Origin of the sequence: Burkholderia sp. RF7-non_BP4 (assembly GCF_001521935.1) — a bacterium.
In the GTDB taxonomy this organism is placed as follows: domain Bacteria; phylum Pseudomonadota; class Gammaproteobacteria; order Burkholderiales; family Burkholderiaceae; genus Burkholderia; species Burkholderia diffusa.
The window spans coordinates 111,965-158,315 of the sequence record NZ_LOTA01000076.1; the positions used below are offsets into that span (position 1 = coordinate 111,965).

The following is a 46,351-nucleotide window of genomic DNA, read 5'->3' on the forward strand; positions in this document are numbered from 1 at the left end:
CCCGTCACGCTGACGGCCGACACCGGCGCCCTCGCGCACGCCCGGCTCGCGGCGTTGCTGCATTCCCCGCTCGGCGTGTATGTGGTCAGCGCGCGTACCGTGCGCGACGTGATCCATGTGGAATTCGACATCGCGCCGGAGGATCTCGACTTCACGCTGCACATGCTGATCGCGCAGCAGGTCGATGCCGTGATCGGTCCCGTTGCCCGCCGTCTGCGCGTGGCGACGCAGGATCGTCCGGCCGGGGAACGCCGATTGCTCGTACCGTAGAGTTCGCCGCCGATTCGCCGGCCATCGTGCCGTGGGCGGTCGGTCGCGGCGAGCGTTTGTGCGCCGCGTCGCACGCGGCGCCGGCCCTTGACAGGGAGGAATCCATGCACCTCATGGAAGAAGTGCAGACCACGCGTCCGGCAAGCGGCCGCGTGCGCGTGGCGACGTTGCCGTCGGGCACGCAGCTGGCCTTGCAGTTGCGGGTGACCGTGCGCGCGGCGGACGTGCTGCTGCGTCAGGCGATCCGGCTGCCGGACCGCCATCAGTGGTCGGTCGACCTCGAACGTGTCGACGCGGCCGGCGGGCCGCTGGCCGCCTGGGATTCGCACGTGACGTTGCGCATCGCGAAGACGTTCGCGCCGTCGGCCGATGCGATTGCGCGCGCCGGCGATCCGGACCAGGTTGCGGTCGACATTCGGCTGTTTCTTCCGGAGCAGGCGTATCTGGGCGAGCAGCGCGTCGGCATCTTCGGCCGGCGGCACGGCAACCGGTTCGGTGCGACGCTGTCGGTGACGGCCGGGTCGCAGTGGGGCGGCCGGCGTACCGAATGCATTCCGCCGGCCGGCCGGCATGTGCATGGCGACACGCTGGAGGCGCTCGTCGACACGGTAGCGGGCATCGTCAACGCGGCGCTGCTCGCGGCCGGCCATCCACGGCCTGGCGGTTCGTGACGGCGCAGGCGGCGTGCGCCCGGCCGCGGTTCAGGCGTCGCCGGTCTGGCCGGTTTGCCGCTGCAGGTCTTCCATCAGTTGTTCCGCGAGAAAGTCGCACGGCGGGCGCTTCGATTTCGTGCTGCGCGCGAGGATCAGCTCGAGCGGCGGCAGATCGGGCAGCCCGTGCGAGCGGCCGAGCATCGACAATTGCGCGGGAATCGCGCAGCGCGCGAGCGGCGCGACCGCGAGCCCGGCCTCGACCATGCTGAGCAGCCCGAGCAGGCTCGGGCTTTCATAGGACGTGCGAAACGGCAGCTTCGCGCGTTCGAGGCTGCGGATCGCGTTCTCGCGCGCGACGCTGCCCGGCATGAACACCGCGATCGGCAGCGGCCGTTCTTCCCATACGCGCGGCCCGTTCGTCATCGCGGCCCACGCCATCGGCTCGTGGCGGATGAAGTCGCCGGACAGCCCCTTGATGCGCGTGCCGCACACGAGATCGACGGTGCCGTCCTTCAGGAGCGGCGCGAGCGCGCTGCTCGGCAGGCCGATCACCTGGATCTCGACCTTCGGATAGGTCGCCGAAAACTTCTTCAGCACCGACGGCAGCAGCGACGACGCATAGTCGTCCGGCACGCCGATCACGACCTTACCCGTCACTTCCGGCCGCACCACGGCCGCCCACGCCTCGTCGCGCAGCGCCAGCATTCGTCTGGCGAATCCCAGCAGCACCTCGCCTTCGCGCGTCAGCACGATGCTGCGCGGCTTGCGCACGAACAGCGGCCGGCCGATCGCGTCCTCGAGGCTCTTGATCTGCATGCTCACGGCCGATTGCGAGCGGTTCACCGCTTCGGCGGCGCGGGTCATGTTGCCGGTTTCCGCAACGGCGACGACGGTGGCCAGCACGTCGTGATCGAGCATCTTCATCGGTATCAGGAAAACTGAATGTAACGATCAGCATTATGCGTTTTTATTGTCGCTGTGTGTCTGCCATAGTGGCATCGAGCCTGCCGTGTCGTTCGATGCGGTGCGGCCATCACGCCGGCATGCCCGGCACGCAGCGTTGAACAGGGAAGAGTGGTGTACCGATGATGGATCATCCGTTGCGCGCCGCACTGGCCGCGGAATTGCATGCCCGGCCGTTCCTGCGGCTCGCCGAGGCTGTATCGCTCACGCACTACGCGATCTACGCGGACGGCCAGCCCGACATCCACGAAACGCTGCTGCACGCGCTGTGTCGCGACACCGGCATTGCCGTGCCGCAGGACGGCGCGACCCACCATGCGGTGCAGTCGCCGTGCGGCTGGCATCTGAAGTGGGAGCGACACACCGAATTCTCGACGTTCACGTTCGTCGCGCCGCGTCGCGACACCGGTTATTTCGACGATCTCGCGATCGAAGGGATTCCTGCCGCGTGGTTCGCGCGGCTCGCGGGCATCCGCTTCGTCGCGGTGCGCATGGAGTTGCTGTCGGGCGATGCCGCGCGGCTCGTGTGCGGTGACATGCGCCGCTGGATCGACGGGCCCGCGCTCGTCGGCAGCAACGTGCTGGGCGGCGGCAAGGTGTTTTGCGACTGGCACGTGCGTGACGACGGCTTCATGCGCTTTCTCGTCGTCGACGAGGATTTTCGCGAGGAGCAGGGCGGCCGACTGCTGCAGCGCCTGTATGAAATCGAGACGTACCGGATGATGGCGCTGCTCGCGCTGCCGGTCGCGCGACGGATGAGCCGCGAGCTGGACGAGATCCATGCGGCGCTGCATGCGCTGATGCAGCGGATGGACGCGAGCGGCGCCGACGGCGACGACGCGGCCCTGCTCGTGAAGCTCACGCATCTCGCGGTGCGGGTCGAGGCGCTGTCGGGGTCCGGCGGCCGCTTCAGCGCGTCGCGTGCCTACGAAAAGCTCGTGCTGGCGCGCATCCACGAATTGCGCGAGGAGCGCATCGAAGGGATGCCGACCATCGCCGAGTTCATGGAGCGGCGCTTCGCGCCGGCAATGGAAACCTGCCGCAGCGTGTGGGCGCGTCACGAGCAGATCGCCGCGCGGATCGCGCGCGCGGTCGACCTGTTGCGCACGCGCGTGAATCTCGCGCAGGAAAAGGACGTGACGCGCTTGCTGGCCGGCATGGAGCGCACCGCGCGCAATCAGCTTCATCTGCAGCACGCGGTCGAAGGATTGTCGGTGGCAGCCATTTCGTACTACGTGCTGTCGCTCGCGACAGCGGCGTTCAAGGCGCTGCACGTGATGAACCTGCCGGTCGATCCCGAACTGGCGGAAGGCCTGCTGATCGCGCCGGTCGTGTTCGCGGTGATTCACATCACGCGGCGCACGCGCGCGCAACTTGCACGGTCGGAGGGCGCGCATGACGGCGCACCCGTGCAGGCAGCGGCGTTGAAACAGGCAAATTAGAACATCGACGACATATCAAAAGGAGTGGAGATGACTTTTACGCAAACGCAACCCGGGTTCTTCAGTGGCCTCGACGCAATCGACGAGCCGGTATGGGACGAAGCCGGCGCGCCGGAGGAGGCGCATGTGACGTCGTATCAGGCCGTGCTGCAGGAGCCGATGACGTCGCTCGTCGGGAATACGATCGATCGGCCGGATGTCGCGGCGGTGGCGATTCTCGGGTACAACTGACGCGGGTTGAATGAGATCGGCACCCGGTCGCGTGTGCGCCGGGTGCCGTTCAGTCGCCGGAGAGATCGCCGATCGACGCACCGTGCGGGATCTGGCCCGACGTGACTTGCCGGATGTACTCGTCCTGCGCGTCCTTGATGTCCTTCGATAGGTTGCCCATGACCTTCTTCACGTAGTCCTTTGCTGTGTCGGTCTTGCGCGCCATCCAGCCTTTTTCCTCGATTTCGCGAAGCTGCATGAATACGCCGTCGCCAAGCGACACGTTGTTGAGTCGCGTGATCGTGTTGTGAACGAAGTTGTCGAAGAACGCGATGACTTCCGGGGACAGTTTCGGCGGATGCACCCAGGCTGTGGCCAGGGCACGCACCGTCTTGTCGGAGATGTTGTCGACCGTGCGGCGCTCGCCGAACGTGAACTGCGGAACCTTGGAGTTCGGGTCCTGGCTCTTGTAGTACCAGTCGCGGCCTTCGTAATTTGGCAGACCGCCGCCATTGGGGAAGATCGCGTTGTAGACGTCGGCGTCGACGGTGTTGATGAACAGGTTGTTGCCGGCGCTTTCGTGCGCCGTACGATCATGGACGTGACGTGCCCAGGACACGAACAGTTTTTGATGTTCGAGGAAATTGGCCTCGAGCGTGCCGGTCGATTTCGGCAGCATGGCTGCTTTCCTCGCTCGGCTAGTTGGTGGCGCCCATGCGCGGCATCGTCGGGTACTCGACCCATTGGGCCTCGATCTTGCGGTCAGGCAGGAAATGGAACTCGATATAGCCGTCGCGCTTGTTCGGCAACTTCGGGATGGCGATGTCCGTCTCGTAGATTTCCGGCGACAGGTTCTTCGCATCCTCTTCAGGAGTCAGGTCGTACGTGACCTTGAGGTGCCAGGTCTTCTTGTTGCGCGGCACCTCCATGCAACAGACCGTACCGCCGCCGCCGCCGAACTGGCGGGCGTGCACGCTGCCAGCACCGAATCCGTCGACGACGAAGTTATAGACGCCGCGATCGGTGTAGTTGAAGCCCACGACGCGATAGGGGCCGTAGCTCGCGGTCTGCGCATGTACCCACCACGCACCACCGAGCAGCAGCACGGCAATCGCGATCGGATTACGAACGAGGCGGCGAAGAAAATTCAGCATGTCGATGTTCCTGTCATTCAGTTCGTCGCAGACGACGCGTTGCTCGTTGTGTTCAAGTTGCGCAGACCGGTCGGGTACTCGACCCATTGGGCTTCGATCTTGCGGTCAGGCAGGAAACGAAACTCGATATAACCGTCGCGCTTGTTCGGCAACTTCGGGACGGTGACGTTCGTCTCGTAGATTTCCGGCGACAGGTTCTTCGCATTCTCTTCGGGAGTCAGGTCGTACGTGACCTTGAGGTGCCAGGTCTGCTTGTTGCGCAGCATCTGCATGCAACAGACCGTCCCGCCGCCGCCGCCGAATTGGCGGGCGTGCACGCTGCCTGCACCGAATCCGTCGACGACGAAATTGTAGACGCCGCGATCGGTGTAGTTGAAGCCCACGACGCGATAGGGCCCGCCACTCTCCGCGTGTGCCGGTGCGTAGCATAAGCTGCCTGCGATCGTAATCCCTGCGGCAATTGCACGACGCATTCCACTCAGCATCCCCGCCTCCCGCCGTTCAACCCGCATCTGGCCGCGCATCTTCCGCCGCCATCGCCGCCGGTTGCCGTTCCGCCGCGTAACCCGCCAGCGGATGCCCATCCAGCAGTTCCGCCCACACTTGAGCGTCGACATCGTCGAGCGTGGACGACAACGGCGGTGGATCGTCTCCGCGCGCCGCGATCTTCCCGGCGATCGCCGGATACGCATCGAACGCCGGATGCACGTTCATCCCGACCAGCACGAAATACGCGAGATCGTTCTCGTTCGCGAGCCCATGCTGCTCCCGCGCCCGTGCAACCAGGTCCTTCACATAGCGAATGCCCCAGCGGTCCGGTACTGCCGACACTGGCGGCAGGAACTCGTCGCGCAACTGGAAATAGAGCGTCTCCGCGAAGCCTTCCCGCGCGAGCGCGTCGTATTGCGCGTCCGTGAACACGATCGGCGTCGCGGCGGGCTTGGGTAGCGGTCCTTTTTCCTCGCCCGCCACGGCCTCCCACGGATCGAACCGAAAACGCAACTCGACGAACGCTGTCAGTAATTCGCCGCGTTGCGCGGGCGTAAGGACCGGCAAGAGATTCTGAAGAACCGACGGGTCGTAATAGCGCAGCAACGCCTGACGCGTATCGGGCAACGTGGCTTCGGCAAGCGGATGCAGATAAGCCGCGAGTTCGGACACCGAGTGACTCGTCTTGAGCCACACGACGAGATCCGATTCGCCGCCTGCATTCAGCAGGTCGAGCATCATCCCGCGCGATGCATCGTCGTCTTCCGTCAGATCGAGCAGGAGCGGTCCCATTTCGGGACGTGACGCTTCGAGCATCGTGTCCGGATACAGCGATTGCCACGCGATGCTTCGCGCACGGGCCGCGTCGAGCATCGTATCGTCCAGCGCGCCGTCGACGAGCGCGATCAGGCGCAACGGGCGCGCGTGCTCGACTTGCCGCGCGCAATGCCAGTCGCGTAGATCGTCGTGCCGCTGCGCTGCGCTGCGGTCGTGCGTGGCCATTGCGTCGGCAGCGGCAACGCGCGCGCCAGATCGCGAAACAGCTTCATGGAGGCAGTGTCGTTCATGTCCGGGGTGTCAGTGCGGACTTCATTTTCGCGGCGCTGCGGCGGCATTCCGAACATACGCCTTCGGGCAGGCATCCAGATGACGGCTTGTATATGGGGCCATATTCGACTGAAGGCGTTCTTCGTGAAGACGCTGCCGCCGAACGCGCTATAGTCGCCCGACGCCCGTCACGAACACTGCACGTTCGGCGGCTCATTCACGCACGTCTCCATTCCATGACCGCGCATCCCGCCGTTTCCCTTCAGCTCACCGACACCGAACAACCGGCTGCCCGCGATTTCATCAGCCGCAAGCTCGGCGAATTCAACCACGCGATGACGGGCCGCAGCGACACGGCAGCGCTCGATGTCTACGTGACCGATCCCGCGACCGGCGAGATCCTGGGCGGGCTCACCGGCCGAACGTCGCTCGGTCTCTTCTTCATCGACCTCTTTTACCTGCCGGAATCGCTGCGCGGCGGCGGCTTCGGCAGCAGACTGCTGCGCGAGGCCGAAGCGGAAGCGAAGCGGCGCGGATGCGCCCGCGCGGTGCTGTACACGATTACGTTCCAGGCGCCGGATTTCTACCGGAGCACGGGTACGAGGCATTCGGCGAAGTGCCGTGCGAGCCGGAAGGGACGGCGCGCGTGTTCATGGTCAAGGCGCTTTGAACGACGTTGCCCGACGTCACCGGCCCGGCGTCGCGCGCTCGACGATCATGTCGTACAGCGCCTGCGCCGCGGGCGACAACTGCGCGGCCCGGCGCTTGACCAGCACGAGCGTGCGCGACACCGACGGCTCGACGAGCTCGATCGTGCGAATCATCGGATACGCGTTCTTCTGGATCGCGAGCTTCGGCACCACGGCCGCGCCAAGGCCTTCGGCGACGAGGCCGAGCGCGGTCGAACTGCGCTGCACTTCGTAGAACGAATGCAGCGTTACGCCGCTCGTCTTCAGCGCACCTTCGAGCAGCCCGCGATTGCCGCTCACTTCGCCCGCGAAGATCAGCGGATGCGGCTGCAGCGCGGCCCAACGGATCCGCCGACGCTTCGCGAGCGGGTGATCGTCGCGGCAGACGAGCACGTACGGATCATGCATGAGCGGCACGCTGACGAGTTCGGGGTGCTGGTCGCCCGCGATGCTGATCCCGAATTCCGCTTCGCGGCGCAGCACGGCCTGCAATACCGACGCCGACGCGTGATCGAGGATCTTCACGCGATCGTGCGGCCGGTGCCCGGAAAACGCCCGCAGAATACGGGGGAGATACTGAACGCCGACCGTCGGCACGCACGCGATCGTCACGTCGCCGCGCTGGCTCAGGCCCGTTTCGCGGATTTCGGTCAGCGCGTCCGACAGCTCGTTCAGCAGCCGGCGCGCCTGCGGCAGGAAACGCCGGCCGATTTCGGTGAGGGTGGTGCGGCGTGTCGTGCGCTCGATCAGCGCGACGCCGAGAAACGATTCGAGCTTGCGCAGCCGTTGCGTGATCGCCGTTTGCGTGACGTGCAGCGTGTCGGCCGCCTGCCTGAAGCTGCCGCCGTCGGCGATCGCGACGAAAGCCTGGACACCGAGCGTATCGATTTTCATCAGAAACATGAATCAATGACGATATTAAATTCATTTTACTGAAGAACGGCGAGATCGCAGAATGCGCTGCATCGATGGCTGTCGATATCCCGACGCCGTCCACGCCGACCAGGAGGCATACCGTGACGACATCACTCGATCAATACGCCAACCAGTACGTGCGATTCGAAGACGAACGCACGCGGCCCGTGCGCGATCTGCTGGCCGCCGTGCCGGATACGCCGATCCATACCGCGATCGACATCGGCTGCGGGCCCGGCAATTCGACCGAAGCGCTGATCGCGCGCGCCCCCGACGCGACGGTTCGCGGGATCGACGCGTCGCCGGACATGATCGCGGCCGCGCGCAAGCGCCTGCCCGCGCTGCGTTTCGATCTCGCGGATGTCTCCACCTGGGACGATCCGGGCGGCTACGATCTGATTCTGTCGAATGCGGTGCTGCAATGGGTGCCCGCGCACGACACGCTGTTTCCGTCGCTCGTCGGCCGGCTCGCGCCGGGTGGCCATCTCGCCGTGCAGATGCCGGACAACCTCGACGAGCCTGCGCACCGCCTGATGCGCGAGGTCGCCGCGGCCGGACCGTGGGCGCACAAGCTGAAGGACGCGGCGCGCACCGAGCGGTTCGACGCGCGGTATTACTACACGTTGCTGTCGCCGTCGTGTTCGCGGGTGGATGTCTGGCGCACGACTTACTACCATCCGTTGCGCGGCGGGATCGATGCGGTCGTCGAATGGTTCAAGGGCAGCGCGCTGCGGCCGTTCCTCGCGGCGCTGGACGAAAGCGAACGCGACGCATTCGTCGCACGCTATCGCGACGCGCTCGCCGGTCCGGACGGCTATCCGCTGCTCGACGACGGCACCGTGCTGCTGCCGTTTCCGCGCCTGTTCATCGTCGCGACGCGGAAGTAACGCGAAAGCATGGTCGTCGGTCAGGACGCCGGCCGCATCGATTCCGGATCGACCGTCCGGCTCTTCGCGGACTGCCCGTCACGCAGGTCCTTGTACCAGAAGAGGGCGACTTCGCCGTCGTTCGCGCCGTCGGCGTACAGGAAGCGGTCGTGGCCGCCGATGACGAAGCCCGCACGCGCGTACGTGCAGCAGGCCGCGACGTTGTTCGCCTGCGTTTCCAGCCGCATGAAGCCGAACCCGCGGTTGCGCGCCCACGCTTCCGCGGCCGCCAGCAGGAACTGGCCGATCCCTTGGCGCCGGCAACCGCGGTCGACCGCGAGTTCCGCGATCTCGGCCATCCCGTTCCAGCTTTCGGTGATCGCGACGAATCCCGCGAGGCGCCCGCCCGCGCTCGCGCGAAACAGCGCGGTGCCGTTGGACGCCTCGCGCGCCCAGCCGGCCGGGTCGAAGCCGTAGTCCTTGCGCCGCACGGGCAGCGCGCGCAAATCGAGCAGATCCTGGTACGGCGCATTCAGCTCCCACGCGATCTCGAACGAAAAGTCGCATCCGTTCAGTTCGTCGGCGGGCAGATCGACCGCCTGTTCGATGCTGATGTGCTCGGCTCGGTCCATGTGTGTCGGTGTCCTGTCTTCAGCGGGATTGCCATGCCAAGTATTTCCCCCGGGGCGGGCGCCGCCTTGCGGCGAGCCGGATCGCGCCCGTTCCTGTTTCGAATTGCTGCGCTCGCACAATGCTTCTCCCCGCGGCGCGATTCAACGCCCGATTATGCGGGATATCGGCGGCGACGCTGCACCGACCTGGAACGGGAATGCAATCACGCCACGCATCGGCGCGGAACGCGATATGTTCAGCGGTGCATATCGAAATGGCGATCGACCTAACCGACCCATATTCGCCGGCACAGGAGCACCATGTTGAATTCAACGCAGCGGGACGCCGTCGGCGAAGCGTTTTCGCTCGACGCGATGCGGCGCGCAGGAATGCACGCAATCAATCGAAACCCGGAGCGCGCATCCGACGCGACCGTTCGGCGCGTTCCATGAAGATTTGCTGACGAGAGCCGAGCCGGGCGACGCGCGCCGTGAACGCGCGTCGCCGGCCGCTCGTCAGATGCTGATCGCGACCGGGCCTGCCAGCGGCGTGTAGCCGTCGTCGAAGAGGAACCACGCATCGTACTGGCCCGACGCCAGCGCGCTGTTCGCCGTCGTCGAGAACAGCAGCGAGCCCGTGCTCTTCGGCAGATACGCCCACGACTTGTAGCCGCCCTTGGTCGGTTGCGCGCCGCGCGGGTAGATGCCAACCCAGTTCTTCGGGCTGTGACGCCAAGGCGGCACGACGTAGTCGAACCGCAGCGTGCCGTACGACGAGCCCTGCGACGACAGCGCGGGCACGAACTTCCCGTTCGTATTGCCGATCGCCGAATCGGTCAGCAGCGCGCCCGCTTGCGCCTGCACGCAGCCGGCCACGCGGCGCAGGAAGTTCGGGTCGTTCGCGTCGCGGATGCTCGCGTCGTACCAGCCTGCGTCGCCGTACCACGTCACGGCCTGCGTCGCGCCGGCCGGCACGCTGACCGACTGCGGCGTGTTCATTCCGTACGCGTTGTCGACGAGCTGGAACGTCGTCGCGCTCGCTCCGGCGGTGTTGTCGAGCGTGATCTGCACGTTGCCGTTCTGCACGTCGTAACAGAGGCTGACTTCGGCCGACGAACCGGTATTGCCCGACGCGCCGACGTTGCCGCGGAACGTCTGCAGGAATCCGTTCGGCCCGTAGACCGAATAGTCGTAGCCGCCGGCCGAGTTCAGCGCGAGCGAATCGGACAGGGTCGTGCACGCGTTCGTGCCGGCGCCGATCGTGTATTGCCGCGGGATCGTGCTGGTGCCGTCGACCCACGCCTGCAGATGCACGCCCGCCGTGCCGGTATTGGTCATCGTCAGCGCGAGCGTCCTGCCGGAGCGGTTGACCTTGCCCTGCACGAAAAACTCGTACGGTAGCCGGCACGCCGCATTGCGGCCGGTCGTTTGTGTCGGCACCGCGGTGGTGGTCGCCGGCGGGATGATGACCGTCCAGCCGTTCGGGTCCATGTTGCTGGCCGGGCTCGGGATCGCGGGCACCGTCTGGTCGGGATTCGTGAAGTCGAATGCCGACGTGAGATCGCCGCACACGGTGCGCCGCCACGGCGTGATGTTGGTTTCCTGCAGCCCGAAGCGCGTTTCCAGAAAGCGGATCACCGACGTGTGATCGAACACCTGCGAGTTGACCTTGCCGCCTTTCGACCACGGCGAGATCACGAACATCGGCACACGCGGGCCGAGGCCGATCGGCACGTCGCCGCTGGCCGATCCGTCGGACGCCGCGCCGCTACTGCCGACGAATTCGGCCGCGGTCGAGACCGTCGACCGGCCGGTGCCCGCGGATGCGCTGGATGGCACGGCGGGCGGCACGTGGTCGAACAGGCCGTCGTTCTCGTCGTACATCACGAGCAGCACGGTGCTGGCCCAGACTTTCGGATTCGACGTCAGCACGTTGAGGACGTTGCTCACATACCATTCGCCGCCGCTCGCGGCCCACGACGGATGTTCGCAGTACGCGTAGGGCGCGGCGATCCACGATACCTGCGGCAGCGTGTCGTTCGCGACGTCGGCCTGCAACTGGCTGAACAGGCGTGTGTCGTATTCGGTGCCGCCGCCCGTCGGGTCGATTTGCGTGCCGTTGAGCGCCGGCGCGAGCGGATCGGTCGCGCCGAGGTTCTGGTACTGCCTGAAGTTGAGGATGACGTTGTCGCCGTAGTTGCCGTTCCACCAGAGATCCTTGCTGGAGCCGTTGTACTCGCCGTATCCGTGCGCGGCATCGAGCCCGTTGCCCTTGTCCTGGTAGAACTTCCACGTGACGCCGGCCGCATTCAGCCGTTCCGGCATCGTGGTCCAGCCGGTGCCGGTCATCGTGTTGGTCGTGTACGGCGTGTAGCCGGGCACGTTGCCGCAGCAACCGGTCCACAAATACAGTCGGTTCGGGTCGGTCGGCCCGAGCATCGAGCAGTGGTAGCCGTCGCACACGGTGAAGGCGCTCGCCAGCGCGTAATAGAACGGGATGTCGTTCTGCGTGAAGTAGTACATCGTGCCGCTGGTCTTCGCGCCGGCCCAGTTGTCGTAACGGCCGTTGTTCCATGCGCTGTGCGTGCCGTTCCAGCTGTGGTCGAGGTCGCCGTAATAGGTGTCGCCGTTCGCGCTGCCGGCCGGCGGCGACGGGTTGAACGGGAACACGTACGACAGCAGCCACGGCTGGCGCCAGACCGGATACCCGCTCGAGATCACGACCGGGCGCGGATCGCCGAAGCCGCGCGCGCTGCGCAGCGTGCCGAGGTAGTGGTCGAACGACCGGTTTTCCTGCATCAGGATCACGACGTGCTTCACGTCCTGGATCGTGCCGGTGACGGTCGCCGCCGGAATCGACTGCGCGCGCAGGATGCTTTCGGGCAGCATGCCGGTGACTGCCGTGGCGCCCGCGAGCTTCAGCGCATCGGCCAGGAACTGACGTCGTGTCGTGGATTTGTTTTGCATGTTCGCTCTCTGTTCATGAATGGCCGGACGGACTGGCCGGACGCCCCCTGCGCTTCAAACGCCGCGCGTTGCGATCGCGGTCACGCCGGACAAGGGCTGGTGCCCGTCAGTGGCAAGCCGTGGCGCAATGCAGGACCGGCGCGGCGGCCGGGCCCGATGCCGATGCGCGGTTCGCGGCGAGGTTGCCGGCCGCGCCGGAATCGCCATCGCCGCAACCGGCCAGCGTGCAAAGGAGCGCGATCATGAAAGCGCCGCGCCAGTGCGGAAAATGACATTCCTTAGCGGCGGGCGGAGCGGAGTGGTCGCGACTCGATTCGAGTCGGATTCCTGAGTGATTGACGTGCGTCGTTCCTGTTCCTGCTTTCATTGCCCCTCCAGAAAAGAAATGAACAGCGGAGAATATCGTCCGAATCAGAACAACTTCATGACAGGCCATCCGCGCGTGCCGGCGACGTGCGACAGCCCGGTGAATCTTCCGCCCGGCGTGCCGTCGTCGGTATCGCGCTCGATGCCGAGTAGATGCTCGATTCCAAACTCGGCGGCGATCGGCCGCGTCACGAACACGTTGGTCGCGGTGACGATGCAGCAGAGATATCGAGCCGCCGCGGCCATTGCCGGCCGTCATGGCGACGGGCCGGTGGTCGGCAGGATTCAGGCGCCCGTCATCGTGGCGTCGGGTCAGCGCCGCCGCCGATTGCTCATACGGAATTCACGCCGCGCGACTGCTGGAGAATACGCATAAGTGCCGGCTCGCGGTTCGACTATGCTGAATTGTCCGCGGCCCGAATTCCGCGCCGCGACGCGGCGAACCGGCGAAGGCGGGAGGGTGCGATGAGCGAACGAGACAACGTGCAACTCGTGCAGCAGGCATACGCGGCGTTCGGCAGGGCCGATATCGACGGCATTCTGCAGACGCTTTCCGACAATATCGACTGGTTCATCCCGGGGCCGGCCGACGTCGTTCCGTTCGTCGGCAGGCGACATCGGCCGCAGGCGGTCGCGGCGTTCTTCGCGGCGCTTGCGTCGACGCAGACCGCGGAACGGTTCGAGCCGCTCGAGTTCATCGCGAGCGGCAACCGGGTCGTCGTGCTCGGCACGCAACGCTGGCATGTTCATGCCACGGGTCGCACGTACGAAGACGACTGGGTGCATCTGCTCACGATCGAAAACGGGAAGATCGCGACGTTCGTCGAGTATCACGACACCGAGGCCGAAGCGGCGGCACATCGACCGTGACGACGCCGCGATCGTGCGCGGACATCGTCACCTTCGGAAGCGTGCATCGCATGCTTCGGCCGGCCGCCTTGGTCAATCAATCGCGCGCATCGCGTGGCGCAGTTCCTGGTAGCTGCGCAGGCCCGTCACGCCGAGTTCGCGGCCGATCCCGCTGAGCCCGAAGCCGCCCCAGCACACGTGCGGGTAGATGAGTTGCGGCGCGTTGATCCACACGAGCCCGGCGCGCACGCGCGCCTGGAACTGCTTCGCGATTTCCGCGTCGCGCGTCACGACGGTCGCGACGAGCCCGTAGCGCGTGTCGTTCGCGAGCGCGATCGCCTCGTCGTCGGTGCGAAACGACTTGACGCACGCGACTGGGCCGAACACTTCATCGGTCCACAGCAGGTTGTCGACGGCCGGTTCGGCGACCACGACCGGCGCCATGAAGAAGCCGTTGCCGCCCCCCTCGGCGACGCGCCCGCTGAACGCGACGCGCGCGCCGGCCGCGATGCCTTGCTCGAGCATCGCCTCGACGCGCGTGCGCTGCGCGGCCGAGATCAGCGGCCCCATCGCGACGTGTCCGGCGGAAGGCGGCGCGACGACGAGCGCGCGCACGGCCGTCTCGAACGCGGCCATGAAGCTGCGGTACACGCTGTCGTGCACGAGGATGCGCGCGGTGGCCGAGCACATCTGGCCCGCGTTCGTGAACGCACCGGCCACCGCCAGCGACACCGCGACATCGAGATCGGCGTCGTCGCGCACGATCAGCGACGACTTGCCGCCGAGTTCGAGCGTCACGCGCTTCATGTCCTCGGCCGCGGCCTGCATGACCTTGCGGCCGGCGGCCGTGCTGCCGGTAAACGAAATTTTGTCGACCAGCGGATGCGCGGTCAGCGCCGCGCCGACTTCCGCACCGCCGTTCACGACGTTGACGACGCCGTCCGGCACGCCGGCTTCGGCGATCAGGTCGAGCAGCGCGTGCTCGGTCGGCGACGTCAGTTCGGACGGCTTCATCACGACCGTGCAGCCGGCCGCCAGCGCCGGCGCGAGCTTCCACGCGGTCGTGACCATCGGGAAATTCCACGGCACGATCAGCGCGGCCACGCCGACCGCTTCGTGAAAGCGTTCGGCGGCGACGGCGTCGCTCGGCAGCGCGACCGGCTCGGCCGCGAACAGCGCCGGGTTCTCGCACAGCTGCGCGTAGTACGCGAACGTCGCGGCGACGTCGCCGACGTCGGCGTCCGCTTCGAACGGCGGCTTGCCGCTCACCTGCATCTGCAGCGCCGCAAGGCGTTCGCGGTCGGCTTCGACGCGCGCTGCGATCGTCGCGAGCAGGCGGCCGCGCTCGGCGGGCGGCGTGTCGCGCCAGCCGGCGAACGCGTCGCACGCGGCGCGGACTGCGGCGTCGACGTGCGCGGCCGTCGCGAATTCCTGCCAGCCGATCGTCTCGCCGGTCGACGCATTGAAGATCGGCGCGCCGGCTTCATCGGAATGCGTGTGCACGGTCTGGCCGGCGATGCGCGCGGCGGGCAGCACGATGGCCGTGGCGGAAGGGGAAAGCTGAGCGGTGGACATCAACGTTTTCCTGTCGATCGGGTTAGCGGTAGGCGACGCCCGGCATCACGCAGAGCATCTCGTACGCGAGGTTCGCGCCGACGAGCGCGGTGGTGCCGGTCGGATCGTACGGCGGCGACACTTCGACGAGATCCGCGCCGACGATGTTCAGCCCCTTCATCCCGCGAATGATCTCGAGACCCTGCTGCACCGTCAGCCCGCCGATTTCCGGCGTGCCGGTGCCGGGTGCGAACGACGGATCGAGACCGTCGATGTCGAAGCTCAGATAGACCGGCGCGTCGCCGATGCGTTCGCGCACCTGCGCCATCAGCGGCGCGAGCGACTTGTTCCAGCATTCCTCCGCCTGCACGACCGTGAAGCCCTGCTGGCGGCACCAGTCGAAATCGTCCGCGTGGTAGCCGGTGCCGCGCAGGCCGATCTGCGTGACCTTGTCGCAATGCAGCAGGCCGTCCTCCACCGCGCGGCGGAACGGCGTGCCGTGCGCGATCTTCTCGCCGAACATCGTGTCGTTCACGTCCGCGTGCGCGTCGACGTGCACCACGGCGACCTTGCCGTACTTCCTGTGCAGCGCGCGCAGGATCGGCCATGCGATCGTGTGATCGCCGCCGAGCGTGATCGGCCGGCAGCCGTTCGCGACGATCTCGTCATACGCTTGCTCGATGCGGCGCACCGAATCCTTCAGGTCGTACGGGTTGGTCGCGACGTCGCCGATGTCGGCGACCTGCAGAGAATCGAACGGGGCCGCGCGCGTGGCCATGTTGTACGGGCGCAGCAGCACGGATTCGGTGCGGATCTGGCGCGGGCCGAAGCGCGAACCCGAGCGGTTCGACGTGCCGAGATCGAGCGGCACGCCGACGAAGCACACGTCGAGGCCGTCGGTCGTGGCGGCCTGCGGCAGGCGCATCATCGTGGCGATGCCGCCAAAGCGCGGCATCTCGTTGCCGCCCATCGGTTGGTTCAGTTCGCGGTGCATGGGGCCGTCTCCTCTTTCTGATGAAAAACGATCGGCCGATGGTAGAGGAGAACGCACACGCGAAGATTTTGAAGTCGCAACGTTTACATCGATGCGGCTCGATGCGAGTGGCATGGCCGCATCGACGCGGCGTGACCGTCGGCGGGCGGTCGGCGTCGGACCGGATCAGCGCGCGATCGCGGACGGCGGCGCGTCGTCGCCGTGGTGCGGCGCGGCCGAACCCCACGCTGCAAGCTCGCGCTTCGTGCGCACACCGAGCTTCGCGAACGCGCGCTTCACGTACGACTCGGCCGACGCGACCCGCACGCCGAGGATGTCGGCGGTTTCCGGCACGGTCTTGCCGGAGATCAGATGCTTGCAGGTTTCGTATTCGCGCTTCGACAGCTTCACGCCGTCGGCCGCGATCCGCGCATCGAACTGCGCGAGCGGATGCACTTCGGGCATCGGATGCGCGACGCGTCGCGCGGCGGTGGTCGACGCATGCAGCTCGAGCAGCGGGAACAGCATGTCGCTGATGCTGCGAAAGCGGTTCATCTCGGCGAGCGTGAACGGCGGGCGATCGCGGCCGCGTTCCAGCGCGATCGAATGCTGCGCGTAGCGGGTGCCGCGCGCGAGCACGCATTCGTGGCCGATATGCACGTCGTCGAACAGCCGCTGGCGGAATTCGCCGGGCGGAATCGCTGCGATATCGCGCACGACCAGCATCGTGCCCGTCTTGCCGCGCAGCCCCGCGAACAACGGGTCGCTGTCGAGAAAGCGCTCGTAGTAGAGCGTCATCACGTCGGAGATTTCGGCGGTCGCGGTGCCGATGCCGCTGCTGCCGATCCATTCGCAGCGGTAGCCGGTGGGCATCGTGCCGTCGACGCGCGAGCGTTCGACGTGCGCGACGTCGAGCGGCACCACGTCGTTCAGCAATTGCGTGAGACGCGGCACGAAGTGCGGCGTGCCGACCGTCTCGATCAGCTCGCCCAGCGCCTTGAACGACACGTTGAAGCGGTCGGTGTCGCGGTGGAAGGGGTTCACGTTGAGCAGCATGCGGTTCCCCGGTGAAAAGCGGCGGCGATTTTAGCGGTGGAAGCCGAAAACGTCATTAGGGGGAAATACGGTACGGAGTCCTGCGGCCCCGCGCGCAGCGGAAAACGCGGCTTGTCCCCCCCGAAGGGGGGCATACCGAGGCAGTGTAAATGAGTAACTTCGTCTCTGCTTTTTCAATCAAGAGACGAAAGATTCAGATGACCAAACTGATCAAGGACATCCTGCCACTCGGCGCAGGCATTGGCGAATTCACGAAGCTCGACTTCGGGATGGACGAAAGCGACTGGCGCGCGGCCGAAGGCAAGAGCGGCGGCTACCTCATCGGCTGGTGGGAGGGCAAGGTCGGCTCGGTGGCGTTCCCGGAAACGGCGGCGGACGAGGCGGTGTGGCTCGTCGAGGGCCGCATCGCGCTGACCGACATGGAAGGCAACCGCAAGGAATTCACGCCGGGCCAGGGTTACCTGCTGCCGGCCGGTTTCGCGGGCCGCTGGGAGACGATCGAGGACGCGAAGAAATTCTACGTGCTGCTCGAGAAGTCGTGATGCGAGCGACCGCCGCCGAGGTGTCGTCGTCGGATCGACGCGCGCCCGGCGGCGGTTGCGTTTTCGATCGACCGCAAGCGAAGCCCGTCGCGCGCTTGCCGACGGCATACATCGCGACTTGCGGTGCATGCGCCGCGAATCGCCATCGGCGGAACAACCGATGACATCGGCGAATTCGGCACGCCGCGCACGCTCGGCACGCGCGGCACGCGCGGGCCGCGATCACGTGGGATGGCTGGAATCATGGAAATGGAAGTCAACGAAGCAACGCAAGCCGCACCGGCGCACGCGCACGACGCGCGTCGCGCGCCGGTTGCGCTGAGCGCCGCCGAGGCGCTCGCGAATACGAAGCTGTTCCCGTACTGGCTCGACAACCCGGCCGCACCGGCCGCCGAGCCGGAACTCGTCGGCGACGCGACGGCCGATCTGCTGATCGTCGGCGGCGGCTTCACGGGGCTGTGGGCGGCCGTGCAGGCGAAGGAGCAGATGCCGCACCTGAGCGTGGTGCTGATCGAGGCCGGCAAGGTCGCGCACGGCGCATCGGGCCGCGCGGGCGGGATCATCTCGACATCGGTGATGCACGGGCTGCCGAACGCGGTGCGCGTGTTCCCGAACGACATCGCGCAACTCGAGGCATTCGGCCATCACAACCTCGACGGCTTCGAGGAAACGCTGAAGCGCTACGGCATCGACGCCGACATCGAGTGGAACGGCGAGATGACGGTGGCGGTCGACCCCGAGCACATCGCGCACCTGAAGGGCGACTACGACCTGCATCGCGAATACGGCCACGACGTCGTGCTGCTCGATCGCGACGAAACGCTCGGGCAACTGAATTCGCCGCTGTTCGCCGGCGCGTTGTGGTCGCGCAATCGCAGCGGCATCGTGCATCCGGCGAAGCTCGCGTGGGGGCTCAAGCGCGCGGCGCTGTCGCTCGGCGTGAAGCTGTACGAACACACGCCGCTCACGACGGTCACCGACGAAGGCGACACGGTCTACGTGAAGACGCCGAGGGGCAGCGTGCGCGCGCCGCGCGTCGTGTTCGGCAGCGGCACGGCGAAGGTCGGCATTCCCGACATCAATCGCCGCGTGATGCAGGTGCGCGATCACGTGCTCGCGACCGAGCCGCTCACCGACGAACAGCTCGCGCGGATCGGCTGGAAGAATCGCCAGGGCGTGTACGACACGCGCACGCAGCTGAACTATTTCCGGCTGACGAAGAACAACAACATCATCTTCGGCGGGCTGGTCAGCTATCACTTCGACGGCGATCCCGAGCCGCACCAGGACGGCGAGCGGCAAACCTACTACCGGCTCGCGGAGGCGTTCCATCGCACGTTCCCGCAACTCGCCGACGTGCGCTTCTCGCACGCATGGGGCGGCCCGATCGACTACTGCTCGCGCGGCTCGGTGTTCGCGAAGCGCTATCTCGGCGACAAGGCGGTGTTCGTCGCCGGCTACACGGGTTTCGGCGTCGCGGCGAGCCGGTTCGGCGCGTTCATGGGGCTGAACATCCTGTTCGATCGAGACAGCCCGGAACGCAAGCTCGACATCGCGAACCAGAGCCCGAGCTACATCCCGCCCGAGCCGATGCGCTGGGTCGCCGCGAAGATCACGTTCCATGCGTTCGACGGCGCGGATGCCGAAGGCGGCTGGAAGCGCGCGTGGATCAACGGGATCAAGGCGATGGGCTTCCCGATGTAAGCGGCGCGCGGTGTCCGCGAGCGACGCGTATGGCGCGTGCCGTTGCCGATGGCGGCGCGCGTCCGGCAAGGTTCATCGGCGAAGACGGCCGGTGTCGCGCCGGCCCGACAACGCGCTCAGGCGCAGCGGCTCGAAGCATGTTTTCGAATACCACCGATCTCGATCTCCGGCTCATCCGGGTCTTTCTCGCCGTCGTCGACGCACGCGGCATCACGGCCGCAGAGGCCTCGCTCGGCGTGCGGCAGTCGACGATCAGCACGCAGCTGTCCGCGCTGGAAGCGCGCGTCGGTTTCAAGCTGTGCGATCGCGGCCGCGGCGGGTTTCGGCTGACGTCGAAGGGCGAACGCTTCGCGGCCACGGCACGCACGCTCGTCGCGGCGACGTCCGAGTTCGTCGCGCGCGTGCGCGACATCGACCGCAAGCTGGTCGGCACGCTGTCGATCGGCCTGATCGGGCAGGCGCCGCTCGTCGAGAACGCGCGCCTGGCCGATGCCATCGGCGCGTTCCGCAAGCGCGACCAGGCCGTCACGTTCTCGATGAAGGTCGCGTCGCCGCAGGAACTCGAGGAAAGCCTCGTCAACAACCAGCTCGATCTCGCGATCGGGTATTTCTGGCATCGCGTGCCGGGGCTCGACTACACGCCGTTGTTTACCGAGGAGCAGGTGATCTACTGCGGGCGCGGCCATCCGCTGTTTCATGCGTCACGGCCGGTGTCGGCCGACGACCTGCAGGCGCACGACTGGGTATGGCGCACCTATCCGGTGCCGGAGGAGCAGTATCCGCTGCCGGAGCGGCGCGTGACCGCGAGCGCGGACAGCATCGAGGCCGCGACGATCCTGATCCTGTCGGGCGGCCATCTCGGCTATCTGCCCGCGCATTACGCGGAGCCGTTCGAGCAGCGCGGGCTCGTGAAGGCCATCGGCCGCACGACCTTCAGTTTCGACGTGCCGCTGCATCTCGCGATGAAGCGCAGCGCGAGCGACAAGCCGATCGTCGACGCGTTCTGCGAGGATTTGCTGCGCGCGTTCAACATCAAGGCGATCGCGCTGGCCGCGTAGCGCGGGGCCTGCTCAGGCGTCGATGCGTTCGACGCGCGCCGTGACGGTGTCGTCGACGTTGAACGTGCGCAGCGGCGGCGAAGCATCTGGAATCGCGAAGCGCGTGTCATGAGCGAAGCGCGAACGCGTGAGATGCGGACGAGTGCCGGGCGGGCCGGGTCACGTGCTTGCGCTGTCGTCGCGATACCCGCTCTTGCCGTCGAAGATTTCCTTGAGCGCGGCACGCAGCACGACCGGATCGTGCTCGCCGGGCGCGAGATGAATCACGTAATGCGTGTTGCCGTCGAGCCGCGCGGCGGTGCGCTCGTCGAGTTCGACTTCGATCGTGTCGCCCGTGAGGCGCACCGTCAGATCTTTCACGTGCGCGGTGAGCTGGTCGAGCACCATCACCTCGATCGACGTTTCCTCCGGAAAGCGCAGCAGCGAGAAGCAATAATTCTGCTCCGCGTCGTGGCAATAGATGTTCGCGCAGCTTTCGTCGTCGTCGATGTCGGACGTCGCCGCGCCGACGGTGGCATGTAGTTCCATGATGTTTCTCTCGATGTGGGGTTATCGGGGCAGCGCGGTTTCCGCTTCGACCTCGCAATGCGCATCGCGCGCCTTCAGCCACAGCCCGAACTCGCGCATGACCTCGACGACGGGCCGCAGCCGGTCGCTGAAGCGCTTCGGCCCGTCGAGCAAGTACGACACGAGCAGCCGCCGCCAGCGGCCGCCGAGCAGGCGCATCGCCGCTTCCACGGAACATCCTGTCGCACTCGTTTTCATCGTGCTGAACCCTGGTCGGTAACTTTTTTGTGACTACGGCACAAACGACTGCCTTCTTCTCGGCGCCGCGCCGATGCGAGATATTAGCGCCCGCGTCGCGGCGAATCGAGAGGCAGGTGCTGGCCGCGGACGGCCCGGCACGCTAGTGCGTCGCCGGCAACCGCGCGGAGGAAGCGACGCCGCATACGTCGTCGCGCCACACCGCGGATCGCGGCGCTATAATCGCGGGCATGAAACTGCTTCGAACCTTCATCCTGCTGCTGCTCTGCGCGGTGCTGCCCATCAGCGGGCTGGCAGCGAGCGGCCTGACCGGTGAATGTCCGATGCAGTACACGATGTCGATGGACGCGAACGCGGCCATGGCCATGCCCACCGACATGAGCGACTGCGATTCGATGAAGGCGTCGCCCACCGACACCACGAAGGCCAAAGCGAAAAGCATGGCCTGCAAGGTGACCGCCCAGTGCCAGTTCGGCAGTCTCTATCACCCGGCCGCCCGCGCCGACGTCAGCCGTCCCGCTGCACTCGCCAGCACGATCGTCTTCCACTACACGCGGTCCGTCCCGATCCGCGACCCGAACGGGTTGTGGCGTCCTCCCCGCATCAGCTGATCCCGATTTGACCGGTTCGCCGCCGAGGCGGTGAGGTTCGTCCTGTGCTCAGGACGTGGAATCCATTCGGATTCCGATCTGGGGTTACACCATGTCATTCGATTTCTGCACGCCGCGCATGCGGCGTGCGTATCGGCGCGCGCCCGTATTGTGGGCCGCGCTGCTGACGGCGGGTGCCGTCCAGGCGCAGCAGTCGCCCGTCACGCTGGACGCCGCGCTGCAGTCCGCCACCGAACATTCCGCGTCGATGCAGGCCGCGCAGGCGTCGGTACACGCGCGGCTCGAAGCGGCCGCCCGGGCCGGCCAGTTGCCGGACCCGATGCTCAAGGCCGGCATCGACAACCTGCCGGTCAACGGCGGGCAGCGCTTCACCGTCGGCCAGGACTTCATGACGATGCGCCGCATCGGCATCGAGCAGGAATGGGTATCCGCCGACAAGCGGCGACTGCGCTCGGCGCTGGCCGACGAGCAGGTCGGCCGCGAACGCGCGGACTATCTCGTGCAGCTTGCGACGGTGCGCCAGCGGACCGCGGCGGCCTGGCTCGATGCCGTCTACGCGAAGCAGGCGCTCGCGCTTCGACAGGCGCTGCTCGATCACATGCGGCATGAGCTCGATGCGACGCAGGCGTCGTATCGCGGCGCGAAGGCGAGCGCGGGCGAGGTCGTCCAGGCACGCGCGATGCTGGCGCAGACGCAGGATCAGGTGCTCGACGCGCGGCAGGCGTATCGCACCGCGCTCATCGCGCTCGGCCGCTGGACGGCCGTGCCCGTCGCGGACGTGACGGGCACGCCCCCCGCGCCCGAATCCTTCGTGTCGTCGCTGCCGCCGGACGAACTGCGCGTGTCGCAACCGGCGCTCGTCGCCGCGGCGGACGACATCGCGGTCGCCGAGGCCGAAACCGCGGTGGCGAACAGCGAGCGCAGCCCGAACTGGACGTGGGAGATCGCGTACCAGCAGCGCGGCGGCGCGTATTCGAACATGGTGTCCGTCGGCGTCACGATCCCGTTGCCGCTCAACCGCAAGAACCGGCAGAACCGCGACGTCGCCGAAAAGGCCGCGCTCGCGACGAAGGCGCGCCTGATGTACGAGGACACGCTACGCCAGGTGCAGGCCGATATCCGCACGCAATCCGAAACGCTGGCCAGCGGCCGCGAACGCATCGCGAATCTGCGCGAAGCGCTGTTGCCCGCCGCCGAGCAGCGCGTGCAGCTCGCCACGGCCGCCTACCGTGCCGGCGCCGGTTCGCTCGCCGATACGTTCGCTGCCCGGCGCGCGCAACTGGACGCGCGGTTGCAGGTGCTCGATCTCGATCGCGACGTGTCGCGAATCTGGGCGCAGCTCGAATATCAGGTCGTGCCGTCGGCGATGGTCGCCGCGCAGTGAAGGAGAACCTCATGACGAAGCAATCACTGGCGCGCGTGGCGACGCTGGCCGTTGCCGGCGCGGCGCTGCTCGGCGCGGGGTATGTCGCGGGCATGCGCCATGCAGCGGGTGGCGCGGGAACGACGGCGGCCATGCCCGATCCGCAGGCGGGACGCAAGGTGCTGTACTGGCACGACCCGATGGTGCCGAACCAGCATTTCGACAAGCCGGGGAAATCGCCGTTCATGGACATGCAACTGCAGCCCGTCTATGCGGATGAAGCCGGTGGCGCACCGGGCATCCGGATCGATCCGGGCCTGCAGCAGAACCTCGGCATCCGCTATGCAGTCGTGCGCCGCCAGCAGACGGCGGACGGCTTCGATGCGGTGGGCACGACGCAATTCGACGAATCGCGCGCGGACGTCGTGCAGTCGCGCGTCACCGGCTACATCGACCGGCTTTACGCACGGACGCCGATGCAGCGCATCGAGAAGGGCGCGCCGATCGCATCGCTGTTCGTGCCGGAATGGCTCGCGCCGCAGGAGGAATATCTCGCGCTCAAGCGGGGCGGGATGGACGGCACGCTGCTCGATGCGTCCCGCGCACGGATGCGTGCGCTGTCGATACCCGACGCGATGATCGCCGCGCTCGATCGCACCGGCCGCGCGCAGACGCACGTCGTGCTGAGCGCGCCGGAAACCGGCGTCGTCAGCGAGCTGAACGTGCGGGACGGCGCGATGGTCGCGCCGGGGCAGACGCTCGCGAAGATCGCCGGGCTGGCGACGCTCTGGCTCGTCGTCGAGGTGCCGGAAGCGCTCGCGCTGAACGTGCAGCCGGGAATGTCGGTCGACGCAACCTTCGCGGGCGACCCGGCACGGCACTTCACCGGCCGCATCCGCGAAGTGCTGCCCGGTATCAGCACGGGCAGCCGCACGCTGCAGGCGCGCGTGGCGATCGACAATGCGGCGCTCGAGCTGACGCCCGGCATGCTGATGCGCGTACACGTCGCGGCGCGCAAGACGATGTCGCGCCTGCTGGTGCCGTCCGAATCGGTGATCGCGACCGGCACGCGCTCGATCGTCATCGTGAAGAACGGCGACGGCCGTCTGCAGCCGGTGTCGGTGACGGTGGGCAACGACATCGGCGGCGACACGGAAGTGCTCGACGGATTGCACGAAGGTGACACGGTGGTGGCATCAGGGCAGTTCCTGATCGATTCGGAAGCGAGCCTGAAAAGCGTGTTGCCGCGGCTGGCGCGCGCGGCCGGCGCCAGCGCGTCCGCCGCGTCCGCCGCGACCCCTCCGGTGTACGAAACGATCGGCAAGGTCGAGAGGGTGACCGACGACGACATCACGTTCTCGCATCAGCCGGTGCCGGCGCTCGGCTGGGGCGCGATGACGATGGCGTTCGGCAAGCCGTCGGCGCACGCGTTCGCGGACGTGAAGGTCGGCCAGACCGTGCGTTTCGCGTTCGAGCAGACCGATGACGGTTATCGACTGACGAAGGTCGAGCCGCAGGGAGGCGCACGATGATCGCGCACGTGATTCGCTGGTCCGTCCGCAACCGCTTCCTGGTGCTGCTCACCACCGTGCTGATCGCGGCATGGGGCGTTCATTCGCTGCGGCAGACGCCGCTCGACGCGCTGCCCGACCTGTCGGACACGCAGGTGATCGTGAAGGCGTCGTATCCGGGCAAGGCGCCGCAGGTCGTCGAGGACCAGGTCACCTATCCGCTGACGACCACGCTGCTCGGCGTGCCGGGCGCGAAAACCGTTCGCGCGTACTCGTCGTTCGGCGACGCGTTCGTCTATGTGCTGTTCGACGACCATACCGACCCGTACTGGGCGCGTTCGCGCGTGCTCGAATACCTGAGCCAGGTGCAGAGCCGCCTGCCCGCCGGCGCGACCGTGTCGCTCGGGCCGGATGCGACCGGTGTCGGCTGGGTGTACGAGTATGCGCTCGTCGACCGCACCGGCCGTCACGACCTCGGGCAACTGCGCGCGCTCAACGACTGGTTCCTGAAATTCGAGCTGAAAGCCGTGCCGGACGTATCGGAAGTGGCGAGCATCGGCGGCATGGTGCGCCAGTACCAGGTCGTGCTCGACCCGGACAGGCTGCGCGCGTACGGGATCACGCAGGCGGCGGTCGCGGACGCGCTCGGCAAGGCGAACCAGGCATCGGGCGGATCGGTCGTCGAGCTGGCCGAGTCGGAGTACATGGTGCGTTCGTCCGGCTACCTGCGCACGCTCGACGACTTCCGGCACGTGGTGCTGCGCACCGACGACGCCGGCACGCCGGTGCTACTCGGCGACGTCGCGCGCATCCAGATCGGCCCGGCGATGCGGCGCGGGATCGCGGAGCTGAACGGGCAGGGCGAGGTGGCGGGCGACGTCGTCGTGATGCGGTCGGGCAAGAACGCGCTGACGACGATCGATGCGGTGAAGGCGAAGCTTGCCGATCTGAAGCGTTCGCTGCCGCCCGGCGTCGACGTCGTCACGACCTACGACCGCTCGCAACTGATCGAGCGCGCGGTGGACAACCTCAGGGACAAGCTGATCGAGGAGTTCGTGATCGTCGGGATCGTCTGCGCGGTGTTCCTGTTCCACCTGCGCAGCGCATTCGTCGCGATCCTGTCGCTGCCGCTCGGCGTGCTCGCCGCGTTCATCGTGATGCGTCATCAGGGCGTGAACGCGAACCTGATGTCGCTGGGCGGCATCGCGATCGCGATCGGCGCGATGATCGATGCGGCGATCGTGATGATCGAGAACGCGCACAAGCATCTCGAGGCATACGACCATGCGCATCCCGGTGAGCCGATCACGGCCGCGCGCCGCTGGGAGCTGGTCGCGACATCGGCCGCGGAGGTCGGGCCGGCACTGTTCTTCTCGCTGCTGATCATCACGCTGTCGTTCATTCCGGTGTTTTCGCTCGAAGGGCAGGAAGGCAAGCTGTTCGCGCCGCTCGCGTTCACGAAGACCTACACGATCGCCGCCGCGGCCGGGTTGTCGGTGACGCTGGTGCCGGTGCTGATGGGGTATCTCGTGCGCGGCCGCATTCCGCCCGAGCACGCGAATCCGATCAACCGCGTGCTCATCCGCGTGTACCGGCCGCTGCTCGAAGCGACGCTGCGGCGCCCGTGGTTCGCGATCGGCGTCGCGATCGTCGCGCTGTTGCTGACCGTCGTGCCGTTGTCGCGGCTCGGCGGCGAGTTCATGCCGCCGCTCGACGAAGGCGACCTGCTGTACATGCCGACCGCGCTGCCGGGCATCTCGGCCGACAAGGCGGGTGAACTGCTGCAGCAGACCGACCGGTTGATCAAGACCGTGCCCGAGGTCGACACGGTGTTCGGCAAGTCGGGGCGCGCGGATACGGCGACGGATCCCGCGCCGCTCGAGATGTTCGAAACCACGATCCGCTTCAAGCCGCGCAGCGCATGGCGGCCGGGGATGACGCCGGAGAAGCTCGTCGACGAACTCGACCGGACGGTGAAGGTGCCGGGCCTGTCGAACGTGTGGGTGCCGCCGATCCGCAACCGGCTCGACATGTTGTCCACCGGCATCAAGACGCCGGTCGGCGTGAAGATTTCCGGGCCGGACCTGACGGGAATCGACGCGATCGCGACGCAGGTCGAGGCGGCAGTGAAGCGCGTGCCGGGCGTCACGTCCGCGCTCGCGGAACGGCTGAACGGCGGCCGCTACATCGACGTCGACGTCGACCGGCTCCCCGCCGCGCGCTACGGGCTGTCGGTGGCCGACGTCCAGGCGGTCGTGTCGTCGGCGGTGGGCGGCGAGGATGTCGGCGAAGTGATCGCGGGGCGCGAGCGCTTCCCGATCAACATCCGCTATCCGCGCGAGATCCGCGATTCGCTCGAGAACCTGCGGCAACTGCCGGTCGTCACCGCGCGCGGCGCGCAGATCCGCCTCGGCGACGTCGCGCGCATCGCGATCGCCGACGGGCCGCCGATGATCCGCAGCGAGAACGCGCGGCTGTCCGGCTACGTGTACGTCGACCTGCGCGGCACCGACTTGCGCACGGCGGTTCGCGCGATGCAGCAGGCGGTCGCGCAACGGGTCGCGTTGCCACCCGGCTATTCGATCGCGTGGTCGGGGCAGTTCGAGTATCTCGAACGCGCGGCGGCGACGCTGCGCACCGTGGTGCCCCTGACGCTCGTCGTGATCTTCGTGCTGCTGTTCGTCACGTTCCGCTCGGCGGCCGATGCGCTGCTGCTGATGTCGACGGTGCCGTTCGCGCTGGTCGGCGGCTTCTGGCTCGTCTGGGCGTTGGGCCATGCGGTGTCGGTCGCGACATCGGTGGGCTTCATCGCGCTGGCGGGCGTGGCCGCCGAGTTCGGCGTCGTGATGCTGCTGTACCTGAAGGGCGCGCTGCAGCGCCGCCTGGATGCCGGCGCGCCGCTGACCGATGCGGTGCTGCTCGACGCGATTCGCGAAGGCGCGGTGCTGCGCGTGCGGCCGAAAGCGATGACGGTCGCCGTCGTGCTGGCCGGCCTCGTGCCGATCATGGTCGGACACGGCGCCGGCTCCGAAGTGATGCAGCGTATCGCTGCGCCGATGGTCGGCGGCATGGTCACCGCGCCTTTGCTGTCGATGTTCGTCATTCCCGCCGCATGGCTTCTGCTTCAGCGCCGTCGCGCGCGAGGCGCGAGCCGTCAGCGGCAGTCCGATGCAGTTCCTCACGGCATGAACGTGCCATCCACCCCAACCGGAGAATCTCGATGAAGATGAATCAATTGATCGCCACCGCCGCCGCCGTTTTCGCCGCCGGCGCGTTCGCCGTACCCGCATTGGCCGCGGGCGACATGTCGGGCATGGACATGTCCGGCATGAAGATGTCGGCGGGTGCCGCAGCCGAATCGAATGCCGTGCTGACCGATGCCGAGGTGAAGAAGATCGACCTCGCGAGCGGCAAGATCACGCTGAAGCACGGCGCGCTCGAGAACGTCGGGATGCCGCCGATGACGATGGCGTTCAAGGCGAAGGACGCGGCCATGCTCGCCGAGGTTCACGCGGGCGACAAGGTGAAGGTCCGCGTCGAGAACGTCAACGGCACGCTGACGATCGTCAAGCTCGTGAAGGTGTCGTAAGCGCGGGAAGGCGGGCGGCATGGCCGCCCGCGTCGAGCGTCGTCGGGCGACCGCCCGATCCGCGCCTTCAGCGCGTCAGCGTCACGAACAGATAGCCGACGTACCCGGCGCCGTTCGCCAGCAACGCCCAGATCGCGAGCCCGCGCGCACGCGCATTGACGCGCAGCCACACCGCCGCCGCGAGCGTGATGACCACGCCGGTCAGCACTTCGGGGCGCGGTTCCCACGGCGTCAGCATGATGCCGATCGCCGGCAGCAGCGTGCCCTGGAACACCATCGCGCCGGTGATGTTGCCGAACGCGAGCGTGTCCTTCTTGCGGCGGATCCACAGCACGCTGTTGACCTTTTCCGGCAATTCCGTCGCGATCGGCACGATGATCAGCGACAGCAACAGCGCGGAGATTCCGAGCAGGTGCGACACGCCCTCGACGCCGTGAATGAAGCCCTTCGCACCGCCGACCAGCAATGCGACGCCGAGCGCGAGTTGCAGCGCGATGGTTGCCAGGTTGGTCGGCAGCCCGACGCGCGACAGGAACATCGCATGCGGCGCCTCGGTGCCGTGCCCGGCGTCGACGAGTTGCGTCGACGCGCGGAACGTCATCAAGACGTACATCACGTAGATGCCGACCAGCATCGCGGCGAGCAGCGCGCGGACCGCCCACACGTGATGCGGGACGAACATCGCGATGGTGGCGAGCGTGAAGGCGGCGATGAAGTAGTTCAGGTCGCGCACGAAGCCGGTGCGCTCGGGCGCGATCGTGCCGGTCAGCCCGCGTGAGCGGATCACGGCGAGCGTCATCAGGAAGGTCGTCAGCGTCGCGAGCATCAGCGGCGCGCCGAGAATCGCGCCGACGCCGATTTCCTCGTTCACGGCCGCGTTCGACGTGCCGCCCGCGAGCGCGAGCAACGGCACCATCGTTTCGGGCAGCGCGGTGCCGACGGCGGCGAACAGCGAACCGGTCACGCCTTCCGAAATCTTCAGCCGCTCGCCGAGATGTTCGAGCGCATTCGTGAAGAGTTCGGCGGCGATCAGGATGACGATCAGCATGAACGCCAGTTCGACGAGCATCAACGTCATGCGGCACCTCCGCAGGCAGGCACGCCGGCAGGGGCGGAACGGACGCAGCGAACGAAACGCAGGGGGAAGGCTGGAAGGAACATGGGGACTCCGTGGTCGGACGTGGACGAACCATGACGCATCTGCCGACGTCCGACCACGAACGACGCGATGCGTCGATGGTCTCGCCAGACCGATTCGGCCGAATGCGCCACGGCCGCAGGCCGAGTGTGTTGACGCGTTCGCTTTCCGGGGATGGAAAGCAGGCTACTCCCCAAAGACGAGGGCCAGTCTAGCCGAGCCGGCCGCTTTCGGCAAGCGCGCGGTCAAGCCGCGTCGTGACGGATGCCATGGCGTGTCGGGAAGCAATCGGCATGCGCGCGCGGCGGCATCGTCCGCATGTCACGAAACGCGGGCCGGGAAGTGCAGCGCGAAGGTCGTCCGTCCGTCGCGGCTCGCGACCTCGACCTTGCCGCGATGGAGCTCGACGATCGACTTGACGATCGCGAGCCCGAGCCCGGTGTTGCGCGCCGCGCCGTGCCGCGACGAATCGATCCGGTAAAAGCGCTCGAAGATCCGCTCGATCTGTTCGGGCGGAATCGCGACGCCGCGGTTCGTGACTTCGACGACCGCGTAGCCGGGCCGGGTCGATACGGCCAGCTCGATCGTCGATCCGGCTTCCGCGTGTTCGAGCGCGTTCGAGACGAGGTTGCTGACGGCGCGCCGGAACAGCGTCGCGTCCGCGACGACCGGCGCTGCGCCGCGCACGTCGAGGCGCACGCCGGTCTCGTCGGCCAGCGCCTGGAAATACGACGCGAGCCGGCGCAATTCGTTGCCCGCGTCGAGTTCGACCGTCTTCAGGTGCTGTTGCGCATTGTCCGTGCGGGCGAGAAACAGCATGTTCTCGATCATCCGCTGAAGCCGTTCGCATTCCTCGATATTCGAATCGATCAGCGCTTCGTATTCCTCGGTGGTGCGGGCACGCGACAGCGTGACCTGCGATGAACTGATCACGTTCGCGAGCGGCGTGCGCATGTCGTGCGCGAGATCGGACGAAAACTGCGACAGCCGCACGAACGCGCGCTCGAGCCGGTCGAGCATCCGGTTGACCGACGTGGCGAGCTCGCGCAGCTCGATCGGGCCGCCGCGCGCATCGAGGCGCGCGGTCAGGTTGTGCGCCTCGATGCGCGACGTCTGCCGGCCGAGGCTCTCGACCGGACGCAGGCCGCGCGACGCGACCGCGTAGCCGAGCGCGCCGACCAGAAGCGCGCCGAGCGCGGCCGCGAGCCAGATGTCGACGCGATAGCTTTCCAGCAGCGACTGGCGATCCGCCGCCGTGCGCGCCAGCGCGATCTGAACGGTTTCGCCCGACGGCAGCGTGGCGCGGGCACGGACGCAGCGCGACGTGCCGATGCCGGGCGGCGAGCACGTGAACGGGCTGGCCGCCGCGCCCGCTGCACCGGCCGGCTGCGGCCGCGCGATCACCGACGCGAGCGTGTGGCCGGCTTCGTCGGTGTGTTCGACGAGCGGATGGTTCGCGCCGTCGTAGATGCCGAGATAGACGCCCGGATGCGACAGCAGCACTTCATGGAAGACGGCCGGATCGGCGCGCAACGCGGCGGTCGAGCCGCTCGCCCGCGCGAGCTGCAGGAATTGGTTGAGCTTGCCGGCGATCTCGATGTCGTCGCGCCGGGTCAACTCGGCGGACAGCGAGCGATACAGATACGCGCCGGTCAGCGCGAACACGAGCGCGGCCACGACCGCGAACGCGAGCGTCAGGCGCCGGACCAGCGAATAGGGTGCGGGGCCGCTTGTCACGCGCGATCCTCGAGCACGTAGCCCATCCCGCGGATCGTGTGGATCAGCTTTTTCTCGTACGCGTTGTCGATCTTCGCGCGCAGGCGCTTGATCGCCGCATCGACGACGTTCGTGTCGCTGTCGAAATTCATGTCCCAGATCTGCGACGTGATGAAGGTGCGCGTCAGCACCTCGCCCTCGCGTTCCGCGAGCAGCTGCAGCAGCGCGAACTCCTGCGCGGTCAGGTCGATGCGTGCGTCGGCGCGCCGCACGCGGCGCTTGATCAGGTCGACTTCGAGATCGGCGATTTGCAGGATTTCGCGGGAATTGCGCGGCACGCGCCGCAGCAGCGAACGGATGCGGGCGAGGAACTCCGCGTACGCGAACGGTTTCAGCAGATAGTCGTCGGCGCCCAGTTCGAGCCCCGTGACCTTGTCCTCGACCGCCTCCCGGGCCGTCAGCAGCAGCACCGGCGTCTGCTTCTGCGCGCGCAGCCGGCGGAGCACCTCGAAGCCGTCCAGTTCCGGCAGCATCACGTCGAGCACGACGAGATCGAAATCCTCGTGCAGCGCGAGGAACAGCCCGTCCTGGCCGTTTTCGGCCACGTCGACCGTGTAGCTCGCCTCCGTCAGCCCCTTGCGGAGGTACGACGCCATCTTGGGTTCGTCTTCGACTATCAGTATCCGCATGGTGGAGCAGGCCGTTCGTGATTCCAGCCGGTCAGTGTAACGCGTGAGCTTACGGCGCAGCGCGTGCGCGAAAGATGACCGCCGGATGACGGAATTGTCATGAAGCATGCGTGCGATGCGTCGCCGCGCTTCATGAAAATTCGGTCATGTTTCGGCCATGTCGTCGTCACGCCGGCGGCGATAAGCTGCGGCCGTCTTGTATCCGGAGCGCGTCGTCGCGGCGCTGCTCCCGTTCATCCGGTCATTGTCTGCGTGATTCCGCATCCATGTCGTACTGGCGCAAATTCATCCTCGTCGTGCTGCTGGCGCTGTGCGTGCCGATCCAGTCGTTCGCGACCGTGTCGACGCCATGCGCGGGCGCTGCCGCTGCCGCACCGCACGCGGGGGCCGGCGCCGATGCCCAGGCCGCGTCGTATGCGATGCCGGGCGCGCACGGCGAGCGGCATGAGCACGACGACCACGCACGCCATGCGACGCCTTGTTCCGCCTGCGGGTCCTGCTGTTTCGGCTCGGGCATGGTGGAGGCGCCTGCCGTGTCCGTTACGTCGGACGTCGGCCTCGCGATCGTCTCGTCCGCACCGTCGACGGTCGTCGTGTCGTTTTTGACCGGCGGCATCGACCGGCCGCCACGCCGGATTTCAATCTAGTCCGTGCCCGCGGCCAAACGGCCGCGATCCGCAAACCGTGCCGGCGAACGCGCGACGTCCGCCGCACGACTCACGACGAGAAACATCCATGCGATTGATTACTGCGGCGCTGCTTGGCGCGGCGGCGCTCGTGCCGTCGCTCGCGCCCGCGCAAACCGCCTTTCCCGATCCGGCCGACGCGGCCGCGTCGGTGCCGGACGTCACGGTGACGTCCGCGTTCGACGGCTACGTGCCGTATCGGGACGACGCAGGCCCGGGCTGGAAGCAACTGAACCGGGACGTGACGGCGCGGCCCGCGAAGGGAAACACCGCCGGACACGCGAAACCCGAAAATGCGGCAGCCGGCGCGTCCCATTCGATGAACGGAGGGGCCGCGCAATGACGAGACTTGCGATTTCACCGCGAATCGGCGCGACCGTGCTCGCGCTGGTATTCCTCGCCGGCTGCACGACGTTCTCGAAGGACGGCGGCTTCGACACCGTGTCGACCGTCGCATCGGAGCGCATCGGGAAAGACGCCGTCATCGTCAGGACCGACGCCGACCGCGCAGCCGTCGACAAGCGGACGAAGGAACTGCTCGAGAAACCGCTGTCGATGGACGACGCGGTGCAGCTCGCGCTGCTGAACAACCGTGGCCTGCAGGCGTCGTACGCGGAACTCGGGCTGTCGGAGGCCGATCTCGTGCAGGCCGGCCGGCTGCCGAACCCGCGCTTCTCGTTCAGCCGCACGCGGGCCGGCGACGGCGAACTGAGCCTCGGCCGCACGTTCTCGGCCAACGTGTTCGCGCTGCTGACGCTGCCGCTCGCGACGAACATCGAACGCCGCCGTTTCGAGCAGACCCGGCTCGAAACCGCCGACGCGATGCTGAAGGTCGCGGCCGACGCGCGCCGCGCGTATGTCGAAGCCGTCGCCGCCGAGCAGGCCGCGAATTATGCGCGACAGGTCCGCGACGCCGCGAGCGCCGGCGCCGAGCTCGCGCAGCGCATGCGCCAGGCCGGCAACTTCAGCCGGCTCGACTATGCACGCGAGCAGGCATTTCATGCGGATGCCGTCGCGCAGCAGGCGAAGGCGCAGCAGCAGGCCGTGGCCGCGCGCGAGAAGCTCACGCGCGCGATGGGGCTGTGGGGCGAGCGCACGCGGTACGCGCTGCCCGAGCGCTTGCCCGACCTGCCGAAGGCACGCCCCGATCTGCCCGATCTCGAACGCTATGCGATGAACAACCGTCTCGACATCCAGGCCGCGAAGCTGCAGACGCAGGGCGTCGCGTCGTCGCTCGGGCTCAGCAAGGCGACGCGCTTCGTCAACGCGGTCGATCTCGGCTACGTGAACAACTACGAGACCGGCAAGGGGCACGAGCACGGCTACGAGATCAGCGTCGAGATTCCGCTGTTCGACTGGGGCGGCGCGAAGGTTGCGCGGGCCGAGGCCGTCTACATGCAGTCGGCGAACCGGCTCGCGCAGACGGCGATCGACGCGCGCTCGGACGTGCGCGAATCGTACGCGGCATACACGACGAGCTACGACGTCGCGAAGCACTATCGCGACGAAGTCGTGCCGCTGCGCAAGACGATCTCGGACGAACTGCTGCTGCGCTACAACGGGATGCTCGCGAGCGTGTTCGAGCTGCTGAGCGATGCGCGCGAACAGGTCGGCGCGGTCAACGGCTACATCGACGCGCTGAAGGATTACTGGCTCGCCGAAACCGATCTGCAGGCGGCCGTCGGCGGCCGTCTGCCGACCGCGCAGCCGACGCAGCCGACGCAGCCGACGCAGCCGACGCAGCGCGCGGACGCGCCCGCCGCACCCACGACCGACGCTGCGCCGCAGCCGGCTTCTTCACCCGTGGCGCAACCGGCGCCCGCAACGCATCCGGAAGGTCATTGACATGGTGTCCCGTCGACAATTTCTCAGCGGCTCGGGCGCCGCGCTGCTCGGTGCGGCGATGGTCAGCAAGGCCGGCGCGGCGTCGTTGCCCGACGCGCCCACGATGGCGAAGGCCGGCACGCAGCCGCCGCTCGTGCCGCCCAACGGCCGCCCGTACACGCCCGTCGCGACGCTGAACGGCTGGACGCTGCCGTGGCGAATGAAGAACGGCTGGAAGGAATTCCACCTGACGGCCGAGCCCGTCGTGCGCGAGATGGCGCCCGGGATGAACGCGAACCTGTGGGGCTACAACGGCCAGTCGCCGGGCCCGACGATCGAGGCCGTCGAAGGCGACAAGGTCCGGATCTTCGTGACGAACCGGCTGCCCGAGCACACGACGATCCATTGGCACGGGCTGCGGCTGCCGAACGGGATGGACGGCGTCGGCGGCCTCACGCAGCCGCACATTCCGCCCGGCAAGACCTTCGTCTACGAGTTCCAGCTGGAGGCGCACGGCACGTTCATGTATCACCCGCACGCCGACGAGATGGTGCAGATGGCGATGGGGATGATGGGTATGTTCATCGTGCATCCGAAGGACCGCGCGACGATGCCGGTCGATCGCGATTTCGTCTTTCTGCTCGCCGCGTACGACATCGATCCGGGCAGCTACACGCCGCGCGTGAACGAGATGACCGACTTCAACATGTGGACGTTCAACTCGCGCGTGTTCCCGGGCATCGACCCGCTGCCGGTGCGGGCGGGCGACCGCGTGCGGATTCGTTTCGGCAACCTGACGATGACGAATCATCCGATCCACCTGCACGGCTACAGCTTCGAGGTGGCCGGCACCGACGGCGGCTGGATTCCGCCGGCGGCGCGCTGGCCGGAGGTGACGGCCGATGTCGCGGTCGGCCAGATGCGCGCGATCGAGTTCACCGCCGATCGTCCGGGCGACTGGGCGTTCCATTGCCACAAGTCGCATCACACGATGAATGCGATGGGTCATCAGGTGCCGAACCTGATCGGCGTGCCGCAGAAGGATCTCGCGAAGAAGATCGGCAAGCTCGTGCCCGACTACATGGCGATGGGCAGCACGGGCGGCGCGATGGGCGGCATGGAAATGCCGCTGCCCGACAACACGCTGCCGATGATGACGGGCACCGGCCCGTTCGGGCCGCTGGAGATGGGCGGCATGTTCACGGTGCTGAAGGTCCGGCAGGGCCTCGGCCGCAACGATTATCGCGATCCGGGCTGGTTCCGGCATCCGAAGGGCACCGTCGCTTACGAATACACCGGCGAATTGCCGGACGCTTGAGCCGCGGGCAGCATGCGGCGGCCGTGATGACGCGGCCGCCGGTTTTCGTTTCATTCACTCAGGAGAACGCACGATGAAGAAGGAACTGGTTTCGATTGCAACGGGTTGCATGCTGGCGTTTTCCGCCGCGTCGTACGCGGCCGGCGACATGGCCGGCATGGACATGAGCGGCGGCGCGATGCAGGGCGCCGCCGCGAAGCACGAGATGTCGCACGGCGAGATCCGCAAGATCGACATGGGCGCCGGCAAGCTGACGATCAAGCATGGCCCGCTGGACAACCTCGGGATGGACGCGATGACGATGGCGTTCAAGGTGAAGGACCCGGCGATGCTGTCGCAGGTGAAGGTGGGCGACAAGGTCGACTTCGTTGCCGAGGACGTGGGCGGCGCGTTGACCGTCGTCGAGCTGAAGAAGCCGTGACGCCGGGCATGACGATGAAGATCACCCCCCTCGGGCGGCTGGCCGCCCTCGCCGCGGCCGGCGCGATCGCCGCCGCCGTGCCGGCCGCGGCATTCGCGCACGGCAAGCTGGAAAGCGCCGCACCGGCGACGGGCAGCGCGGTCGACACCGCGCCCGACACGTTGCGGCTGACGTTCAACGAAGACCTCGAACCGGCGTTCAGCTCGGTGAAGGTATCGGACGCGAACGGCAATGCCGTCGCGCACGAAAAGGCGAAAGTCGATGCGTCGAACCCGCGCGTGATGACCGTCGCGATACCGAAGCTCGCGCCCGGCGCGTACACGGTGCAGTGGGTGGCGATGACGGCCGACGCGCATCGCACCAAGGGCGCCTATTCGTTCAGGGTGAAGGGGTGAACGAGGGCTTCGTCGGCCTTTTGAGGCTCGTGTCCGTGGCGATCCAGAACACCGGGTTCGCCGTCGTCGTCGGCGCGCTGCTCGGCAGCCACTGGCTTGCGCGCGGCGAGTCGGCGTGGCAGCGCGGCATCGCGCGGCGTCTCGTCGCGACGCTGCGCATCGCGTCCAGCGTGTCGCTGCTCGCGAGCGTCACCGCGTTCTGGGCGCATTGCGCGCTGATGAGCGACGTGTCGATTCTGGACGCCGGGCCGGCCGTCCGCGCGATGCTCGCCGGCACCGGCTTCGGCCACGCGTGGCTGGCCGGCGCGGTGTTCGCGGCGGTCGTCGTGCTGCTGTCGTTGTTCCGGCATGCGAACGATACGCGCTTTCCGTTCGCGATCTGGGCTGCGCTCGCGGGCGTCGCACTCGCGCGCAGCAACGGCGGGCATCCGGTCGACGCGGGCCTGTTCAGCGTGCCGGTGTGGGTCGACTGGCTGCATCTGCTGGCGATCAGCGCGTGGGTCGGGCTCGTGTTCGTGACGGCGTTCGGCGTGATGCCGCGTCTTGCCGGCATGCCCGCGAGCGAACGCACGACCGGCGCATCGTTCGTGCAGTCGCTGTCCGATGCGTCGACGTATACGTTGATCGTGCTGTTCGCGACCGGCGCTTACAACGGCTGGCGCGGTGTCGATACGCCCGCGAACCTGCTCGGGTCGACGTACGGGCAGATCCTGCTGTTCAAGCTCGCGCTCGTGCTGATCGCGGCGGCGCTCGGCGGACACAACCGCTTCTTCGAGATGCCGAAGCTGCTGGCCGCGCTGAAGGATCCGGCGGCCGCGACGCCGGCCGGCCTGTTGCGACGGTTCGGCGCGGTGTTGCGGATCGAGGCGGTCGTGCTGGCCGGCGTGCTGATGGTGGCCGCCGTGCTCGTGTCGAGCGCGTTGCCGGGGACGGTTTAGCGCCACGGTCGGCAGGCGACGCCGGTAACGGGAAATCGTCGGAACAGCGGCGGTTTTGATCAGACGATTTCCCGCTTTCCGACCGGGGTAGCGCAGCCGGATGATTACATCCATCTGTCGTTTGGTTACTAAAAACTGTCACCGAGCGCCGCTAAGCTTTCGCCACCCTCACAACCGGGATTCCCTGTCATGCGCTCGACAATCCGCCTGTTTGCCCCGCTATTGCTGCTGCCCACGCTTGCCGCGCCCGCCTTCGCCGCCACCGCCGCTCCCGTCAGTCCGAACTGCGGCGGCAGCACGACGCCGATCGCCGACATCCAGGGGCCGGGCGCGCCGTCGCCGCTCGCCGGCCAGAACGTGTCGATCGAAGCGGTCGTTACCGCCGATTTCGGCGGCACGGACGGCTTCGGCGGCTTCTTCGTCCAGCAGGCCGACGCGCAGCGCCGCAACCAGCCGGGCGTCTCCGAAGGCCTGTTCGTCTATGCGCCGAAAGTGCGCGCGAAGGCCGGCGATCTCGTGCACGTGACCGGCAAGGTCGAGGAAAAATACGGTCAGACGCAGCTCACGCTGTCGGGCGCGATCGCGGTGTGCGCGAACGGCCAGACGGTCACGCCGGCCACGCTCACGCTGCCGGTCGACAACCCGAACGCGTTCGCCGCATATGAAGGGATGCGCGTGCGCCTGCCGCAGACGCTCACCGTCACCGACAACTACGAACTCGGCCGCTACGGCAGCGTGATGCTGAGCAACGGCCGCCTGCGCACGCCGACGAGCGTGGTGCCGCCGTCGCAGGCGCAGACGCAGATCGATGCGAACGCACGCAACCGGCTGATCCTCGACGACGGCTCGAACAAGCAGAACCCGGCGACCGTGCCGTATCCGGCGCCGGAACTGTCGGTCGCGAACCCGCTGCGCTCGGGCTACACCGTGCGCGACGTCGAAGGCGTGCTCGAGGTGCGCTACGGCGCATGGCGCGTGCAGCCGCTGCCCGGCGCGGCCGCGCCGACGTTCGACACGCGTTCGAACCCGCGCACCAACGCGCCGGCGCGCGATCCGAAATCGAACCTGCGCGTCGCGTCGTTCAACGTCCTCAACTACTTCAACGGCAACGGTCTCGGCGGCGGCTTCGACGATCCGAACAACCGCGGCGCGAAGACCTATCAGGAATTCCAGCGCCAGGAAGCGAAGATCGTCAGCGCGCTGAAGGCGCTCGACGCCGACGTGATCGGCCTGATGGAAATCCAGAACAACGGCTACGGCGAACTGAGCGCGGTGCGCCAGCTCGCCGCGAAGCTCGGCAGCCACTGGCGCGTCGTCGATCCCGGCACGTCGCGCCTCGGCGGCGACGCGATCGCGGTCGCGATGATCTACGACAGCCGCGCGGTCGAACCCGTCGGCCGCGCGTCGACGCTCGCGATCGACGACAAGAACCGCCAGCCGCTCGCGCAGTCGTTCCGCCGGATCGGCGGCAAGCAGGCGCTGACGATCGCGGTCAACCACCTGAAGTCGAAGAACTGCCCGGACGCGGCGAACGACGACCGCGACCAGGGCGACGGCCAGGGCTGCTGGAATCCGACGCGCACGCGCGCGGCCGCGAAGCTGGCCGACTGGCTCGCCGGCACGCCGACGGGCATCGCGGGGCAGGGCACGCTGCTGATCGGCGACTTCAACAGCTACACGTATGAAGACCCGATCCGCCTGCTCGAATCGCGCGGCTATCGCAACCTCGTGTCGCGCTGGATCGGCGCCAATGCGTACAGCTACGTGTACAACGGCGAAGCCGGCTACCTCGATCACGCGCTTGCATCGCTGCCGCTCGCATCGCACGTGAAGGCCGTGCACGAATGGCACATCAACGCGGACGAGCCCCTCGCGCTGCAGTACACGCTCGCGTACAAGTCGGCCGAGCAGCAGAAAACCTTCTACGCGCCGGATGCGTATCGTTCGTCGGACCACGATCCGGTGCTGATCGATATCGCGTTGCCGGGCGGCGGGCGCTGATCGCTGAATCGAGTATCTGAAGTACGGCGCGCGGGCGGCGGTTGCGCCGCTCGCGCTGTCATGCGATCCGGAATGAGCGGCGCGAATGACTGCGCATGACACATCAATGCCGTTTGGCGCACTCCACAGTTTCATTCCGGTATCGGGTAAATAATTCCGTTGCGTTTCCGCGAAATAATCGGCATCGGTATTTTATGGACGATGCCGGTTTTTATTCAATGAATCTCACTAATTGATCAGGGATAATTAAAATGAAAGAAAAATCCTGTCGATTTGAAGGGGGTCAACGCGCACTTTCGAATCCCGGCAAGGACGGTGCGACATGCGAAAACGCCGCCGCATTCCAATAAAAATGCCTCGTATAACGACCTGAACGCGAACAATCGTGTTTTCTTTCAAATGCCAGACACTGATCGCCGTTCGCATCATAAGAGATTTTTTAATATCGGAATGATCTTTGACAACGCGGCGCAGCACCGCCTATTTTTGTGGTGTCGTAAATTCAGGTAATACGATAAGTCGTCAAACTGCCAGGGGGCGGCGTTCCCGCATCATTCTCCGCCAGCAGTTTGCTGTGTCTGTATCAAGTTCAGTCTCTCGAAGAAGTCCAATCCCCAACCGTCGTCTGCCGACCGTGCAACGCGAGTGGCGGGTATGCCTGCGCGTTTTTCGCCGGCGATGGCGGCCTGTGTGAAGCGGTATCCGACTCAACACAAGGATCGAGGCATGAAACCAGACAGGAGCAGTACCGGCAGCCGCCGCGAGCGTCGCGGCCGGCTGGCCGGGCTAGGCGCATTGACCATCGTGACGCTCGTGCTCGCGGGCTGCGGCGGCGACGACTCGTCGTCGGTCGGCGCGTCGAGCCTCGCGCAGGCCACCGCCAGCCAGCAGGCCAGCGCGCAAGCGGCGGCGGCCAGCCAGTCGCCGGCGGCGAACCAGCCTTACGTCGACCCCGTCGCGTATTCGATGAACGCGACCGACGGCCTCGCGGCTGCGCAGGTCTCGGAGAAGGCGGCGGTGATGCATTACCAGTGGAAATCCGGCGGCACGACGGTCAGCTACACGACGACCACGGGCCACCTGACCGCGCAGGACGCGAACGGCAACGCCGAAGCGTCGATGTCGTACGTCGCGTACACCGCGCCGAGCACGAACGGCAAGCCGCGCCCCGTCACGTTCGTCTATAACGGCGGCCCCGGCTCGTCGTCGATCTGGCTGCGCCTCGGCTCCTTCGCGCCGACGCGCGTCGCCACGCCCGATCCGTTGTTCGGCAACAACTGGCCGAACTATCCGCTCGTCGACAACGCGGACAGCCTGATCGACACGACCGACCTCGTGTTCATCGATCCGCCGGGAACCGGGCTGTCGGAAGCCGTGCTGCCGAACACCAATCAGAAGTACTGGGGTTCGGACGCGGACGTCAACATCATGCGCGACTTCATCCAGCGCTACCTGAACGTCAACAGCCGCGGCACGTCGCCGATCTACCTGTACGGCGAATCGTACGGCACGCCGCGTACCGACATGCTCGCGCTGGCGCTCGAATCGGCCGGCGTGCACCTGACGGGGATCGTGCTGCAATCGTCGATCCTGAACTACTTCGCCGATGCGGTGGAAGCGGTGGCGATCACGCAGTCGACCGAAGGGCTGCTGCTCGAGACCGATACCGTGGCCGGATACCTGCCCGGCTATGCGGCGGTCGCGGCGTACTTCAACCAGGTGTCGCCGGCGCCGGTCAACCCGTATCTGTATGCACTGCAGACCGAGTTGTTCACGACGCTGATCTACAACCAGTTGCAGCAGTACTCGCAGTCGTGGGTGCTGAGCCAGCTCGGCATTCCGGATGCGCTCGGCACGCCGGTGTTCCCGAGCGATGCGACGCTGAAGCTGTGGTCGCTGCCGTCGGGCCTCACGCAGCAGGCGCTGCGCGGCTACTTCAACGCGAATCCGTTCGGCACGAGCCTGCTGCCCGGCACGACGATCGGCCGCTACGACGGACGCGTGTCGTTGCCGAACTCGGATCCGCGGCTGCAAACGGACGGCGATCCGTCGGACATCCTGATCTCGCAGCCGTTCACGAACGCGCTCGCGACGCAGATGCCCGACTACCTCGGCTACACCGCGCCGAACGCGACCTACCTGCCGCTGAACGACAACATCATCCAGGTGTGGGACTTCTCGCATGACGGCCAGCCGATGCCCGACTCGATCCCCGATCTGCTCGGCGCGCTTCAGCTCAATCCGAAGCTCCGGGTGCTCGCGGAGAACGGTCTCCACGACCTGGCGACGCCGTTCTTCAACACCGAGAAGCAGCTCGCGCGGCTGCAGACGGTGAAGGGCCTGAACCCGAAGCTGCAGGTGAACTTCTTCCAGGGCGGGCACATGACGTATCTGGATGACGTGGCCCGTCCGCAGATGAAGCGCGACCTGACGATCTTCTATCAGGGCAGGCGGATTCCGACCGCGCTGACGCTGCGCACACTGCCGCCGCCGTGGCCGGACGAGAACCCGGCCGGCACGCCGACCGGCAGCGTGCCGGGCGCGACGGCCGCGACGACGCTGGCGGCCGCACCGTAAACGACGGACTCCTTGCGAAAAGGAACCCTCAATTCATCCATTGAATGCGAGTGATCATGTCCCTAATCAACTTGATGCGGCGTATGTCTCCGTTGATCGTCCTCGGCGCCGTGATGAGCAGCGCCCACGCACTGCCGCCGCAGGCGGTGGCGCCGGTGAAGCTGCCGCGCGGCGGGCACGGCGTCGACGGTCCGTTCTTTCCTGCGACCCGCGTGGCGCCGGTATTGCCGTCGACCGGCGCGACGCTGCAACAGCAGGCGCAGAAGCGCGTCGACGCCCGGCTCGGCGGCAACACGGTGCTGAGCAACGGCGCGGCGGTGACGAAAGCGCAGGCGCAGAGCAGCGGGCTGGGCTTCGTCGCGAAGCACTTCGACGAGATCGATGCGAAACACACCGGTCGCGTGACGATGAGCGATGTGCGGCAGTTCATCCAGCAGCGGCAGGTGCAGGCGGAGCAGGAACAGCAGGAGTGACGATGTAGCGAGGTCGTGCGCGGGGTGATGGCCGATGCGGGCCGTCTCCCTGCACCGACGGTCTGCTTTGAACCCGCCGCGGCGCACGTTCGGCCGCGGCTTTCTTCATGGAGGTTCAGTTCATGCGCGGGCAGCGCGAAGCCGCGTCACGCATCGCGTGATCGATGTTCGGCTTCCCGGTGCGCGTAACGCCGCGCCGTCGCCGACGGCAACTCGCCGAACATCGCACGGTAGTCCTGAGCAAAGCTGCTCAGATGCCAGAAGCCCCACTTCGTCGCGGCCGACGTCACGGACCCGCCGAGCCGCAGTTCGCGACGAACGTGATTCAGCCGGACGGCGCGCAGATACGCGATCGGATTCAGGTTGAGCGTGTCGTTGAACGCGTATTGCGCGGTACGCCGGCTGATGCCGAGCTGCACGCACAGTTCGGCGATCGACAGCGGACACGTCGACGCGTCCTGCAGCCGCTCCTGCACCGCGTTCACGAGCGACCAGTACTTCGTCGGCCGTGTCGCGAGGGCGTCCGCGTCCGGCGCGGGCGTCGTCATCGCTTCGGCAATCGCATACAGCACGGTCCGCTCGAGCAGCTCGATCCGCTCCTGCGTCGTCACGTCGTCGATCGGCGTGCTTTTCGCGGCCGCGGCCATCGTGTGGCGCAGCAGGTCGCGCAAGCGGTCCGCGACCTGGGGCGTCATCGGGATCAGCGGCGCGAAGGTGCGCGCGCGCAGCGACGCGGCGAGCGTGCGCATCGCCTCCGTCGACAGCTTGTCGGGCTCGATCTCGACGTTCACGAGCACGTGCCGGTCCGGCGAATAGAACTCGAACACGGGCTGGCTCGAGAACACGTGCAGGCTGTCGCGCCCGCTCTTCTCGCCGCACATGCGCGCATGGCCTTCGAGCTCCAGCGGCACGGCCACCGCGATGCGGTCGGACGGCACCGCGCCCTGCTGCAGGATCACCTTGTCGAGATCCTCGACCAGAAGCCGGATGCCGCCGAGCGAAACGATGGACGACGAGCCATGAAACCGGCCGCCCGAGATTTGCGTGTAGTTGAGATCCCAGCCGTCGAAGATTCGCGCCTGCTCCTCCACGTCGGTGAACGCGCAGAACGCCACCGTTCGTGCGAGCGGCGGGGCGCCAGAAAAATCGCTCGGATCGGCGGACGGCGTCATCGGAGTCGGGAAGGGGCGGGCCGGATCGATGCATTGTAGCCGCTGCCCGAGCCGGTCAAAAAACCCGATGGCCCGATTCCCCGAAGAAACCCTCGCTTGCCGAAATCCGATAGTGAAAAGCCGGCCGTCGCAATACCTTTGGCACGGACGGAACACAACGTATCGCATCGCGCCGGCGCGGGGAGCTTTCCGCTTCGTTGCCGGACGAACCGAACACGGCTGCCGGCGTGGGCCCGGCAGCACACTTCTGGAGAGACGTCGATGGAGCTTCCACGTGGCGGATTCTGGCGCAACTGGGTGGGCAATCAGTCGTGCGTTGCCGCGCACATGGCGTCGCCGACCAGCGAGGCGGAGATCGCCGAGCTGGTGCATGCCGCGACGAGCCAGGGCAAGAACGTCCGATGCTCGGGATCGGGACATTCGTTCACGCCGGTCGTCGCGACGAGCGGCCTGCTGCTGTCGCTGAAGGATTACCAGGGCATCGTCGCGGTTGACGCGCAACGAAAGCGCGTCACCGTGAAGTCCGGCACGCGGATCAACGCGGTGACGCGTCATCTGAAGGACATCGGCTTCTCGCTCGTCAACCAGGGCGACATCGATTCGCAGGCCATTGCCGGTGCGCTCGCAACCGGCACGCACGGCACGGGGACGACGCTGAGCAACCTGTCGTCGCAGGTCGTCGGGATGCGGATCGTTCGCCCCGACGGCTCGATCATGGAAGTGAGCGACGGGCAGGACCTCGACCTGCTGCATGCGACGCAGGTGAACCTCGGCCTGTTCGGCGTGGTGTCGGAGCTGACGCTGCAGGTGACCGACGCGTTCTGGCTGCACGACCGCGTGTGGCGCGAGGACTTCGAGGCGCTGATGGAAAAGTACGACGAGCTCGCGGCCACGCACCGGCATTTCGGTTTCTTCTGGTGCCCGACGTCCGAAAGCCGCCATCTGTACTGCCTGCCCGATACCGCGAAGGTGTCGAACTCGAAGAAGGACTACGACGTGTGCGAAATCAAGGTGATGGACCTCACCGACGAACGCACGTTCTTCGAAGGCGAGCACGAGAAGATCGCGTACAGCGCCGAGGTCTATGCGATTCACTACGTCGCGAACTTCCACGAACTCGAATACGCAGTGCCTGCCGAACACGGCAAGGAAGCGCTGCGCCGCGTGCGCGACCTGATCCTCACGAAGCATCGCGACTGCATCTTCCCGGTCGAGTACCGCTTCACGAAGGGCGATCCGGCGTGGATCAGCCCGTTCAACAATCAGGACAGCGTAACCATCTCGTGCTCGGGCGGGCCGAACGGCGTCGACTATTGGCCGTTCCTGAAGGACGTCGACGACATCCTGCGCGATTACGGGTCGCGTCCGCACTGGGGCAAGCTGCACTTCACGAACCGCGACGACGTGGATCGCTGGTTCCCGAAAGCCGAAGCGTTCCGCGAACTGCGCCGCAGCGTGGACCCGGAAGGCCGTTTCCTCAACGATCATCTTCGGACGCTGTTCAGCTGAGCAATCCGAACGAACCAGACTGGAGAACGACGAATGAATGCCAAGATTGACGGGCGCCTGGCCGGCAAGGTCGCCATCGTGAGCGGCGGCGCGGGCGGATGCGGCGCCGCCGCGTCCGAACTGTTCGCCGCGCAGGGCGCGAAGGTGGCGATCGTCGACCGCGACGGCGACGCGGCCGAAACGCTTGCGTCGCGGCTGCGCGATGCCGGCTTGCAGGCGATCGGCCTCGGCGCCGACGTGTCGAGGCAGGCGGACGTGCAGGCGGCGGTCGACGCGGCGCGCCGGCAGTATGGCAACGCGGACATCCTGTTCAATCACGCGGGCACGTTGATCGTCAAACCGTTCCTCGACATCGAGGAGTCGGAATGGGACTGGCTGATGGGCGTGAACGTGAAGAGCATGTTCCTGATGACGAAGGCGGTCCTCCCGCAGATGCTGGAAAAGGGGCGCGGCAGCATCGTCTGCACGTCGTCGATCTCGGCCGTCTGCGCGACGCCCGGCGAGGTGCTGTATGACGCGACCAAGGGCGCGTGCCACATGTTCGCGCGGGCGATCGCCGTCGAGTACCGCGACCGCGGCATCCGCTGCAACGCGCTGGCGCCCGGGTTCATCCGCACGCCGCACGGGATGCGCGAGCTGAGGGATCTGCAGGCGATGGGCGTGGACGCGACCGAGGCGGCCATCGCGGTGCAGCAAGGCCGGCTGTGCGAGCCGTCGGAAGTGGCCGCGGCCGCGCTGTTCCTGGCGTCGGACGAATCGAGTTTCGTCAACGGCACGCACCTGTTCGTCGACAACTGTTTTTCCGCCGTTTAGGCCCCGATATTCGCAGGAGGCCGAAGGGCAGGCACGCGTTCTCCAAGGAGCGGCAGGTTCCGTCGAAGGTTCCGCAGCGATGCGGGCCTTCGATTTTTTTTGGCGGGTCGTCGCGCGATGTGTCCTAGCGGATTGTCGTAATCCTTCTATCTGAACCGATTTGCGTCTGCTGGAATGGCAATGCCGAATCACCGTTCAGCCGGCATCGCGGGGCGGCATGGGCGATGACGTCATCGGGCGCCGGTCAGGCGCCCTGCTTCGCGGGTCCGGGCAAGTCCGGCATACCAGGGTCAATCCATCACTTTCTTTTGATCAATCATCATGTTCAATCGCACTACCAGCACCGTCGCCAACGTCGATCCGGAACTCTGGACTGCCATTCAGGACGAAAACCGCCGCCAGGAAGAGCACATCGAGCTGATCGCGTCGGAAAACTACACGAGCCCGGCCGTGATGGCCGCACA

Annotated in this window: 44 protein-coding genes, 3 pseudogenes and 1 riboswitch (1 of these 48 only partly in view); of the genes and pseudogenes, 28 read left to right on the plus strand and 19 right to left on the minus strand. The window is 66.9% G+C overall.

The features are described from left to right. A protein-coding gene (locus WS49_RS23350; RefSeq protein ID WP_059533710.1) for a hypothetical protein crosses the window boundary here: on the plus strand, positions 1-270 show its 3' portion. The gene continues 111 nt to the left of window position 1, outside the view; 270 of the gene's 381 nt are visible here — the last part of the coding sequence; the start codon falls outside the window, past its left edge; the stop codon is at positions 268-270. Between the two features lie 104 nt (positions 271-374). After that, positions 375-941 carry a hypothetical protein gene (locus tag WS49_RS23355; RefSeq protein WP_059533712.1) on the plus strand — a complete coding sequence of 189 codons (567 nt, stop codon included), beginning with the start codon at positions 375-377 and terminating at the stop codon, positions 939-941. Between the two features lie 30 nt (positions 942-971). Here WS49_RS23355 and WS49_RS23360 read toward each other — a convergent pair whose 3' ends face one another. Next, entirely contained in the window at positions 972-1,847 is an 876-nt protein-coding gene (locus tag WS49_RS23360; RefSeq protein WP_044848057.1) for a LysR family transcriptional regulator, read from the minus strand. Between the two features lie 161 nt (positions 1,848-2,008). Between WS49_RS23360 and WS49_RS23365 the strand changes: the two genes are divergently transcribed. Together WS49_RS23365 and WS49_RS23370 are read left to right on the plus strand one after the other, a co-directional pair. Next, positions 2,009-3,328, plus strand: coding sequence for a DUF3422 family protein (locus WS49_RS23365; protein WP_059533714.1), 1,320 nt, complete (start codon positions 2,009-2,011; stop codon positions 3,326-3,328). A 30-nt stretch (positions 3,329-3,358) separates the two neighbouring features. Continuing rightward, positions 3,359-3,559, plus strand: coding sequence for a hypothetical protein (locus WS49_RS23370; protein ID WP_059533716.1), 201 nt, complete (start codon positions 3,359-3,361; stop codon positions 3,557-3,559). A 49-nt stretch (positions 3,560-3,608) separates the two neighbouring features. Here the strand turns inward: WS49_RS23370 and WS49_RS23375 are convergent, their stop codons facing one another. From WS49_RS23375 to WS49_RS23390, 4 genes are read right to left on the minus strand one after another with little or no spacing between them, the layout of a single operon-like run. Further along, entirely contained in the window at positions 3,609-4,217 is a 609-nt protein-coding gene (locus WS49_RS23375) for a hypothetical protein (protein WP_059533717.1), read from the minus strand. 19 nt (positions 4,218-4,236) lie between these two features. Continuing rightward, positions 4,237-4,692 (minus strand): DUF3304 domain-containing protein, encoded by a 456-nt coding sequence (locus WS49_RS23380; RefSeq protein WP_059533718.1) that lies wholly within the window; start codon positions 4,690-4,692, stop codon positions 4,237-4,239. Between the two features lie 17 nt (positions 4,693-4,709). Then, a complete protein-coding gene (locus WS49_RS23385) occupies positions 4,710-5,216 on the minus strand; it encodes a DUF3304 domain-containing protein (protein ID WP_257127773.1) in 507 nt (168 codons plus the stop codon). Next, positions 5,194-6,183: a DUF4123 domain-containing protein gene (locus WS49_RS23390; RefSeq protein ID WP_257127774.1), complete on the minus strand. Its 990-nt coding sequence runs from the start codon at positions 6,181-6,183 to the stop codon at positions 5,194-5,196. Before WS49_RS23390 ends, WS49_RS23385 begins: the two co-directional genes overlap by 23 nt. 281 nt (positions 6,184-6,464) lie before the next feature. On the opposite strand from WS49_RS23390, the pseudogene WS49_RS34050 reads away from it, so the two are divergent. Further along, positions 6,465-6,898, plus strand: a pseudogene (locus tag WS49_RS34050) (GNAT family N-acetyltransferase). Between the two features lie 16 nt (positions 6,899-6,914). Here WS49_RS34050 and WS49_RS23405 read toward each other — a convergent pair. Beyond that, complete coding sequence (locus WS49_RS23405) at positions 6,915-7,811, minus strand: LysR family transcriptional regulator (RefSeq protein WP_059533805.1); 897 nt, start codon at positions 7,809-7,811, stop codon at positions 6,915-6,917. A 122-nt stretch (positions 7,812-7,933) separates the two neighbouring features. Between WS49_RS23405 and tam the strand changes: the two genes are divergently transcribed. Further along, entirely contained in the window at positions 7,934-8,719 is a 786-nt protein-coding gene (tam, locus tag WS49_RS23410; RefSeq protein WP_059533727.1) for a trans-aconitate 2-methyltransferase, read from the plus strand. 20 nt (positions 8,720-8,739) lie between these two features. On the opposite strand, the gene WS49_RS23415 is transcribed toward tam, so the two are convergent. From WS49_RS23415 to WS49_RS23430, 4 genes and pseudogenes are all read right to left on the minus strand, one after another. Next, positions 8,740-9,330 (minus strand): GNAT family N-acetyltransferase, encoded by a 591-nt coding sequence (locus WS49_RS23415; RefSeq protein WP_059533729.1) that lies wholly within the window; start codon positions 9,328-9,330, stop codon positions 8,740-8,742. Positions 9,331-9,825: 495 nt separating this feature from the next. Further along, positions 9,826-12,276, minus strand: coding sequence for a phosphocholine-specific phospholipase C (locus WS49_RS23420; RefSeq protein WP_059533731.1), 2,451 nt, complete (start codon positions 12,274-12,276; stop codon positions 9,826-9,828). A 106-nt stretch (positions 12,277-12,382) separates the two neighbouring features. Next, positions 12,383-12,520, minus strand: coding sequence for a hypothetical protein (locus WS49_RS36170; RefSeq protein WP_223960215.1), 138 nt, complete (start codon positions 12,518-12,520; stop codon positions 12,383-12,385). Between the two features lie 197 nt (positions 12,521-12,717). Beyond that, a pseudogene (locus WS49_RS23430) lies at positions 12,718-12,867 on the minus strand (HAD-IB family hydrolase); the annotation flags it as partial. A gap of 240 nt (positions 12,868-13,107) precedes the next feature. Between WS49_RS23430 and WS49_RS23435 the strand changes: the two are divergent. Further along, a complete protein-coding gene (locus WS49_RS23435) occupies positions 13,108-13,512 on the plus strand; it encodes a nuclear transport factor 2 family protein (protein ID WP_059533737.1) in 405 nt (134 codons plus the stop codon). 72 nt (positions 13,513-13,584) lie between these two features. Here the strand turns inward: WS49_RS23435 and WS49_RS23440 are convergent, their stop codons facing one another. The 3 genes from WS49_RS23440 to WS49_RS23450 all read right to left on the minus strand — a co-directional run bounded on the left by WS49_RS23440 (position 13,585) and on the right by WS49_RS23450 (position 17,074). Beyond that, entirely contained in the window at positions 13,585-15,066 is a 1,482-nt protein-coding gene (locus WS49_RS23440) for an aldehyde dehydrogenase family protein (RefSeq protein ID WP_059533739.1), read from the minus strand. A gap of 22 nt (positions 15,067-15,088) precedes the next feature. After that, positions 15,089-16,039 (minus strand): agmatinase, encoded by a 951-nt coding sequence (gene speB, locus WS49_RS23445; RefSeq protein ID WP_059533740.1) that lies wholly within the window; start codon positions 16,037-16,039, stop codon positions 15,089-15,091. 165 nt (positions 16,040-16,204) lie between these two features. Continuing rightward, positions 16,205-17,074 (minus strand): helix-turn-helix transcriptional regulator, encoded by an 870-nt coding sequence (locus WS49_RS23450; protein ID WP_059533742.1) that lies wholly within the window; start codon positions 17,072-17,074, stop codon positions 16,205-16,207. Positions 17,075-17,271: 197 nt separating this feature from the next. Here WS49_RS23450 and WS49_RS23455 point away from each other — a divergent pair, with 197 nt between their 5' ends. From WS49_RS23455 to WS49_RS23465, 3 genes are all read left to right on the plus strand, one after another. Further along, positions 17,272-17,616 (plus strand): cupin domain-containing protein, encoded by a 345-nt coding sequence (locus WS49_RS23455; protein ID WP_059533744.1) that lies wholly within the window; start codon positions 17,272-17,274, stop codon positions 17,614-17,616. Between the two features lie 243 nt (positions 17,617-17,859). Further along, entirely contained in the window at positions 17,860-19,320 is a 1,461-nt protein-coding gene (locus tag WS49_RS23460; RefSeq protein WP_059533807.1) for an NAD(P)/FAD-dependent oxidoreductase, read from the plus strand. Between the two features lie 137 nt (positions 19,321-19,457). Next, positions 19,458-20,378, plus strand: coding sequence for a LysR family transcriptional regulator (locus tag WS49_RS23465; protein WP_059533746.1), 921 nt, complete (start codon positions 19,458-19,460; stop codon positions 20,376-20,378). Positions 20,379-20,537: 159 nt separating this feature from the next. Here WS49_RS23465 and WS49_RS23470 read toward each other — a convergent pair whose 3' ends face one another. Both WS49_RS23470 and WS49_RS23475 read right to left on the minus strand, forming a co-directional pair. Then, complete coding sequence (locus WS49_RS23470; protein ID WP_059533748.1) at positions 20,538-20,906, minus strand: hypothetical protein; 369 nt, start codon at positions 20,904-20,906, stop codon at positions 20,538-20,540. A 21-nt stretch (positions 20,907-20,927) separates the two neighbouring features. Further along, positions 20,928-21,116 (minus strand): hypothetical protein, encoded by a 189-nt coding sequence (locus WS49_RS23475; RefSeq protein ID WP_257127775.1) that lies wholly within the window; start codon positions 21,114-21,116, stop codon positions 20,928-20,930. A 257-nt stretch (positions 21,117-21,373) separates the two neighbouring features. On the opposite strand from WS49_RS23475, the gene WS49_RS23480 reads away from it, so the two are divergent. The 5 genes from WS49_RS23480 to WS49_RS23500 all read left to right on the plus strand — a co-directional run bounded on the left by WS49_RS23480 (position 21,374) and on the right by WS49_RS23500 (position 28,217). Next, the gene (locus tag WS49_RS23480) at positions 21,374-21,754 is read left to right on the plus strand and encodes a hypothetical protein (RefSeq protein ID WP_059533752.1); all 381 of its coding nucleotides are present in this window, start codon (positions 21,374-21,376) and stop codon (positions 21,752-21,754) included. A 91-nt stretch (positions 21,755-21,845) separates the two neighbouring features. Next, a complete protein-coding gene (locus tag WS49_RS23485; RefSeq protein WP_059533754.1) occupies positions 21,846-23,138 on the plus strand; it encodes a TolC family protein in 1,293 nt (430 codons plus the stop codon). An 11-nt stretch (positions 23,139-23,149) separates the two neighbouring features. Then, positions 23,150-24,649: an efflux RND transporter periplasmic adaptor subunit gene (locus tag WS49_RS23490; RefSeq protein ID WP_059533809.1), complete on the plus strand. Its 1,500-nt coding sequence runs from the start codon at positions 23,150-23,152 to the stop codon at positions 24,647-24,649. After that, positions 24,646-27,852, plus strand: a complete 3,207-nt coding sequence (locus WS49_RS23495; protein ID WP_059533756.1) for an efflux RND transporter permease subunit — start codon at positions 24,646-24,648, stop codon at positions 27,850-27,852. Before WS49_RS23490 ends, WS49_RS23495 begins: the two co-directional genes overlap by 4 nt. Next, a complete protein-coding gene (locus WS49_RS23500) occupies positions 27,849-28,217 on the plus strand; it encodes a copper-binding protein (RefSeq protein ID WP_059533758.1) in 369 nt (122 codons plus the stop codon). The genes WS49_RS23495 and WS49_RS23500 overlap by 4 nt, the downstream gene beginning before the upstream one ends. A gap of 67 nt (positions 28,218-28,284) precedes the next feature. Here WS49_RS23500 and WS49_RS23505 read toward each other — a convergent pair whose 3' ends face one another. The 3 genes from WS49_RS23505 to WS49_RS23515 form a co-directional block, all read right to left on the minus strand. Then, a complete protein-coding gene (locus tag WS49_RS23505) occupies positions 28,285-29,295 on the minus strand; it encodes a sodium:calcium antiporter (protein WP_059533760.1) in 1,011 nt (336 codons plus the stop codon). 91 nt (positions 29,296-29,386) lie between these two features. Then, a riboswitch (yybP-ykoY riboswitch) is annotated at positions 29,387-29,562 on the minus strand. Positions 29,563-29,676: 114 nt separating this feature from the next. Next, positions 29,677-31,092, minus strand: a complete 1,416-nt coding sequence (locus WS49_RS23510) for a heavy metal sensor histidine kinase (RefSeq protein ID WP_059533762.1) — start codon at positions 31,090-31,092, stop codon at positions 29,677-29,679. Then, a complete protein-coding gene (locus WS49_RS23515; RefSeq protein ID WP_059533764.1) occupies positions 31,089-31,760 on the minus strand; it encodes a heavy metal response regulator transcription factor in 672 nt (223 codons plus the stop codon). The genes WS49_RS23510 and WS49_RS23515 overlap by 4 nt, the downstream gene beginning before the upstream one ends. Positions 31,761-32,026: 266 nt before the next feature. On the opposite strand from WS49_RS23515, the gene WS49_RS23520 reads away from it, so the two are divergent. From WS49_RS23520 to WS49_RS23565, 10 genes are all read left to right on the plus strand, one after another. Beyond that, on the plus strand, positions 32,027-32,407 hold the full coding sequence (locus tag WS49_RS23520; protein ID WP_059533766.1) for a hypothetical protein: 381 nt from the start codon (positions 32,027-32,029) through the stop codon (positions 32,405-32,407). A gap of 88 nt (positions 32,408-32,495) precedes the next feature. Next, positions 32,496-32,789 (plus strand): hypothetical protein, encoded by a 294-nt coding sequence (locus WS49_RS23525; protein ID WP_059533768.1) that lies wholly within the window; start codon positions 32,496-32,498, stop codon positions 32,787-32,789. Beyond that, positions 32,786-34,291, plus strand: a complete 1,506-nt coding sequence (locus WS49_RS23530; RefSeq protein WP_059533770.1) for a TolC family protein — start codon at positions 32,786-32,788, stop codon at positions 34,289-34,291. Before WS49_RS23525 ends, WS49_RS23530 begins: the two co-directional genes overlap by 4 nt. A 1-nt stretch (position 34,292) precedes the next feature. Further along, entirely contained in the window at positions 34,293-35,588 is a 1,296-nt protein-coding gene (locus tag WS49_RS23535) for a multicopper oxidase family protein (RefSeq protein ID WP_059533772.1), read from the plus strand. A gap of 73 nt (positions 35,589-35,661) precedes the next feature. Beyond that, positions 35,662-36,009, plus strand: a complete 348-nt coding sequence (locus WS49_RS23540) for a copper-binding protein (RefSeq protein WP_059533774.1) — start codon at positions 35,662-35,664, stop codon at positions 36,007-36,009. 14 nt (positions 36,010-36,023) lie between these two features. Beyond that, a complete protein-coding gene (gene copC, locus WS49_RS23545) occupies positions 36,024-36,404 on the plus strand; it encodes a copper homeostasis periplasmic binding protein CopC (RefSeq protein WP_059533811.1) in 381 nt (126 codons plus the stop codon). Next, entirely contained in the window at positions 36,401-37,342 is a 942-nt protein-coding gene (locus WS49_RS23550; RefSeq protein ID WP_059533776.1) for a copper resistance D family protein, read from the plus strand. The genes copC and WS49_RS23550 overlap by 4 nt, the downstream gene beginning before the upstream one ends. A 189-nt stretch (positions 37,343-37,531) precedes the next feature. Further along, a complete protein-coding gene (locus tag WS49_RS23555; protein ID WP_059533778.1) occupies positions 37,532-39,343 on the plus strand; it encodes an ExeM/NucH family extracellular endonuclease in 1,812 nt (603 codons plus the stop codon). Between the two features lie 726 nt (positions 39,344-40,069). After that, on the plus strand, positions 40,070-41,920 hold the full coding sequence (locus WS49_RS23560) for a S10 family serine carboxypeptidase-like protein (protein WP_059533780.1): 1,851 nt from the start codon (positions 40,070-40,072) through the stop codon (positions 41,918-41,920). 44 nt (positions 41,921-41,964) lie between these two features. Beyond that, positions 41,965-42,393, plus strand: a complete 429-nt coding sequence (locus WS49_RS23565; protein WP_059533782.1) for a hypothetical protein — start codon at positions 41,965-41,967, stop codon at positions 42,391-42,393. A gap of 146 nt (positions 42,394-42,539) precedes the next feature. Here the strand turns inward: WS49_RS23565 and WS49_RS23570 are convergent, their stop codons facing one another. Then, entirely contained in the window at positions 42,540-43,565 is a 1,026-nt protein-coding gene (locus WS49_RS23570; RefSeq protein WP_059533784.1) for a helix-turn-helix domain-containing protein, read from the minus strand. A 261-nt stretch (positions 43,566-43,826) separates the two neighbouring features. Between WS49_RS23570 and WS49_RS23575 the strand changes: the two genes are divergently transcribed. From WS49_RS23575 to glyA, 3 genes and pseudogenes are all read left to right on the plus strand, one after another. Next, positions 43,827-45,074 carry a D-arabinono-1,4-lactone oxidase gene (locus WS49_RS23575; protein WP_059533786.1) on the plus strand — a complete coding sequence of 416 codons (1,248 nt, stop codon included), beginning with the start codon at positions 43,827-43,829 and terminating at the stop codon, positions 45,072-45,074. Positions 45,075-45,107: 33 nt separating this feature from the next. Next, a complete protein-coding gene (locus tag WS49_RS23580; RefSeq protein ID WP_059533788.1) occupies positions 45,108-45,887 on the plus strand; it encodes an SDR family NAD(P)-dependent oxidoreductase in 780 nt (259 codons plus the stop codon). A 321-nt stretch (positions 45,888-46,208) separates the two neighbouring features. After that, positions 46,209-46,351, plus strand: a pseudogene (glyA, locus tag WS49_RS34055) (serine hydroxymethyltransferase); the annotation flags it as partial.

Bases quoted from the DNA above. Each gene is read 5' to 3' on its own strand.
- WS49_RS23355 (WP_059533712.1), top strand. From the start codon at position 375: ATGCACCTCATGGAAGAAGTGCAGACCACGCGTCCGGCAAGCGGCCGC.
- WS49_RS23360 (WP_044848057.1), bottom strand. From the start codon at position 1,847: ATGAAGATGCTCGATCACGACGTGCTGGCCACCGTCGTCGCCGTTGCG.
- WS49_RS23365 (WP_059533714.1), top strand. From the start codon at position 2,009: ATGATGGATCATCCGTTGCGCGCCGCACTGGCCGCGGAATTGCATGCC.
- WS49_RS23370 (WP_059533716.1), top strand. From the start codon at position 3,359: ATGACTTTTACGCAAACGCAACCCGGGTTCTTCAGTGGCCTCGACGCA.
- WS49_RS23375 (WP_059533717.1), bottom strand. From the start codon at position 4,217: ATGCTGCCGAAATCGACCGGCACGCTCGAGGCCAATTTCCTCGAACAT.
- WS49_RS23380 (WP_059533718.1), bottom strand. From the start codon at position 4,692: ATGCTGAATTTTCTTCGCCGCCTCGTTCGTAATCCGATCGCGATTGCC.
- WS49_RS23385 (WP_257127773.1), bottom strand. From the start codon at position 5,216: ATGCGCGGCCAGATGCGGGTTGAACGGCGGGAGGCGGGGATGCTGAGT.
- WS49_RS23390 (WP_257127774.1), bottom strand. From the start codon at position 6,183: ATGGCCACGCACGACCGCAGCGCAGCGCAGCGGCACGACGATCTACGC.
- WS49_RS23405 (WP_059533805.1), bottom strand. From the start codon at position 7,811: ATGAAAATCGATACGCTCGGTGTCCAGGCTTTCGTCGCGATCGCCGAC.
- WS49_RS23415 (WP_059533729.1), bottom strand. From the start codon at position 9,330: ATGGACCGAGCCGAGCACATCAGCATCGAACAGGCGGTCGATCTGCCC.
- WS49_RS23420 (WP_059533731.1), bottom strand. From the start codon at position 12,276: ATGCAAAACAAATCCACGACACGACGTCAGTTCCTGGCCGATGCGCTG.
- WS49_RS36170 (WP_223960215.1), bottom strand. From the start codon at position 12,520: ATGATCGCGCTCCTTTGCACGCTGGCCGGTTGCGGCGATGGCGATTCC.
- WS49_RS23435 (WP_059533737.1), top strand. From the start codon at position 13,108: ATGAGCGAACGAGACAACGTGCAACTCGTGCAGCAGGCATACGCGGCG.
- WS49_RS23440 (WP_059533739.1), bottom strand. From the start codon at position 15,066: ATGTCCACCGCTCAGCTTTCCCCTTCCGCCACGGCCATCGTGCTGCCC.
- speB (WP_059533740.1), bottom strand. From the start codon at position 16,039: ATGCACCGCGAACTGAACCAACCGATGGGCGGCAACGAGATGCCGCGC.
- WS49_RS23450 (WP_059533742.1), bottom strand. From the start codon at position 17,074: ATGCTGCTCAACGTGAACCCCTTCCACCGCGACACCGACCGCTTCAAC.
- WS49_RS23455 (WP_059533744.1), top strand. From the start codon at position 17,272: ATGACCAAACTGATCAAGGACATCCTGCCACTCGGCGCAGGCATTGGC.
- WS49_RS23460 (WP_059533807.1), top strand. From the start codon at position 17,860: ATGGAAATGGAAGTCAACGAAGCAACGCAAGCCGCACCGGCGCACGCG.
- WS49_RS23465 (WP_059533746.1), top strand. From the start codon at position 19,458: ATGTTTTCGAATACCACCGATCTCGATCTCCGGCTCATCCGGGTCTTT.
- WS49_RS23470 (WP_059533748.1), bottom strand. From the start codon at position 20,906: ATGGAACTACATGCCACCGTCGGCGCGGCGACGTCCGACATCGACGAC.
- WS49_RS23480 (WP_059533752.1), top strand. From the start codon at position 21,374: ATGAAACTGCTTCGAACCTTCATCCTGCTGCTGCTCTGCGCGGTGCTG.
- WS49_RS23485 (WP_059533754.1), top strand. From the start codon at position 21,846: ATGTCATTCGATTTCTGCACGCCGCGCATGCGGCGTGCGTATCGGCGC.
- WS49_RS23490 (WP_059533809.1), top strand. From the start codon at position 23,150: ATGACGAAGCAATCACTGGCGCGCGTGGCGACGCTGGCCGTTGCCGGC.
- WS49_RS23495 (WP_059533756.1), top strand. From the start codon at position 24,646: ATGATCGCGCACGTGATTCGCTGGTCCGTCCGCAACCGCTTCCTGGTG.
- WS49_RS23500 (WP_059533758.1), top strand. From the start codon at position 27,849: ATGAAGATGAATCAATTGATCGCCACCGCCGCCGCCGTTTTCGCCGCC.
- WS49_RS23505 (WP_059533760.1), bottom strand. From the start codon at position 29,295: ATGACGTTGATGCTCGTCGAACTGGCGTTCATGCTGATCGTCATCCTG.
- WS49_RS23515 (WP_059533764.1), bottom strand. From the start codon at position 31,760: ATGCGGATACTGATAGTCGAAGACGAACCCAAGATGGCGTCGTACCTC.
- WS49_RS23520 (WP_059533766.1), top strand. From the start codon at position 32,027: ATGTCGTACTGGCGCAAATTCATCCTCGTCGTGCTGCTGGCGCTGTGC.
- WS49_RS23525 (WP_059533768.1), top strand. From the start codon at position 32,496: ATGCGATTGATTACTGCGGCGCTGCTTGGCGCGGCGGCGCTCGTGCCG.
- WS49_RS23530 (WP_059533770.1), top strand. From the start codon at position 32,786: ATGACGAGACTTGCGATTTCACCGCGAATCGGCGCGACCGTGCTCGCG.
- WS49_RS23535 (WP_059533772.1), top strand. From the start codon at position 34,293: ATGGTGTCCCGTCGACAATTTCTCAGCGGCTCGGGCGCCGCGCTGCTC.
- WS49_RS23540 (WP_059533774.1), top strand. From the start codon at position 35,662: ATGAAGAAGGAACTGGTTTCGATTGCAACGGGTTGCATGCTGGCGTTT.
- copC (WP_059533811.1), top strand. From the start codon at position 36,024: ATGAAGATCACCCCCCTCGGGCGGCTGGCCGCCCTCGCCGCGGCCGGC.
- WS49_RS23555 (WP_059533778.1), top strand. From the start codon at position 37,532: ATGCGCTCGACAATCCGCCTGTTTGCCCCGCTATTGCTGCTGCCCACG.
- WS49_RS23560 (WP_059533780.1), top strand. From the start codon at position 40,070: ATGAAACCAGACAGGAGCAGTACCGGCAGCCGCCGCGAGCGTCGCGGC.
- WS49_RS23565 (WP_059533782.1), top strand. From the start codon at position 41,965: ATGCGAGTGATCATGTCCCTAATCAACTTGATGCGGCGTATGTCTCCG.
- WS49_RS23570 (WP_059533784.1), bottom strand. From the start codon at position 43,565: ATGACGCCGTCCGCCGATCCGAGCGATTTTTCTGGCGCCCCGCCGCTC.
- WS49_RS23575 (WP_059533786.1), top strand. From the start codon at position 43,827: ATGGAGCTTCCACGTGGCGGATTCTGGCGCAACTGGGTGGGCAATCAG.
- WS49_RS23580 (WP_059533788.1), top strand. From the start codon at position 45,108: ATGAATGCCAAGATTGACGGGCGCCTGGCCGGCAAGGTCGCCATCGTG.